Annotated in this window: 49 protein-coding genes and 1 tRNA gene; 18 read left to right on the top strand and 32 right to left on the bottom strand. The window is 72.4% G+C overall.

Annotated elements, in window-relative coordinates; genetic code table 11:
- Window positions 1–43: 43 nt before the first annotated feature.
- The gene (locus OG956_RS22105) at window positions 44–2,911 is read right to left on the bottom strand and encodes a transglycosylase domain-containing protein (RefSeq protein WP_330342913.1); all 2,868 of its coding nucleotides are present in this window, start codon (window positions 2,909–2,911) and stop codon (window positions 44–46) included.
- Window positions 2,912–3,566: 655 nt separating this feature from the next.
- Here OG956_RS22105 and OG956_RS22100 point away from each other — a divergent pair.
- From OG956_RS22100 to OG956_RS22085, 4 genes are read left to right on the top strand one after another with little or no spacing between them, the layout of a single operon-like run.
- Complete coding sequence (locus OG956_RS22100; RefSeq protein WP_330339718.1) at window positions 3,567–4,367, top strand: ABC transporter permease; 801 nt, start codon at window positions 3,567–3,569, stop codon at window positions 4,365–4,367.
- Between the two features lie 49 nt (window positions 4,368–4,416).
- The gene (locus tag OG956_RS22095) at window positions 4,417–5,181 is read left to right on the top strand and encodes an ABC transporter permease (RefSeq protein WP_330342912.1); all 765 of its coding nucleotides are present in this window, start codon (window positions 4,417–4,419) and stop codon (window positions 5,179–5,181) included.
- On the top strand, window positions 5,139–6,146 hold the full coding sequence (locus OG956_RS22090; RefSeq protein WP_443065689.1) for an ABC transporter ATP-binding protein: 1,008 nt from the start codon (window positions 5,139–5,141) through the stop codon (window positions 6,144–6,146). Before OG956_RS22095 ends, OG956_RS22090 begins: the two co-directional genes overlap by 43 nt.
- Window positions 6,147–6,155: 9 nt before the next feature.
- Window positions 6,156–6,851 carry a DUF1707 SHOCT-like domain-containing protein gene (locus OG956_RS22085; RefSeq protein ID WP_330339716.1) on the top strand — a complete coding sequence of 232 codons (696 nt, stop codon included), beginning with the start codon at window positions 6,156–6,158 and terminating at the stop codon, window positions 6,849–6,851.
- Between the two features lie 98 nt (window positions 6,852–6,949).
- Here OG956_RS22085 and OG956_RS22080 read toward each other — a convergent pair whose 3' ends face one another.
- The 3 genes from OG956_RS22080 to OG956_RS22070 all read right to left on the bottom strand — a co-directional run bounded on the left by OG956_RS22080 (window position 6,950) and on the right by OG956_RS22070 (window position 8,545).
- Entirely contained in the window at window positions 6,950–7,354 is a 405-nt protein-coding gene (locus OG956_RS22080; RefSeq protein WP_330339715.1) for a hypothetical protein, read from the bottom strand.
- A gap of 134 nt (window positions 7,355–7,488) precedes the next feature.
- Window positions 7,489–8,232, bottom strand: coding sequence for a ribonuclease PH (gene rph / locus OG956_RS22075; protein ID WP_330339714.1), 744 nt, complete (start codon window positions 8,230–8,232; stop codon window positions 7,489–7,491).
- A 79-nt stretch (window positions 8,233–8,311) separates the two neighbouring features.
- On the bottom strand, window positions 8,312–8,545 hold the full coding sequence (locus OG956_RS22070) for a PTS glucose/sucrose transporter subunit IIB (protein ID WP_330339713.1): 234 nt from the start codon (window positions 8,543–8,545) through the stop codon (window positions 8,312–8,314).
- A gap of 183 nt (window positions 8,546–8,728) precedes the next feature.
- Between OG956_RS22070 and OG956_RS22065 the strand changes: the two genes are divergently transcribed.
- Window positions 8,729–10,045 carry a PTS transporter subunit EIIC gene (locus OG956_RS22065; protein WP_330339712.1) on the top strand — a complete coding sequence of 439 codons (1,317 nt, stop codon included), beginning with the start codon at window positions 8,729–8,731 and terminating at the stop codon, window positions 10,043–10,045.
- Between the two features lie 134 nt (window positions 10,046–10,179).
- Window positions 10,180–11,427 carry a PTS transporter subunit EIIC gene (locus OG956_RS22060; protein WP_330339711.1) on the top strand — a complete coding sequence of 416 codons (1,248 nt, stop codon included), beginning with the start codon at window positions 10,180–10,182 and terminating at the stop codon, window positions 11,425–11,427.
- Window positions 11,428–11,499: 72 nt separating this feature from the next.
- Here OG956_RS22060 and OG956_RS22055 read toward each other — a convergent pair whose 3' ends face one another.
- Entirely contained in the window at window positions 11,500–12,252 is a 753-nt protein-coding gene (locus OG956_RS22055; protein WP_330339710.1) for an MBL fold metallo-hydrolase, read from the bottom strand.
- A 215-nt stretch (window positions 12,253–12,467) separates the two neighbouring features.
- Between OG956_RS22055 and OG956_RS22050 the strand changes: the two genes are divergently transcribed.
- Window positions 12,468–12,926 carry a type II toxin-antitoxin system PemK/MazF family toxin gene (locus OG956_RS22050; protein ID WP_330339709.1) on the top strand — a complete coding sequence of 153 codons (459 nt, stop codon included), beginning with the start codon at window positions 12,468–12,470 and terminating at the stop codon, window positions 12,924–12,926.
- Here OG956_RS22050 and OG956_RS22045 read toward each other — a convergent pair whose 3' ends face one another.
- The 9 genes from OG956_RS22045 to clpS all read right to left on the bottom strand — a co-directional run bounded on the left by OG956_RS22045 (window position 12,927) and on the right by clpS (window position 20,737).
- Window positions 12,927–13,382, bottom strand: a complete 456-nt coding sequence (locus OG956_RS22045) for a hypothetical protein (RefSeq protein ID WP_330339708.1) — start codon at window positions 13,380–13,382, stop codon at window positions 12,927–12,929.
- A 128-nt stretch (window positions 13,383–13,510) separates the two neighbouring features.
- On the bottom strand, window positions 13,511–15,574 hold the full coding sequence (locus OG956_RS22040) for a putative Ig domain-containing protein (RefSeq protein WP_330339707.1): 2,064 nt from the start codon (window positions 15,572–15,574) through the stop codon (window positions 13,511–13,513).
- A 276-nt stretch (window positions 15,575–15,850) separates the two neighbouring features.
- Window positions 15,851–16,801: a PLP-dependent cysteine synthase family protein gene (locus OG956_RS22035; RefSeq protein ID WP_330339706.1), complete on the bottom strand. Its 951-nt coding sequence runs from the start codon at window positions 16,799–16,801 to the stop codon at window positions 15,851–15,853.
- A 9-nt stretch (window positions 16,802–16,810) separates the two neighbouring features.
- Entirely contained in the window at window positions 16,811–17,089 is a 279-nt protein-coding gene (locus OG956_RS22030; protein ID WP_330339705.1) for a MoaD/ThiS family protein, read from the bottom strand.
- A 95-nt stretch (window positions 17,090–17,184) separates the two neighbouring features.
- On the bottom strand, window positions 17,185–17,280 hold the full coding sequence (locus OG956_RS22025; protein WP_330339704.1) for a putative leader peptide: 96 nt from the start codon (window positions 17,278–17,280) through the stop codon (window positions 17,185–17,187).
- A gap of 91 nt (window positions 17,281–17,371) precedes the next feature.
- Window positions 17,372–17,794, bottom strand: coding sequence for a M67 family metallopeptidase (locus OG956_RS22020; RefSeq protein ID WP_330339703.1), 423 nt, complete (start codon window positions 17,792–17,794; stop codon window positions 17,372–17,374).
- 189 nt (window positions 17,795–17,983) lie between these two features.
- Complete coding sequence (locus tag OG956_RS22015; RefSeq protein ID WP_330339702.1) at window positions 17,984–19,417, bottom strand: amino acid permease; 1,434 nt, start codon at window positions 19,415–19,417, stop codon at window positions 17,984–17,986.
- Between the two features lie 354 nt (window positions 19,418–19,771).
- Window positions 19,772–20,377, bottom strand: coding sequence for a DUF2017 domain-containing protein (locus OG956_RS22010; protein ID WP_330339701.1), 606 nt, complete (start codon window positions 20,375–20,377; stop codon window positions 19,772–19,774).
- A 42-nt stretch (window positions 20,378–20,419) separates the two neighbouring features.
- Window positions 20,420–20,737, bottom strand: a complete 318-nt coding sequence (gene clpS, locus OG956_RS22005) for an ATP-dependent Clp protease adapter ClpS (RefSeq protein ID WP_330339700.1) — start codon at window positions 20,735–20,737, stop codon at window positions 20,420–20,422.
- A 57-nt stretch (window positions 20,738–20,794) separates the two neighbouring features.
- Here clpS and OG956_RS22000 point away from each other — a divergent pair, with 57 nt between their 5' ends.
- Both OG956_RS22000 and OG956_RS21995 read left to right on the top strand, forming a co-directional pair.
- Complete coding sequence (locus OG956_RS22000) at window positions 20,795–22,123, top strand: nicotinate phosphoribosyltransferase (protein ID WP_330339699.1); 1,329 nt, start codon at window positions 20,795–20,797, stop codon at window positions 22,121–22,123.
- 116 nt (window positions 22,124–22,239) lie between these two features.
- Complete coding sequence (locus OG956_RS21995) at window positions 22,240–22,833, top strand: nicotinamidase (RefSeq protein WP_330339698.1); 594 nt, start codon at window positions 22,240–22,242, stop codon at window positions 22,831–22,833.
- Window positions 22,834–22,909: 76 nt separating this feature from the next.
- Here OG956_RS21995 and OG956_RS21990 read toward each other — a convergent pair whose 3' ends face one another.
- Together OG956_RS21990 and OG956_RS21985 are read right to left on the bottom strand one after the other, a co-directional pair.
- The gene (locus OG956_RS21990) at window positions 22,910–23,230 is read right to left on the bottom strand and encodes a hypothetical protein (RefSeq protein ID WP_330339697.1); all 321 of its coding nucleotides are present in this window, start codon (window positions 23,228–23,230) and stop codon (window positions 22,910–22,912) included.
- 121 nt (window positions 23,231–23,351) lie between these two features.
- Window positions 23,352–25,709: an immune inhibitor A domain-containing protein gene (locus tag OG956_RS21985; protein WP_330339696.1), complete on the bottom strand. Its 2,358-nt coding sequence runs from the start codon at window positions 25,707–25,709 to the stop codon at window positions 23,352–23,354.
- A gap of 298 nt (window positions 25,710–26,007) precedes the next feature.
- Between OG956_RS21985 and OG956_RS21980 the strand changes: the two genes are divergently transcribed.
- A complete protein-coding gene (locus OG956_RS21980) occupies window positions 26,008–26,253 on the top strand; it encodes a hypothetical protein (RefSeq protein ID WP_330339695.1) in 246 nt (81 codons plus the stop codon).
- An 87-nt stretch (window positions 26,254–26,340) separates the two neighbouring features.
- Here OG956_RS21980 and OG956_RS21975 read toward each other — a convergent pair whose 3' ends face one another.
- Window positions 26,341–27,096 (bottom strand): RDD family protein, encoded by a 756-nt coding sequence (locus OG956_RS21975; RefSeq protein WP_330339694.1) that lies wholly within the window; start codon window positions 27,094–27,096, stop codon window positions 26,341–26,343.
- 125 nt (window positions 27,097–27,221) lie between these two features.
- Window positions 27,222–28,991 carry an RDD family protein gene (locus OG956_RS21970; protein WP_330339693.1) on the bottom strand — a complete coding sequence of 590 codons (1,770 nt, stop codon included), beginning with the start codon at window positions 28,989–28,991 and terminating at the stop codon, window positions 27,222–27,224.
- Window positions 28,992–29,226: 235 nt separating this feature from the next.
- On the opposite strand from OG956_RS21970, the gene OG956_RS21965 reads away from it, so the two are divergent.
- Window positions 29,227–29,640 (top strand): SsgA family sporulation/cell division regulator, encoded by a 414-nt coding sequence (locus OG956_RS21965; protein ID WP_330339692.1) that lies wholly within the window; start codon window positions 29,227–29,229, stop codon window positions 29,638–29,640.
- Window positions 29,641–29,656: 16 nt separating this feature from the next.
- Here the strand turns inward: OG956_RS21965 and OG956_RS21960 are convergent, their stop codons facing one another.
- Window positions 29,657–31,063, bottom strand: a complete 1,407-nt coding sequence (locus OG956_RS21960) for an FAD-binding oxidoreductase (RefSeq protein WP_330339691.1) — start codon at window positions 31,061–31,063, stop codon at window positions 29,657–29,659.
- A gap of 133 nt (window positions 31,064–31,196) precedes the next feature.
- Entirely contained in the window at window positions 31,197–32,342 is a 1,146-nt protein-coding gene (gene hppD / locus OG956_RS21955) for a 4-hydroxyphenylpyruvate dioxygenase (RefSeq protein WP_330339690.1), read from the bottom strand.
- A gap of 123 nt (window positions 32,343–32,465) precedes the next feature.
- Between hppD and OG956_RS21950 the strand changes: the two genes are divergently transcribed.
- Window positions 32,466–32,948: an Lrp/AsnC family transcriptional regulator gene (locus OG956_RS21950; RefSeq protein WP_330339689.1), complete on the top strand. Its 483-nt coding sequence runs from the start codon at window positions 32,466–32,468 to the stop codon at window positions 32,946–32,948.
- A 16-nt stretch (window positions 32,949–32,964) separates the two neighbouring features.
- Here OG956_RS21950 and OG956_RS21945 read toward each other — a convergent pair whose 3' ends face one another.
- The 3 genes from OG956_RS21945 to OG956_RS21935 are packed head-to-tail and all read right to left on the bottom strand — an operon-like array spanning window position 32,965 to window position 35,651.
- Complete coding sequence (locus OG956_RS21945) at window positions 32,965–33,756, bottom strand: S16 family serine protease (protein ID WP_330339688.1); 792 nt, start codon at window positions 33,754–33,756, stop codon at window positions 32,965–32,967.
- A gap of 9 nt (window positions 33,757–33,765) precedes the next feature.
- Window positions 33,766–34,899 carry an o-succinylbenzoate synthase gene (gene menC, locus OG956_RS21940; protein ID WP_330339687.1) on the bottom strand — a complete coding sequence of 378 codons (1,134 nt, stop codon included), beginning with the start codon at window positions 34,897–34,899 and terminating at the stop codon, window positions 33,766–33,768.
- Window positions 34,896–35,651, bottom strand: a complete 756-nt coding sequence (locus OG956_RS21935) for a chorismate synthase (protein WP_330339686.1) — start codon at window positions 35,649–35,651, stop codon at window positions 34,896–34,898. Before OG956_RS21935 ends, menC begins: the two co-directional genes overlap by 4 nt.
- Before the next feature lie 102 nt (window positions 35,652–35,753).
- On the opposite strand from OG956_RS21935, the gene OG956_RS21930 reads away from it, so the two are divergent.
- Complete coding sequence (locus tag OG956_RS21930; protein WP_330339685.1) at window positions 35,754–37,304, top strand: PucR family transcriptional regulator; 1,551 nt, start codon at window positions 35,754–35,756, stop codon at window positions 37,302–37,304.
- Here OG956_RS21930 and dapE read toward each other — a convergent pair.
- The 5 genes from dapE to OG956_RS21905 all read right to left on the bottom strand — a co-directional run bounded on the left by dapE (window position 37,195) and on the right by OG956_RS21905 (window position 44,852).
- Window positions 37,195–38,340: a succinyl-diaminopimelate desuccinylase gene (gene dapE, locus OG956_RS21925; protein WP_330339684.1), complete on the bottom strand. Its 1,146-nt coding sequence runs from the start codon at window positions 38,338–38,340 to the stop codon at window positions 37,195–37,197. The genes OG956_RS21930 and dapE overlap by 110 nt on opposite strands.
- Entirely contained in the window at window positions 38,337–39,794 is a 1,458-nt protein-coding gene (locus OG956_RS21920; protein ID WP_443065688.1) for an amino acid permease, read from the bottom strand. Before OG956_RS21920 ends, dapE begins: the two co-directional genes overlap by 4 nt.
- 300 nt (window positions 39,795–40,094) lie before the next feature.
- Window positions 40,095–40,736: an IclR family transcriptional regulator gene (locus tag OG956_RS21915; protein WP_330339683.1), complete on the bottom strand. Its 642-nt coding sequence runs from the start codon at window positions 40,734–40,736 to the stop codon at window positions 40,095–40,097.
- 340 nt (window positions 40,737–41,076) lie between these two features.
- Window positions 41,077–42,867 carry a DEAD/DEAH box helicase gene (locus OG956_RS21910; RefSeq protein ID WP_330339682.1) on the bottom strand — a complete coding sequence of 597 codons (1,791 nt, stop codon included), beginning with the start codon at window positions 42,865–42,867 and terminating at the stop codon, window positions 41,077–41,079.
- Window positions 42,868–43,421: 554 nt separating this feature from the next.
- A complete protein-coding gene (locus OG956_RS21905; protein ID WP_330339681.1) occupies window positions 43,422–44,852 on the bottom strand; it encodes an MFS transporter in 1,431 nt (476 codons plus the stop codon).
- A 174-nt stretch (window positions 44,853–45,026) separates the two neighbouring features.
- On the opposite strand from OG956_RS21905, the gene OG956_RS21900 reads away from it, so the two are divergent.
- The 5 genes from OG956_RS21900 (at window position 45,027) to OG956_RS21880 (ending at window position 48,634) form a co-directional block, all read left to right on the top strand.
- A tRNA-Cys gene (locus OG956_RS21900) sits at window positions 45,027–45,098 on the top strand.
- Between the two features lie 233 nt (window positions 45,099–45,331).
- Window positions 45,332–45,547: a hypothetical protein gene (locus OG956_RS21895; RefSeq protein WP_330339680.1), complete on the top strand. Its 216-nt coding sequence runs from the start codon at window positions 45,332–45,334 to the stop codon at window positions 45,545–45,547.
- 237 nt (window positions 45,548–45,784) lie between these two features.
- Entirely contained in the window at window positions 45,785–46,060 is a 276-nt protein-coding gene (locus tag OG956_RS21890; protein WP_330339679.1) for a hypothetical protein, read from the top strand.
- 232 nt (window positions 46,061–46,292) lie between these two features.
- On the top strand, window positions 46,293–46,493 hold the full coding sequence (locus OG956_RS21885; protein ID WP_330342910.1) for a hypothetical protein: 201 nt from the start codon (window positions 46,293–46,295) through the stop codon (window positions 46,491–46,493).
- 605 nt (window positions 46,494–47,098) lie between these two features.
- Window positions 47,099–48,634: a sialidase family protein gene (locus OG956_RS21880; RefSeq protein ID WP_330339678.1), complete on the top strand. Its 1,536-nt coding sequence runs from the start codon at window positions 47,099–47,101 to the stop codon at window positions 48,632–48,634.
- 37 nt (window positions 48,635–48,671) lie between these two features.
- Here OG956_RS21880 and OG956_RS21875 read toward each other — a convergent pair whose 3' ends face one another.
- From OG956_RS21875 to OG956_RS21860, 4 genes are all read right to left on the bottom strand, one after another.
- Window positions 48,672–49,832: an SUKH-4 family immunity protein gene (locus OG956_RS21875; protein WP_330339677.1), complete on the bottom strand. Its 1,161-nt coding sequence runs from the start codon at window positions 49,830–49,832 to the stop codon at window positions 48,672–48,674.
- A 252-nt stretch (window positions 49,833–50,084) separates the two neighbouring features.
- Window positions 50,085–52,394, bottom strand: coding sequence for a xanthine dehydrogenase family protein molybdopterin-binding subunit (locus tag OG956_RS21870; RefSeq protein ID WP_330339676.1), 2,310 nt, complete (start codon window positions 52,392–52,394; stop codon window positions 50,085–50,087).
- Window positions 52,391–54,700, bottom strand: a complete 2,310-nt coding sequence (locus OG956_RS21865) for a 2Fe-2S iron-sulfur cluster-binding protein (RefSeq protein WP_330339675.1) — start codon at window positions 54,698–54,700, stop codon at window positions 52,391–52,393. The genes OG956_RS21870 and OG956_RS21865 overlap by 4 nt, the downstream gene beginning before the upstream one ends.
- The gene (locus OG956_RS21860) at window positions 54,697–55,590 is read right to left on the bottom strand and encodes an FAD binding domain-containing protein (RefSeq protein ID WP_330339674.1); all 894 of its coding nucleotides are present in this window, start codon (window positions 55,588–55,590) and stop codon (window positions 54,697–54,699) included. The genes OG956_RS21865 and OG956_RS21860 overlap by 4 nt, the downstream gene beginning before the upstream one ends.
- Between the last annotated feature and the right edge of the window lie 153 nt (window positions 55,591–55,743).

Raw genomic sequence — 55,743 nt, 5'->3', positions numbered from 1 at the left:
GCCCTCCCGGCGCTCGCTCGGCTGGGCCGGGCCGCCCGGGGCGTCAGGCCGCGGGATCACCGCCCCCCGGGCCGGCGGCGGTGCCCACCGGCCCGCCGCCGCCGTCGGTTCCGCCGCCCGTGGCCGTGCCGCCCCCGTTGCCTCCTCCGTCGGCCGTGCCGCCGCCCGTCGTGTCGGTGCCGGTGGTCGTGCCGCCGGTGGTGCCGCCGGTCGTGGTGCCGCCGCCAGTGGTGGCGCCGTTGGTGGTGCCGCCGACGGTGGTCGGACCGCCGGTGGTGGGCGTGCTGGTGCCGCCGGTGGTCGGGCTGGTGCTCGGACCGCCGGTGGTGGGCGTGCCGGTGGTGCCGCCGTTGTTCTGGCCGGCGGTGGTCGCGGACTGGCTGGGACTGCCGGAGCCGGACGGCTGCGGCTGGTCGGCGCCCTGCTCCAGCTGGAGGTCGAAGTCGGAGGCCGGCTTGTTCTTCAGCGCCGCACCCGTGTACTGCGCCCAGATCTGGGTCGGGGCTCCGCCGCCGTTGATGCGGTCCTGGCCGAGGGCGCCGTACAGCGACTTGTGCTTGGCGGTCACCGGGTCCTGGCCCATGACGGAGACGACCGTGGCCAGGTCGGGGGTGTACCCGGCGAACCAGGCGGCGGTGTCGTTCTCGGCGGTGCCGGTCTTGCCGGCCGCCGGGCGGCCCGCGGCCTGCGCGGCGGTGGCGGTGCCGTTGTCGACCACGCTCTGCAGGATGGAGGTGGTGGTGTCGGCGGCCTCGCGGGGGACGGCCTGCTTCACCGCCTGGTCGGGCAGCTCGACCTCGTCCGTGCCGTCCTTGGTGATCTTCTCGACCATCGTGTACGTGCCGTGCCGGCCGTGGTTGGCGAGCGTGGCGTAGGACTCCGCCATGTCCAGGACGCTGGCGGTGGCGGTACCGAGGGCGATCGACGGGTACGGCTGGAGGTCCGGGGTGTCGGCGGGCACGCCGAGGTCGATCGCGGTCTGCTTGACCTTTGCGGGGCCGACGTCGACGGCCATCTGCGCGTAGACGGCGTTCACGGACAGGTCGGTCGCCTTGGTGACGGTGATCTGGCCGTAGGACTTCTGGTCCTCGTTCTGCGGGGCGTAGGCGCCGCCGCTCCAGCCCTGTACGGGGCGTTCGTTGGTGCCGTCGTACACGGTGTTCGGGGTGATGGGGCGGCCGTCCTGGGTGGTCGACTGGTTCTGCACCGCTGAGGTGAACACGAACGGCTTGAAGGTGGAGCCGACCTGGAAGTCACCGCGGGTGGCGCCGTTGGTGTACTGCTTGACGTAGTCGATGCCGCCGTACATGGCGACGACCTTGCCGGTCTTCGGGTCGACCGAGGCACCGCCGGCCCGGACGTAGGTGTCGACCTTGTTGTTCTTCTTGTCCAGCTTGGAGATCAGCTGGTCGTCCACCGCCTTGACGAAGGCGTTCTGCCTGTCCCTCTGGATGGTGGTGGTGATGCGGTAGCCGCCGGCCGAGAGCTGGTCGTCGGTGAGGATGTGGTGGGTGGTCAGGTAGTGCTTGACCGCGTCGACGAGGTAGCCGCGCTGGCCGGACATGCCGGTCGAGAGCGTCTGCTCCTTCGGCATCGGGAACTTCATGCCGGCGCGCTCGGACTCGCTCAGCCAGCCCTTCTTCACCATGCCGTCCAGGACGTAGTTCCAGCGGGCGACGGCCGCGGCCTTGTTCTCCGGGTGCGCGACGACGTCGTACTCGCTGGGCGCGTTGACGAGCGCGGCGAGGTAGGCGGCGCGGGCCGGGTCGAGGTCCCGGGCGTCCATGCCGTAGTAGGCCTGGGCGGCGGCCTGGATGCCGTAGGCGTTGCGGCCGAAGAAGCTGGTGTTGAGGTAGCCCTCGAGGATCTCCTCCTTGCTCTTGGTGCGGTCCAGCTTGATCGCGATGAAGAACTCCTTGGCCTTGCGGGTGAGCGTCTGCTCCTGGCCGAGGTAGTAGTTCTTCACGTACTGCTGGGTGATCGTCGAGCCGGACTGCGTGCCCTTGCCGGTCGCGGTGTTCCAGGCGGCGCGCAGCATCGCCTTGGGGTCGACGGCGGACTCGCTGTAGAAGTCGCGGTCCTCGGCGGCGAGCACGGCGTGCTGGGCGTCCTTGGAGATCTGGGCGAGGGTGACCTTCTCCCGGTTGACCTGGCTGTCGCGGGTGTCGCGGGCGATCTGGGAGCCGTCGGCGTACAGGTAGATGTTGGCCTGCTTGGTGGCGATGGCGTTGGCGGGCGGGATCTTCACCAGGGAGTAGCCGAGGAAGAACAGGCCGATCAGCAGGAGCACCCCGATCACGAAGGTGCCGAGCACCATGCGCCAGGTGGGGATGATCCGCCGCCACCCGGTCCGCTTGGGCCGCTTCGGCTTCTTCCCGTTGCCTGCGGCGGGCTGCCCGTCGCCGGGGGTGGCGGCGAGGACGGTCGTCCTGTCTTCGTCGTCCTGCGCGGAGGCGGTGGCGGTGCCTTGCCTGTTGGCGGTGCCGGGCCGGGGGGCGGTGCCGCGGGCGGCTGCTCCGGCGAGGCCGGCCGCGCCCGCGGGACCCGCCTGGGATGCCCGACCGGCAGAACCGGCGGCCAGACCGGCGGCGCCGAGCGCCCCGGCGGCACGGCCAGCGCGGTCCGCGCCGCCGGCCGGGCGCGTGGCGCCGGAACCGGTCGTACGAGGGGTGTGGCCGGCGGCGTCCGGTCCGGTCGCCGGAGAGGTGCGGCCGGCGGCGTCCGGGGCGCCGGACGTGGAGGCGGGCGGCGTCGTGCCGGGGGCGCCCGGTGCGGCTGCCCGGGGCGCGGTGACGCGCCGCAGGACCTGGGTGGTCTCCGGAGTCCCCGCCTCACCGGCCCCCTGGGCGGCCCCGGCCGGCTTGCCGGACCGGTCCTTCTGGGCGCCGGGCGCGGTGACCCGCCGGAGCACCTGCGTACTCTCGGCCGACTGAGCCTGCTCGGAGCCATCCCGCGCCGCCGGTACCTGCGCCGTCCCAGAGCCGTCACGCGCCGCCGGCACCCGCGCCGCCCCCGAGCCGTCACGCGCCGCCGGCACCCGGGCCGTCCCCGAGCCCGCTCGGGACGGCCCGGACTCCTCCGCACCGGCACCAGCCGGCGCGGCCGTGCGGGACTCGCCGGCCTCGGCGCCACCGGAACCACCGGCGGACCCCCCGGCCCCCGCCGATGTACGCGGCGTCTCCGGTTCCGTCTCGCTGATCGGTTCCTCCGTGGCCGCCGGTTCGGTGGTGGCCTCCGGCCGGGTCGGGCCGGTGGTGGTGCCGGCCTTCTCCCGGCCCCCGGCGTCACCGGACCCTTCAGCCGGCAGCGGCCTTCTCGGCGGCACGCCCTCGGTCGGCTGCTGCGGCTGCGGCTCGTCGCTCATGTCGTGCACGGACTCCTGTTTCGCGTCGTACGTTCCCGTACGCCTCGTACGCTTCTGCGCCCCCAGTCTGAAGACTCTCGCACCTGGCGTTCCGTTCCCGGATTCCAGCACGCTTGGGGCACGAAATTGCGTGGCCGGCCGCCGGGCCCCGGGACTAGGCTCCTGCGCTTCGGTGTCGAGCGGTCCCGGGAGGTGGACTGGCGTGGGCACGGGACGGTTGTACGTGGCCGTCGCGGCGGGGGGATTCAGACGGTACGCGACGTATCGGACCGCCACTGCGGCAGGGGTCTTCACGAACACGGCCTTCGGGCTGATCCTCGTGTACACGTATCGCGCGCTGTGGGACGAGCGGCCGCACCTCGGCGGCTGGGACCAGGCGCAGGTCGTGACCTATGTGTGGCTGGGCCAGGCGCTCCTGTCGACGCTCGCGATCGGCGGCGGGGGCGTCGAGGGCGAGCTGATGGAGCGCATCCGTACGGGGGACGTGGCGATCGACCTCTACCGGCCCGCCGACCTGCAGCTGTGGTGGCTGGCCACCGATCTGGGGCGGGCGTTCTTCCAGCTGCTGGGGCGCGGGCTCGTGCCGTTCGTCTTCGGCGCGCTCGTCTTCCCGGTGTACCTGCCGAGGGACGTGGGCACCTGGGCCGCCTTCCTCGTCGCCGTGCTGCTGGCGATGATCGTCGGGTTCGGCATCCGGTACCTGGTGGCGCTGAGCGCGTTCTGGCTGCTGGACGGCATGGGTGTGACGCAGATGTCCTGGCTGGTCGGGTATTTCTGCTCGGGGATGCTGCTGCCGCTGAACGTCTTCCCGGGGGCGCTCGGCGAGGTCGTACGGGTCCTGCCCTGGTCGTCGCTGCTGCAGGCGCCGGCGGAGATCCTGCTCGGGCACGGTGATCCGCTGGGCACGTATGTGTTCCAGGGCACATGGGCGGTGGTGCTGCTGGGCGCCGGGCGGCTGGTGCAGTCGGCGGCGACGCGGCGGGTGGTGGTCCAGGGTGGCTGAGGCGGGGCGGGTCCGCGAGGGCGTGCGGGCCTATCTGCTGATCGCCGGGATGTGGATCCGGTCGACGATGGCGTACCGCGCCTCGTTCGCGATGACCACGTTCGGCAGCTTCGCGACGACGTTCTTCGACTTCGTCGCGATCCTGCTGATGTTCTCCCGGGTGGACGCGCTCGGCGGCTGGTCGCTGCCGGAGGTGGCGTTCCTGTACGGCCTGTCGGGGACGGCGTTCGGTCTGGCGGACCTGGTGATCGGGTCGATGGAGCGGCTGGGGCGCCGGGTGCGCGACGGCACGCTGGACACGCTGCTGGTGCGTCCGGCGCCGGTGCTGGCGCAGGTGGCGGCGGACCGGTTCGCGCTGCGCCGGCTGGGCCGGGTGACGCAGGGGCTGCTGGTGCTGGGGTGGGCGCTGGTGCGGCTGGACATCGGCTGGACGCCGCTGAAGCTGCTGCTGATGCCGGTGATGGTGGTGAGCGGCTGCGGGATCTTCTGCGCGGTGTTCGTGGCGGGGGCGGCGTTCCAGTTCCTGGCGTCGGACGCGTCGGAGGTGCAGAACGCCTTCACCTACGGCGGGACGACGCTGCTGCAGTATCCGCCGACGGTGTTCGCGAAGGAGCTGGTGCGCGGGGTGACGTTCGTGCTGCCGCTGGCCTTCGTCAACTGGCTGCCCGCCACCTATGTGCTGGGGCGGTCGTATCCGCTGGGGCTGCCCGGGTGGACGGCGTTCGCCCCGCCGCTGGTGGCGGTGGGGTGCTGTGCGCTGGCGGGGCTGGCCTGGCGGGCGGGACTTCGTTCGTACCGGAGCACAGGGAGCTAGGCGTGGGTGACTTCATCGCACTGGAGCGGGTGGAGAAGGTCTTCACCGTGCGCAGGAAGACCGGGTTCCTGAAACGGGAGCGGCGCGAGGTGCGGGCGGTGGACTCGCTGTCGTTCACCGTGGGGCGCGGGGAGATGGTCGGGTACATCGGGCCGAACGGCGCGGGGAAGTCGACCACGATCAAGATGCTGACGGGGATCCTCACGCCGAGCGCGGGCCGGCTGCGGGTGGCGGGGATCGACCCGGCACGGGAGCGGCGGCGGCTGGCGCACCGGATCGGGGTGGTGTTCGGGCAGCGTACGACGCTGTGGTGGGACCTGCCGCTGATCGACTCCTACCGGCTGGCGCACCGCATGTACCGGATCCCCGAGGCGCGTTACCGGGAGAACCTGGACCGGTGCGTGGAACTGCTGGATCTGGCCGCCCTGTTGGACGTGCCGGTGCGGCAGCTGTCGCTCGGGCAGCGGATGCGCGGGGACATCGCGGCGGCCCTGCTGCACGACCCGGAGGTGCTGTACCTGGACGAGCCGACGATCGGCCTGGATGTGGTGTCGAAGGCGAAGGTACGGGGCTTCCTGCGGGAGTTGAACGCCCAGCGGGCCACGACGGTGCTGCTGACCACCCACGACCTGCAGGACATCGAGCAGTTGTGCTCGCGGGTGATGGTGATCGACCACGGCCGGCTGATGTACGACGGTCCGCTCGCGGGGCTGCACGAGGCCGGGGAGAGCGAGCGGACGCTGGTGGTGGACCTGGAGCGGGAGTTGCCGCCCGTGGAAGTGCCGTCGGCGCGGGTGGTGCGGGTGGAGGGGCCGCGGCAGTGGCTGGCGTTCCCGGCGGGGCAGTCGGCGGCGCCGCTGGTGGCGTATCTGGCGGCGGAGTACCCGCTGGTGGACCTGTCGGTGCGGGAGCCGGACATCGAGGCCGTCATCGCCAAGATGTACGCGGAGAAGGCGGTCTCGTAGGCTGCTGTCATGACCGACGACGCAGTCCCGGACCTGAGGGCGTCCGACGCCGACCGTGAGCGGGTCGCCGAGGTCCTGCGGGACGCTCTGGCCGAGGGCCGGCTGGACATGGGGGAGTTCGAGGAGCGGCTGGACGCGGCGTACAAGGCGCGTACGTACGGCGAGCTGGCGCCGCTCACGCGTGACCTGCCGGCGGGCGGCGCACCGGCCCCCGCTCCGGTGTCCTTCACCAAGGAGCCGGTGGAGGGCGGGGGCTGGGACGGCCGGATCGTGGGAGGCGGGGGGTCCTCGACGGGTGCGGTCGCCATCATGTCGGGGTTCCAGCGCAAGGGCCGCTGGACGGTGCCGCGGCAGTTCACCTGTTTCGCGCTCATGGGCGGCGGCGAGATCGACCTGCGGGAGGCGGACTTCGCGGACCGCGAGGTCGTCATCAACTGCGTGGCGGTCATGGGCGGGGTGCAGGTGATCGTGCCGCCGGGGGTCGAGGTCGTGGTGCGGGGCATCGGCATCATGGGCGGCTTCGACCATCCGCGGGACACCGGCCCGCCGGAGCCGGGCGCTCCGCGGGTGGTCATCGGCGGGTTCGCCTTCTGGGGCGGGGTCGCGGTGGAACGCAAGCTCACCCGTGCCGAACGCCTGGCTCTGAAGGAGCAGCGCCGCCAGGAGAAACTGGAGCGCAGAAAGTCTCGTACAGAGCTGGACTGAGGCGCCCCGTCAGGGGCGCGGTATGCGGCTCCGCCGCGATGGGGGTCCCCCCGGGTCCGAGCGGAGCCGAGGACTTGGGGGAGCGAGCAACCGTCCCCCTACTTCGTGCACACCTTGGTCAGTTCGCCGGCCGCGTCCGTCACCGGGCTGACGTCCGGTGTGCGGTCGCCGTTCCTGAGGGCCGTGCGGACGTTGCCCACGGCCTTCTTCAGGTCGTCGACCGCCTTGTTGACGTCGGCGTTGTCGGTCTTGTCGCCGATCTTGCCGAGGTCGGTCTCGATGGCGTTCAGGGAGGTGTCCGCCTGGGTGGGGTCGTTCGCGGCGTTCTCCACGGCCTGCTGCAGGCTGGTGACGTTGTCGGCGATGGAGTCGGCGGTCTGCACGCAGTCCAGGGCCTTGTCCACGCTGTCGCAGCCGGTGGTGAGGCCGGCGGCGAGCGCGGCGAACGCCACGGCGGCGGCTGCGGTGAGACGGCGTCGGCGTCGGCGTGGACTGACGGCCATGGCGGTGTTCCCCTCCCCTGGTGGGCTGTCCGTTCCTAGGACGCCGGGGAGGGCGCGGGGGTTGCCCGCGCGCCCTGGTTCGCTTTGTCTGCCGTTTACTTCCGCCGTTCGCTTCTGCCGTTCGCTTGTGCGCCCTACTTCTGCGCCGCGAGCGTGGTCTCGAGCGCCGCCCGCTGGTGGGCGGCGAGTTCGGCGCAGCCCCCGACGGCGAGGTCGAGCAGGGCGTCGAGCTCCTCGCGGGCGAAGGGGGCGGCCTCTGCGGTGCCCTGGACCTCGACGAAGCGGCCGTCGCCGGTGCAGACGACGTTCATGTCGGTCTCGGCGCGCACGTCCTCCTCGTAGCAGAGGTCGAGCAGCGGGACGCCGCCGACGATGCCGACGGAGACCGCGGAGACGGTTCCGGTGAGCGGCTGCCGGCCGGCCTTGATCAGTTTCCGGCCCTGGGCCCAGGCGACGGCGTCGGCGAGCGCGACGTACGCGCCCGTGATGGCCGCCGTACGCGTGCCGCCGTCGGCCTGGAGGACGTCGCAGTCGAGGACGATGGTGTTCTCGCCGAGCGCCTTGTAGTCGATGACGGCGCGCAGGGAGCGGCCGATGAGCCGGGAGATCTCGTGGGTACGGCCGCCGATCTTGCCCTTGACGGACTCGCGGTCGCCGCGGGTGTTGGTGGCGCGCGGCAGCATGGCGTACTCGGCGGTGACCCAGCCCTCGCCGCTGCCCTTGCGCCAGCGCGGGACGCCCTCGGTCACGGACGCGGTGCAGAACACCTTGGTGTCGCCGAAGGAGACGAGGACGGAGCCCTCGGCGTGCTTGCTCCAGCCGCGTTCGATGGTGACCGGTCGGAGCTGTTCGGGAGTACGGCCGTCGATGCGAGACATGGCCAGGAGCCTAGCCGTTCATGCGGAAGGGGCTCCTCCCGCGTCGGGAGGAGCCCCTCGGAGCGTGAGCCGGTGCGGCTCACATCATGTCTTCGATCTCCGCGGCGATGGGGTCGGCGTCGGTGCCGATGACGACCTGGACGGCGGTGCCCATCCTGACGACGCCGTGGGCGCCGGCGGCCTTCAGCGCGGCCTCGTCGACCAGGGAGGGGTCGGACACCTCGGTGCGCAGCCGGGTGATGCAGCCCTCGATCTCCTCGATGTTGTCGATGCCGCCGAGGCCGGCGACGATCTTCTCAGCCTTGCTGGCCATGTTCCTTCTCCCTGATCCGAACCGCTTAGTCGCAGTAACCCACAGTTGGCCCATCTTCGCGAGCGGTCATGCCGTACGTGCCGAATGATGGCGATCACGACAGCGGAACCGTCCGCCAACTGGTCTACACCACAGTGGGTACGGTCGCCAAACCGCGTGTGAGTCGAGTGCCGGGAGGACGCCATGAGTGCCGGGAGCGCGCCCGCCGACAGCACGGCCGGTGCGGCGCGGGAGCGCTGGAACCGCCTGTTCCAGGGCCTGCAGAAGATGGGCCGCAGCCTGCAGCTGCCGATCGCGGTGCTGCCGGCGGCGGGCATCCTGAACCGGCTGGGCCAGCCGGACGTGTTCGGGGACCAGGGGCTGGGCTGGACGGCCGTCTCCAAGGGCATGACGGGCGCGGGCGGCGCCCTGCTCGACGGCTCCCTCGGTCTTCCGCTGCTGTTCTGCGTGGGCGTCGCGATCGGCATGGCGAAGAAGTCGGACGGCTCCACCGCGCTCGCGGCGGTGGCCGGCTTCCTCGTCTATTACGGCGTGCTGCACCAGTTCCCCGAGGCGTGCCCCGGCGGGTCCAGGACGATCCCGCAGGTCGGCTGCCAGGTGAGCGTCGGGGCGGGGGTGGGGTCGGTGACGCCGTTCACCTTCCAGAACCCGGGGGTGTTCGGCGGCATCGTCCTGGGGCTGCTGGCCGCCTTCTTCTGGGCGCGGTTCCATCGCACCCGGCTGGTGGACTGGCTGGGCTTCTTCAACGGCCGGCGGCTGGTGCCGATCATCATGGCGTTCGTGGCGATCGTGTTCGCGGCGCTGTGCCTGTGGGTCTGGCCGCCGATCGGCGGTGCGCTGGAGGGCTTCGGCCACTGGCTGCGGTCCATCGGGGCGTGGGGCGCGGGCGTGTTCGGTCTCGCCAACCGGGCGCTGCTGGTGGTGGGCCTGCACCAGTTCCTGAACGTGCCCATCTGGTTCCAGTTCGGCAGCTACCGCAGACCGGACGGCACGGTGGTGCACGGCGACATCAACATGTTCCTCGCGGGCGATCCGCACGCGGGCCAGTTCACCTCGGGCTTCTTCCCGATCATGATGTTCGCGCTGCCGGCGGCCGCGCTGGCGATCACGCACTGCGCCAGGCCGCACCGCCGCAAGGAGGTCGGCGGGCTGATGCTGTCGGTGGCGCTGACGTCGTTCGTCACCGGCATCACCGAGCCGATCGAGTACTCCTTCCTCTTCATCGCTCCCCTGCTGTACGCCGTCCACGCCGTGCTCACCGGGGTGTCGATGGCGGTGACCTGGGCGCTCGGGGTGCACGACGGCTTCAGCTTCTCGGCGGGTCTGATCGACTACGTGATCAACTGGAACCTGGCGACGAAACCGTGGGCGATCATCCCGATCGGCCTGTGCTTCGCGGTCGTCTATTACGCGGTCTTCCGCTTCGCGATCACGACGTTCGACCTGAAGACGCCGGGGCGTGAACCGGAGGACGAGGTCGAGGACGTCACCAAGGCGTGAGGGCCTGGGCACACCGGCACGGCGCGTAGCGTCTCCGTCGCGGATTTCGTGGTTCCTTATCCGGCCTTCATCGTGCTAAAAACAGGTCTACACCACTGAGTGGTGTAGACCACCACCCGATGGAGGAACCCACCATGAGCACCGCCACCGCCACGGCGGCCCCCGCGAAGAAGCGGGGATCCGGCCTGTTCCAGGGCCTGCAGAAGGTCGGCCGCAGCCTGCAGCTCCCCATCGCCGTGCTGCCGGCGGCGGGCATCCTGCTGCGCCTGGGCCAGCAGGACGTCCATGACAAGCTGAACCTGCCCGACAAGGTCACGGCGGTGTTCGCCACAGCCGGTGGCGCGATCTTCGACAACCTGCCGATGCTGTTCTGCATCGGCGTCGCGATCGGCTTCGCCAAGAAGGCGGACGGCTCGACGGCGCTGGCCGCCCTGGTCGGCTTCCTCGTCTACAGCAATGTACTCAAGGCGTTCCCGGTCACCGAGGCCAAGGTCACCAAGGGCGCGGACATAGCCGCGACGTACAACAACCCCGGTGTCCTCGGCGGCATCCTGATGGGTCTGCTGGCCGCCGTGCTCTGGCAGCGCTACCACCGCAAGAAGCTGGTGGACTGGCTCGGGTTCTTCAACGGCCGCCGGCTGGTGCCGATCATCATGGCCTTCGTCGGCACCGCCATGGGCGTCTTCTTCGGTCTGGTCTGGAAGCCGATCGGCGAGGGCATCTCCCACGCCGGCGAGTGGATCACCGGTCTCGGCGCGGTGGGCGCGGGTCTGTTCGGTCTGGTCAACCGCGCGCTGATCCCGGTCGGCATGCACCAGTTCGTCAACACCGTCTCCTGGTTCCAGATCGGCGACTACAAGAACGCCGCCGGCCAGGTCGTGCACGGTGACCTCAACCGGTTCTTCGCCGGTGACCCGCACGCCGGTATGTTCATGTCCGGCTTCTTCCCGATCATGATGTTCGGCCTGCCGGCCGCCGCGCTCGCCATCGCGCACTCCGCCCGCCCCGAGCGCCGCAAGGCCGTCCTCGGCATGATGGTCTCCCTCGCGCTGACCTCGTTCGTCACCGGCGTCACCGAGCCCATCGAGTTCTCCTTCATGTTCATCGCGCCGCTGCTGTACGCGATCCACGCGGTGCTGACGGCGCTGTCCATGGCGATCACCTGGGCGCTCGGCGTCCACGCGGGCTTCACCTTCTCCGCGGGCTTCATCGACTACGCGCTCAACTGGAACCTGGCGACCAAGCCCTGGCTGATCATCCCGATCGGCCTGGTCTTCGCGGCGATCTACTACGCGGTCTTCCGCTTCGCCATCACCAGGTTCGACCTCCCGACCCCGGGCCGCGAGCCCGAGGAGGAGATCGAGGACCTCACCAAGGCGTGAGGCACGCCCCTCGCGGCGCACGGCGAAGGCCCCGGAACCGAGACGGTTCCGGGGCCTTCGCGCTGTGCGGTCTCAGATCTCGTACGTCGCCCGGGGCACGGCCAGCTCCACCGGCCCCGCGAACACCTCGCGCGCGTCACGGAGGTTGATGCCGGGGTCCGTCCAGGGCGGGATGTGGGTGAGGACCAGCCGCCGGGCGCCGGCCCGCGCGGCCGTCTCGCCCGCCTGGCGGCCGTTGAGATGCAGATCGGGGATGTCCTCCTTGCCGTGCGTGAACGCGGCCTCGCACAGGAACAGGTCGGTGTCCCGGGCCAGCTGGTCCAGCGTCTCGGTGACCCCCGTGTCGCCGGAGTACGTCAGCGACCGCCCGCCGTGCTCGATCCGGATGGCGTACGCCTCCACCGGATGGCGGACCCGCTCGGTGTGCACGGTGAACGGCCCGAGCTCGAACGTGGACGGCTTGACGGTGTGGAAGTCGAAGACCTCGCTCATGGAGGAGGCGGAGGGCGTGTCGGCGTAGGCCGTCGTCAGGCGGTGTTCGGTGCCCTCGGGGCCGTAGACCGGGATCGGGTCGCAGCGGCCGCCGTCGTGGCGGTAGTAGCGCGCGACGAAATAGCCCAGCATGTCGATGCAGTGATCGGCGTGCAGATGGCTCAGGAAGATCGCGTCGAGGTCGTAGAGACCGCAGTGGCGCTGCAGCTCGCCCAGGGCGCCGTTGCCCATGTCGAGAAGCAGCCGGAAGCCGTCGGCCTCGACGAGGTAGCTCGAGCAGGCCGAATCCGCGGACGGGAACGACCCCGAGCAGCCGACGACGGTGAGCTTCATGAAGCAGAAACCTCCGTTGGCGGAAAAGATCACAAGGGCGGGAAACGGGGGTCGTGCGGTCCGTCGAGCGTAAGGCGCAAAAGCACGGGTCGCTCCTCCACCAGGGGCCGTTGTGGGCGAACTCACCTGTGCTGTCACCGGTTCGGCTGGACCAGGGGCGCACTAGGTTCCGCAGAGGGCGCGCAATCCTTGGCGTGCGCCGGTAACGTCGTCGTATGGACACGTCCTGGTGGCTGGCGCTCGCGGCGGTGGTACTGCTCGCGCTGGTCGCCACGCTCGTCGACGGCTGGGGACGCGGCCGCCGGTACGCCGGCCGGCGTCTCGGTGCGCTGGGCCGCGCGGCCACCCGGGAGGGCCGGGCCGCCCGGCCGGCCCCCGGCGACATATGGTGGGCGGACGTCCCGTACGAGGACCGCGCCGAGAACAAGGACCGGCCCTGTCTGGTGCTGGCGGTGCGCGGGAACCGGGCCACGGTCGCCAAGATCACCAGCAAGTACCACGACGACCGGGCCGGGGTGATCCCGCTTCCGCCCGGCGCGGTCGGCGACGCCCGCGGCCGCCCCAGCTTCGTGGAGACCGGCGAGCTGCGCGAGGTGCCGGTGGGCGACTTCCGCCGCCGGGTGGGCGTGGTCGACCCCGTGCTGTGGGACCAGGTACGGCACCTGGCCGGCTGATCACCTCACGTTCACCGTGACCGTCCACTCCTGGATCCCCTTGCAGGACACCTGGCCCGGAGCGGTCGGCTCGGCGCACAGCGGGCGGGAGGACGTGAGTTTCCCGGTGCCGGCGGCGACCGCCCGGTAGGCGGCCGTGGCCTGGCCCGGCTGGATGACGAAGCCCGCGTTGATGCCCTGCAGCACGCTGCCGTCGGCCGTCACCGGCTTCCAGGGCCGGGACCTGGTGCCGTCCAGGGTGAGCCGGACCTCGCCGCCCTTGGCCACGCACACGGTACGGCCGCTGTCGGCGGCCTTGAGCAGCACCAGGGGGGCGCAGCCGCGCGTGGCCGGTGCGGAGGGCGAGGGCGAGACCTTGCCGGCGCCCGAGTCGTCCTCGCCGCTGTGCGAGGAGCCGCATCCGGCGAGGAGCAGCGCTGCCGCCGCGAGGGCGAGGGGGGTCGTCGTACGCCGCATGGGGGTTCGCCTTTCTGCCGGGGCCGTGAGGGGCGGCCGCTGGTGCGGATGAGACGTACCCGGATGGAAAAAGGATCCCGCACGCGGACGGCCTCCGCGTGCGGGATCACCTGTTCGGCGGGTGCTGGTCAGCTGGTCGTCAGGGCGGTGTCGTCCACGACGAAGCTGGTCTGCAGCGAGGAGTCCTCCACGCCGTTGAACTTCAGGGTGACCGTCTGGCCCGCCAGCGAGGACAGGTCGAAGGTCTTCTGCGCGTAACCCGAGTTGGCGTTCACGTTCGAGTACGTCGCCAGCGTGGTCGAACCGGCGGTGACCGTCAGCTTGTCGTACGCGGTGCTGCCGGTCTCGGCGGTGTCGATGTGCAGGTAGAAGGTGAGCGTGGCCTTGCAGCCGGCCGGGATCGTCACCGACTGGGACAGGGCGTCGGTGTGGCTGGAGCCGTAGCCGTCGAGCCAGGCGTAGTACGAGCCGCCGTGGGCCGCCTCACCGGTGTCGTTGGTGATGACGCCGCTGGACGCGGTCCAGCCGGTGCTGCCGGACTCGAAGCCGGGGTTGGCCAGCAGCTGGGAGGAGGAGCAGGTGCCGCCGGAGGAGCCGACCGTCCAGGTGAAGGACGCCGAGCCGGAGGCGCCGGTGGAGTCCTTCGCGGTGACCGTGACCTGGTAGGTGCCCGCGGTGGACGCCGTGCCGGAGATCAGGCCGGTGGAGCTGTTGATGGACAGCCCGGTGGGCAGGCCGGAGGCGCTGTAGGTGAGGGCCGCGCCCGCGCTGTCGCTGGCGTGGATCTGCAGGCTGACCGCGCTGCCGGTGGTGGACTGGCTGCCCGGGTTGGTGACGGTCACCGTGTTGCCGCTGGTGGAGCCGGCGGTGAAGGCGGCGGTGCCGTTCGGGGTGCCCCAGCCGGTCGGGCCGTCGTAGCCGGTGCGGGCGGTGCAGAAGTACGAGGTGGAGCAGGAGCCGTTGGAGCCGCTGGTCACGTCGTACAGGTTGCCGGTGTGGGCGTACGGGTACTTCGCCGGGTAGTCGGTCGAACCCGGGGTGCCCGCGAGGGCGTAGACGCCGGCGATGATCGGGGCGGAGGCGCTGGTGCCGCCGTAGACCGCCCAGCCGGAGCCGCCGTAGGTGTCGTAGACCGCCACGCCGGTGGCCGGGTCGGCGACCGCGGAGACGTCGGCCTCCATCCGCTTGGAGCAGCCGGTGTCGGTCTGCCAGCTCGGCTTCGGGTCGTAGGCCGAGCAGCCGGAGCCGGTGCCCTCGGTGGAGCTGGTGTGCCACACCGACTCGCTCCAGCCGCGGGAGTTGGAGGCGGTGGTGAGCGCGGTGCCGCCGACGGCGGTCACGTACTGGGAGGTCGCCGGGTACTCGGCGCCGTAGCCGGAGTCGCCCGCGGAGACGGTGATCGCGACGCCCGGGTGCTTGAAGTACTGGGTGTCCTCGGTGGTCTGCGAGGACGCCTCCGAGCCGCCCCAGCTGTTGGAGACGAACTTGGCGCCGAGGGAGACCGCCTCGTTCTCGGCGATGCCGAGGTCGGTGTCGTTGGCGGAGTTGGCCTCGACCAGGATGATGCTGCAGTTCGGGCAGACCGCGCTGACCATGTCGACGTCGAGCATCTCTTCGCCGGCCCAGCCGGTGTCGTTCGTCGGCAGCTGGGTGGTGGAGCCGGTCTGGCTGACCTGCTTGAAGCAGCCGTTGGCCTTGGTGCAGGCGGACAGGCCGTAGGTGGAGCGGTACGTGGCCAGGTCCGACTCGGCGTTGGGGTCGTTGTAGGCGTCGACGATGGCGACCGTCATGCCCGAACCCGCCGTGGTGGGCAGGTTGTAGGCGCTGTGCAGGTTGGCCGGGGAGAGGCCGGACGGCGCGGCGGCGGCGACCGCCGCGGCGAGCCGCTGCTTGATGTCGGTGCGGCGCTGGGCGAAGCAGGCCGCGTGGCCCGGCGAGGGCCTGCCGCACAGGTGCTCGGTCGGCACCTTCTGGCCGGCCTTGCCGGTCGCGTGGAAGGTCTGCCGCGCGGGGTCGGTCAGCGCCTTGGCGTTCTGCGTGACCTTGGTGGTGTGGGGGTGTCCGGCGGCGGTCTGCGCTCCGGCCGTGGGGGCCGCGACGAGACCGGCGACGGTGAGGGCGAGGGCGGGGAAGGCGACGGCGACCAGTCTTCGCAGACTCCGTCTCCGCCTGCTCGGGCGTGACTCACGCATGGGGTACTGCCTCCGGTTGACGTGGGGTTTCGCACTGGATTGGCAGGCCCGTGACGCGCGTGAAGCGGCGGCGGAACCGCGCAGTCATGAGCATGACACTCACAGACACCTGACAGCTCGCCGGATGAGCGTGACATGCCAGGTGCGGGAGGAACGTAGCCTTGCCCCAGGCGTTACCGGCAGTACCGGGCGGAATTCTTTGCCCTGCCGTAGGAATGGCTTAGCCCCCTCATAAGAGGGGGCTGGGCCGTGCTTGGGGGGTGCCGGGCCGCGGGGCTACGCCCAGAGCTGGCCCTGCAGCGTCTCGATGGCCTCCTCGGTGGTGGCCGCCGTGTAGACGCCGGTGGACAGGTACTTCCAGCCGCCGTCGGCCACGATGAAGACGATGTCGGCGGACTCCCCCGCCTTGACCGCCTTGCGGCCCACGCCGATCGCCGCGTGCAGGGCGGCGCCGGTCGAGACGCCCGCGAAGATGCCCTCCTGCTGGAGGAGTTCACGGGTGCGGGTGACCGCGTCGGCCGAGCCGACCGAGTAGCGGGCGGTGAGCACCGAGGCGTCGTACAGCTCGGGCACGAAGCCCTCGTCGAGGTTGCGCAGGCCGTAGACCAGGTCGTCGTAGCGCGGTTCGGCGGCGACGATCTGGACGCCCGGCCGGTGCTCGCGCAGATAGCGGCCGACGCCCATCAGGGTGCCGGTGGTGCCGAGGCCCGCGACGAAGTGGGTGATCGAGGGCAGGTCGGCGAGGATCTCGGGACCGGTGGTGGCGTAGTGGGCGCCCGCGTTGTCCGGGTTGCCGTACTGGTACAGCATCACCCAGTCGGGGTGCTCGGCGGCCAGCTCCTTCGCCACGCGCACGGCGGTGTTGGAGCCGCCCGCGGCCGGGGAGGAGATGATCTCGGCGCCCCACATCCCGAGCAGGTCCCGGCGCTCCTGCGAGGTGTTCTCCGGCATCACGCACACCATGCGGTAGCCCTTGAGCTTGGCCGCCATGGCGAGGGAGATGCCGGTGTTGCCGGAGGTGGGCTCCAGGATCGTGCAGCCCGGGGTGAGCCGGCCGTCCTTCTCCGCCTGCTCGATCATGTGCAGTGCGGGGCGGTCCTTGACCGAGCCCGTGGGGTTGCGGTCCTCCAGCTTGGCCCAGATGCGGACGTCGGGGGACGGCGACAGGCGCGGCAGGCGCACCAGGGGGGTGTTGCCCACCGCGGCCAGCGGAGAGTCGTAACGCATACCGGGTTCTCAGGCCATACCGCCGGCCACGGCCGGCAGGATCGTCACGGTGTCGCCGTCCGACAGCTTGGTGTCGATGCCGTCGATGAAGCGGACGTCCTCGTCGTTCAGGTACACGTTGACGAAGCGGCGCAGCTTGCCCTCGTCCACGATGCGGTCCTGGATGCCCGCGTGCCGGGTCTCGAGGTCGGCGAACAGCTCGGCGAGGGTGTTCCCGGTGCCCTCCACCGCCTTCTGACCGTCGGTGTAGGTGCGGAGGATGGTCGGGATGCGGACCTCGATGGCCATGGCTCAGGGCTCCTGTCGGAAGGTGTCGGCGGTTCGGTCAGGCGCGCGGCGGGGCCGCGCCGCGGCTCACGGCCGGACGGGCGCAGCGGAGTGGATCAACAGATGGCGCTGTTCAGCCTGCACAGGTCGACGTGCAGCCGCGCCACGAGCAGCGTGCCCGGCGCGTTGTCGCTCACGTCGGTAAGAACCATGGGGTCATCGTATCGATTCCCGGCCCGCATGCCGGAGTGTGATCCCGCATCCCGGACGGATTTCGTCCGAAGCGCGAGACCAGAACCGCGACTAGTAGGCCTCCACGATCCTGACCTCCTCCTCGGTGACCTCCCCGTCCACGATCCGGAAGGAGCGGAACTGGAAGTCGCCGAGGTCGTCGGTGTCGCGGGTGGAGACCAGGACGTAGTGGGCGCCGGGCTCGTTGGCGTAGGAGATGTCGGTGCGCGAGGGGTAGGCCTCGGTGGCGGTGTGGGAGTGGTAGATGACCACCGGCTCCTCGTCGCGGTCGTCCATGTCGCGGTAGAGGCGGAGCAGGTCGCCCGAGTCGAACTCGTAGAAGGTCGGCGACATCGCCGCGTTCAGCATGGGGATGAAGCGCTCGGGACGGTCCGAGCCCGCCGGGCCCGCCACGACGCCGCACGCCTCGTCGGGGTGGTCCTTGCGCGCGTGGGCGACGATCTGGTCGACGAGGGCCTGGGTGATGGTCAGCATGCTCGTCAGGATAAGCAGGAAATCAAAAGGGGCCGCGCGAAGGGCGTCAGGCAGGGCGGTGGCGGGAGACGGGCGGGCCGTTCCGTACCGAGAGGTGGTACGGAACGGCCCACATGGCGGACGTCCTGAGCGGCAGCCGCGAACGGGGCGCCACGAGAGCCCCGTGCGGCTGGACGTCCTCGGAGAGGGTCAGCGCTTCCTGAAGGCCGCGGCGTCCGGGTTGCGGCGCCGGAGCGCCCAGTAGGAGACGCCGAGGATCGCGGCCCACAGCGGAGCACAGTAAAGCGAGACCCGGGCGTCCTTGTCGATACCCATCAGTACGATCACCATGAAGATGAAGGCCAGCGCGACGACGCTCGTGTACGGCGCTCCCGGCGCGCGGAACTCGCTCTGCGGCAGCTCCCCGCGGTCGGCCCTGGCCCGGTAGCGGATCTGGCAGAGCAGGATGACGATCCAGGCCCACATGCCGGAGATGGTCGCGAAGGAGACGACGTAGTCGAACGCCTTGCCCGGCCACTGGTAGTTGATCCAGACGCCGACCAGCATCAGCGCGGCGGAGAACGTGGTGCCGGCCAGCGGGGTACCGCTGCGCGTCAGCCTGGTGAAGAACTTCGGGCCCTGGCTGTTGAGCGCCAGGTCGCGCAGCATGCGGCCGGTGGAGTACATACCGGAGTTGCAGGAGGACAGCGCGGCGGTGAGCACGACGAAGTTCACGATGCCGGCGCCGGCGGCGAGGCCCATCTTCTGGAAGGCGGCCACGAAGGGGCTCACGCCGGGGTGGAAGTTGGTCCACGGCACGACCGACAGGATCATGATCAGCGCGCCGACGTAGAACACGGCGATGCGCCACGGCACGGTGTTGATCGCCTTCGGCAGCACCGTCTTGGGGTCCTTGGACTCACCCGCGGTGACGCCGACCAGCTCGACGGCGAGGAAGGCGAACATGACCATCTGCAGGGTCATCAGGGTGTTGCCGACGCCGTGCGGGAAGAAGCCGCCGTCGCTCCACAGGTGGCTCACGGACGCGGTGTCGCCGGCGTCGGAGAAGCCGATGGTCAGGATGCCGGCGCAGATCAGGATCATGCCGATGATCGCGGTGACCTTGACCATGGAGAACCAGAACTCCAGCTCGCCGAAGAGCTTCACGGAGATCAGGTTGGCGCCGTACAGCACGACCGTGAAGACCAGGGCCGAGACCCACTGCGGGACGTCGAACCAGTACGTCATGTAGGCGGCCGCGGCCGTGACCTCGGTGATGCCGGTGACCACCCAGAACAGCCAGTACGTCCAGCCGGTGACGAAGCCCGCGAAGGGGCCGATGAACTCGCGCGCGTACTCCGAGAACGAACCCGACACCGGGCGGTACATCAGCAGTTCGCCGAGTGCCCGCATGATCAGGAAGATGACGAGGCCCGCGACCGCGTAGGCCAGGATCAGGCTCGGTCCCGCCTTGGAAATGCCCTTGCCCGCGCCGAGGAACAGGCCGGTGCCGATGGCACCGCCGATGGCGATCATCTGGATCTGCCGGGCCCCGAGCCCGCGCTGGTATCCCTCGCCGCCCTCGCTGTCGGCCGGCGCGGCTTCCATGCCGTCGCGATGCTGGTCGACCTGCGCTGAGGTCATGTGTGGTGCGCCTTTCTCCATGCCGACCCGGGCCTCACCTCGGCCTCGGACCGGGTTTCGATCCCCCCGGATTGCTGGAGCGAGCGGGCCCGGCTTCGCCGGCTCCGCTGAGCCTGGCCGACGGTCGTCGGCTCGGTGGCGCACCCGGCCGGACATGGGTGGCGTCGGCCGGGCGATCGTGAAGATTTATCACGGCCGCAACAATGATCACAGCGGTCGATTGTGGCGCAGCCCACAGGAAGAAGCGGACAGACGATGCACTGAACGGGCAAACCAGGCCGCAACGGTGACGGGATCGTTATCCGGATTTGAGCGTCCGCTGAGCGAACAATCGAGCACCGTAAAATGCCCGGTTTACGGCATCAGTGTGTGGACGAGGGTCTCCTGGAGGCCGCCGAGCCACAGATACGCCATCAGCATCGGCTTGCGCGGGTCCTCGTCCGGGAGCCGGTAGAGCAGGTCGGTGTCGTCCTCGTCGGTGATCTCCAGCCGGATGCCGATCGCGAGGCGCAGGTCGTTCAGGGCGCCGAGCCACCGCTGGGAGTCCTGGGGCGTCAGCTTCAGCACCGCGCCGCCCTCGTCCACCGGGGCGAGGGCGTCCAGGGCGCGGATCACCGCGAGCGCGTTGTCCCGCTTGCCGGCCCGCAGGTCGTTCTCGGTGTAGCGGCGGAACTCGGCGGAGTGGGCCCGCCGCTCCTCGGCCTCGGCGGGCGAGTGCGGCGCCTCCTCCGGGTCGCTGTAGGCGTCCGGGAAGAGCCTTTGGAGCACCGGGTCGGCGGGCGGTTCGCTCGGGCCGTCGGCGAACAGCTCCGCGAGCGGGTCCTCCGGGCTGTCCGCGCCGGGGCCGGGGCCGATGAGCTCCAGCAGCTGGACGGCCAGCGAGCGGATGATCGAGATCTCGACGGCGTCGAGCGCGACGGCCGCGCCACCGCCGGGGAGCGGTTCGAAGTGTCCGGGCATGTAAGTGAGTTCGCTACTTCCGGTGCGGCGGACGGGGTCGGGTCATTTGCGGTCCTGCTGGAGGGTGGCCCACAGACCGTAGCCGTGCATCGCCTGCACGTCGCGTTCCATCTCCTCGCGCGTCCCGCTGGAGACGACGGCCCGGCCCTTGTGGTGGACGTCGAGCATGAGCTTGGTGGCCTTGTCCTTGGAGTAGCCGAAGTACGTCTGGAAGACGTACGTCACATAGCTCATGAGGTTGACCGGGTCGTTGTGCACGATGGTGACCCAGGGGACGTCGGGCTCGGGTACGGCGAAGACCTCCTCCGCCGACTCGGGGCGTTCGATCTCTACGGGCGCGGGTGACGTCACACTGCCCATGCTGCCACGGAGCCCGGAAATCGTCACACCGACGAAAAGGGAGTACGATCCAGCACTATGAACACAGCGGACCTTGGGCTGCCGGTGAACGTTCCCTCGACGGCGCTCTTCACGGACCAGTACGAGCTGACGATGCTGCAGGCCGCGCTGAAGGGCGGTACGGCCGAACGGCGCAGCGTGTTCGAGGTCTTCTCCCGGCGGCTGCCGGAAGGACGCCGCTACGGCGTCGTGGCGGGCACCGGGCGCGTCCTGGACGCGGTGGAGAACTTCCGCTTCGACGAGGGCGTCCTCGGCTTCCTGCGCGAGCGGAAGATCGTCGACGAGGAGACCCTGGCGTGGCTCGCCGGCTACCGCTTCAGCGGTGACATCTGGGGCTACCCGGAGGGCGAGGTGTACTTCCCCGGCTCGCCGATCATGCGCGTCGAGGGCTCCTTCGCCGAGTGCGTGCTGCTGGAGACGGTGATCCTGTCCATCCTCAACCACGACTCCGCGATCGCCGCCGCGGCCTCCCGGATGGCCTCCGCCGCCGGGGACCGCCCGCTGATCGAGATGGGCGCCCGCCGCACCCACGAGCTGTCCGCGGTCGCCGCCGCGCGCGCCGCGTACGTCGGCGGCTTCGCGACCACCTCGGACCTGGCGGCCGGCTTCCGCTACGGCATCCCGACCGTCGGCACCTCCGCGCACGCCTTCACGCTGCTGCACGACCGCGAGCGGGACGCCTTCCGGGCCCAGGTCGACAGCCTCGGCCGGGGCACCACCCTGCTCGTGGACACCTACGACGTCGCCGAGGCCGTCCGTACGGCGGTGGAGGTGGCCGGCCCCGAACTGGGCGCCGTCCGCATCGACTCCGGCGACCTGCTGCTCGTCGCGCACCGGGTCCGGCAGCAGCTGGACGAGCTGGGCGCCACGAACACGAAGATCGTCGTCACGTCCGACCTGGACGAGTACGCGATCGCCTCGCTCGCCGCCGCCCCCGTGGACGCGTACGGCGTCGGCACGCAGCTGGTCACCGGCTCCGGGCATCCGACCTGCTCCATGGTCTACAAGCTGGTCGCCCGCGCCGAGTCCGGCGACCCCGGGGCGCCGCTGGTGCCGGTCGCGAAGAAGTCCAGCGGCGGCAAGACCTCCATCGGCGGCCGCAAGTGGGCGGCACGCCGGCTGGACGAGGACGGGGTCGCTCAGGCCGAGGTCGTGGGCACCGGGCCGGTGCCGGCGGAGCTGACCGACCGGCAGCTGCTGGTCCAGCTGGTCAAGGGCGGGGACATCGTCGCCCGGGAGCCGCTGGACGTGCCCAGGGACCGCCACAAGGCCGCCCGTGCGAACCTGCCGCTGTCCGCGACCCAGCTCTCCCGGGGGGAACCCGTCATTCCGACGGAGTACGTCTGAGGGGACTCGGGTAGCCAGAACGGGACCGCCGCCCGCCCCCGTCCGACGCCCTCTCCCGTACGGGCCCGTAAGTCTCTAGGCTCAGTTACTCCATTCACAGTCGAAGGACACCCACCATGCGCCGCGCCTTGATCGTCGTAGACGTGCAGAACGACTTCTGCGAGGGGGGCAGCCTCGCGGTGGCCGGAGGTGCGGACGTGGCCGCCGCCATCACCGAGCTGATCGGCCAGGCGGCGGGCTCCGGATACCGCCATGTGGTGGCCACCCGGGACCACCACATCGCGCCCGGCGGTCACTTCGCCGACAACCCGGACTTCGTCCACTCCTGGCCCGCGCACTGCGTCGCGGGCACGGAGGGGGTGGGCTTCCACCCCAACTTCGCCCCCGCCGTCGCCTCCGGCGCGGTCGACGCGGTCTTCTCCAAGGGCGAGTACTCGGCCGCCTACAGCGGCTTCGAGGGCAAGGAGGAGAACGGCGTCCCGCTGGCGGACTGGCTCCGCGCCCGCCACATCGACGAGGTCGACGTGGTCGGCATAGCAACCGACCACTGCGTGCGGGCCACCGCCCTGGACGCCGCCAGGGAGGGCTTCCGCACCCAGGTGCTGCTGGACCTCACGGCGGGGGTCGCTCCGGAGACGACGGAGCGGGCGCTGGAGGAACTGCGGGAGGCGGGGGTCGAGCTCACCGGCAAGCCGGTGGTGAGCGGTTAGGGACGCGTTCCGAAGGGGCGCGGGGAACGGCGCGGGCAGCCACGGCGGACCCGCACCCGAACCGCGCGCCCCACGGCTACCGCACCACCGCCGACCTGCGAAGGAGCGCTCTGATCGGGTGCCACAGCTCGTTCACCATGACACCGTTGCCGGCCGGTGCCGTGCGCCATATCAGGCCGTCCGGGTGGTGCAGTACCGCCGTGATCTCGTCCGGCGTCGGGGGCGCGGCGTTCCCCCGCAGGTAGATGGCGCGCAGCCCCAGGTTGCGGAGCCTGGTCAGGGCTCGGGCGCGGTTCTGGGCGTGCACCAGGACCCGCACCCCGGCGGAGTCGTAGGGCAGGTTCAGTGCCACCACGACCGTGCCGTTCGGCAGCTTGCAGAAGCCTCCAGCGGCCATGCGGTCACATCCCCGTTTCGGTCGGTGTCAATAAGCGGTCCACAGGACGCACCTAAACACGATCGACGGCGACCCGCCAAGGGGTCGCCGTCGATACGCCTCTGACCTGCGAAAACGCGGACTACTTCACCGCAGGGCCGACCTTCAGCAAGATCGTCGAGCCGTTCCTGGCCTCCTTGACGATCGCGATCTTGGTGTTGGTGTCAGTGACCTGCACACCCGCGGTGGGGTTCGACGGGTCGTAGTAGGTGCTGGTGTGGTCGTTGAAGACCGGAACACCCTTCGACGCCTTGATCACCGTCGGGACGTCCGCCTTGTGCAGCGTGACGCCGTCGGTGCCGTACAGGCTGAACGGCGAGTCGTAGGCCTGGATGCGGCCCCGGATCAGTGTGCCGTCGGACCACTTCAGCGCCTTCGGGTGCGAGTCGACCGGCAGGATCAGACCCGAACCGGGGTGTCCGTTCGCGCTGTTGGTGTTGTTGTCCGCCTGGGAGGTGTCCCACTTCCAGATCAACAGGCCGTTCTGGTACGGGTAGTGCTCCACCCAGTCGGGGCGCGAGGCGAAGCCGAAGTTGTACGGACCCGTCTTCAGGGTCTTGTCGTACGACACGTACTGCCGGTTCTCGGCGATGTAGTACTGCTTGTAGTCCTTGGTGAAGGACGCGCCGATGCGGGAGAAGCCGTCCGCGGTCCAACCGGCGTCCTGGGTCTCGGCGTTGTCGGAGAAGACCGGGGTGCTGTCGGCGGTCACGGTGATCTCGTCGGCGGTGAAGCCGTTCTCCGCGACACCGCCGTCGGTGGCGTAGCGGAAGCGCAGGTCGATCTTCTTGCCCGCGTAGGCGTCGAGGGAGTACGACAGCTTCTTGTGCGTCTGCGAGAAGCCGGTCAGCGCCGGCTTGCCGCTGCCGTCCTTCGGCAGGGCCCGGCCGTCCGCCGTGCCGTCCAGCGCGGTCCAGTTGGCGCCGCCGTCCGTGGACACCTCGGCGTACAGGTAGTCGTAGCCGTCCTCGATGGCCCACCAGCCGTCCAGGTCCAGCTTCGCCGAGGACTTGCCGGTCAGGTCCACGGTCCGGGTCAGCGTGTTCTTCAGGTCGTTGCCGCTGCCGCTCCACCACTGGGTCCTGCCCTCGGCCGGCTCGGTGATCGTGGTGGTGACCGCCTTGTCCGGCAGGGTGACCACGAGGGCCTGCTTGTCCCAGGTGTTGTACTCGGCGATGCCCAGCTTGTGCGTGGACTGGGTGCCGGCCTTGGCGGTGTCGTAGTTCAGCCAGCCCAGCTGCAGCTTGTCCCAGGCGTTGAGGTCGCCGGGCAGGTCGCCGATGGACTCCTTGCCGGTGCCGAGCCAGGAGCCGGAGGACATCAGGGTCCAGAAACCGGTGGAGTTGTCGCCGCCCGCGGTGTCGTACTCGTCCGGCAGGCCGAGGTCGTGGCCGTACTCGTGGGCGAAGACGCCGAGGCCGCCGTTCTCCGGCTGGATGGTGTAGTCGCCGACCCAGACGCCGGTGTCGCCGACCTGGGCGCCGCCGAGCTTGTTGTTCGCCGGGCCGGTCGCGCCGGCGTCGGTGCCGAAGGCGTACCAGCGGTGGGCCCAGATCGCGTCCTTGCCCTGGGCGCCGCCGCCCGCGGACTCGTCCTCGCCGGCGTGCACGATCTGGAAGTGGTCGACATAGCCGTCGGGCTCGTTGAAGTCGCCGTCGCCGTCGTAGTCGTAGCGGTCCCACTGGTCGTACTGGGCGAGGTCCTTCTTGATGTCGGCGTCGGTCTTGCCGGCCGCCTTCTGCTGGGCGACCCAGGCGTTGAGACCGTCGCTGACGATGTTCCAGACGCTGGAGCAGTTGGTCTGGCCGCAGGCGTTGTTGCCGTAACGGGCCTCGTTGTAGGGGACCTTGACCCAGTCCGTGACCTCGCCGTCCACCGAGTAGCGGCCCGAGGACTGCTTCTCGTAGTACTTCTTCAGCGACTGGGTCTTCTTGCCGGTGCCGAAGTAGAGGTCCTGGTAGTGCTGCCGGTTGTAGTCCTTCTGCCAGGCCGTGGAGTTGTCCTTCGTACGGTCCGGCGCGGCGATCCGGTTGTGCAGCGGGCCGGGGGTGCCGCCGTACCTGGGGTCGGTCCGGTCGCCGAACTCCACCAGGATCGTGAAGATCTTGTCGGTCTTCTCCCGGCTCAGCTCGACGTACTTGCTCCTGCCCTTGCGGCTCTTGAGCGCCACGACCTTGGAGCCGTCGCGCTCCTGCGCCTTGGCCTTGCCCGAGATGAGCTGGCTGAGCGCCTCGCGGCGCTGTGCTTCCTGGGTCTTGCTGAGCGGGCCGTCGAGGTCGTGCGCCCGCTGCTTCACCGGGGCCGGGTCGTGCCGGTTGACGGCAGCGGGCCCGGTCTGGGTGCTCGCCTGCGCGACGGCGAACGTGGCGAACGTGGCGGAGGCCGCCGCGAGCGTCACGCCGATCGCGGCCGCTCTGAACGTCCAGGATCTGCTGGTCACTTGAGTTCCTCCCCTGCGCCTGTTCGGCGCATGCCAAGTGACGTCATTTGACTAGACGTTGGGAGGAAAAAACAGATCTTGACTTGCTCAGGTCGAATGCACTACGCCCAGCCGACGATTCCTTTACGAATCTGCTCGCGGACTATGCCTCCACCCCATGACTCCGTGCGCCCCCTGTGCACCGGTACCGTGGGTTAGGTCACGCTTACCAGGCGTCCGGGTCGGGCATGCACGCGAAGAGAGACCAATGGCGCCCCATCCGAAGAATCCCCCGAAGCCTTCCTAGGACACGATTGCCATGCCTCGTCCGACTGCCGCACAGCTCGTTTACGGTTCGTGCACCGTGATCTTCTCGACGCTCGCCATGCTGCTGCTGTCCCGGACGAGTTCGGGCGTCGGGGTCGCCGTCATCGCCCTCGTGGCGCTGGCCCTCGGGCTGCTCGTGGCGATGACGGTGCCGCTGCCGAAGGCGCGTACGACCGAGGCGCCGGCCGGGGCCGCCGAGCAGGCGCACCAGGAGCAGCGGGTGTCCACGGCCCTGTGAACGGCCCGGTGAACGGCCCGCGGGCACAAGAAGGCGGCGGCTCCGTGACGTTCGCGAAGCCGCCGCTCTCCTGTGCGCCGCCGGTGCTCAACCCGTGCTGACCACCACCGTCTTGGCCGCCTTGTCGTGCAGCCCCTGCTTGTAGGGCTTGTCGAAGTAGCTCCAGCCGCCGCAGATCGCCGTCCAGATGCAGGCGCAGCAGAAGGCGAACGGCACCCACAGCACCACGGAGCGGACCAGGTTGGTCTGCACCGAGGGGGTGGCGCCGTCGTCCAGGTTCGCCACCCGCATGCGGAACCACTTCTTGCCCAGGGTCTGGCCGTACCGGCTCATCATGAACGTGTCGTAGGCGATGTACAGCACGGCGGCGACGACGGACTGCGCGACGGACCGGCCGACCTCCACGTGGTTGTCGTCCACGGTGTACTCGCGCACCCCGAACGCCCACGTCAGCAGCCAGACGACGATCCCGACGAGCACCATGTCGACGATCCGCGCGAGCGTCCGCTTGCCGCTGTCGGCGAGCGGGGGCATGCCGGCGAGCGGATCACTGGGATAACCGCCGGGGCCGGTGCCGTAGGGGCCGGTGCCGTAGGGGCCACCACCGTAGGGCCCGCCGCCGTAGGGCCCACCGCCGTAGGGGGGAGGCTGGCCGCCGCCGGGGGGCGGGGGCTGGCCGCCGCCCGGGGGCGGGGGCTCGCCGCCGGGCGGAGGGGGCTGCTGGGCGTCGCCGTACGGGGTCTCGTCCGGCGCGCCCGACCCCTGGTCCGACGGGGGCCGCTTCCTGAACGGGTCGTCCTCGGGGCGCTGCTCTCCGGAGCCGGGGGGCGGTTCGCTGCTCATGGCCCGAGTGGACCGCGAACACCCCGGCTCCGCATCCGGCGGACCGCCGGACGGGGGACGGGGGGACGGGGACGGGGGGCGGGGACGGGGGCCGGGAGGTGCGGCCTGCCGGCCCCTTCCCCGGCTCAGCCCGCGACGAAGGTGTGGGCCGCCTTGTCGTGCCAGCACTGGTGCCAGGGCCGGTCGAACAGGCACCAGAGCACGCCCACGATCCCGATGCCGAGCAGCCCGGGCACGCTGTAGACCAGCCAGCGGCGCAGCGCTGCGCCGAAGGCCGGGGGCTCGTGCGCCTCGATGTCCCGGACCTCGAGACCGAGCAGCTTCTTGCCCAGGGTGCGGCCCCACCTGGCGGTCGGCAGCACCTCGTAGCCGACCCCGGCCAGCAGCAGGACGGCGAGCACGATGCCGAGGCTGGTGCCGGTCGTGCCGTCGAGCAGCCAGACGGTGACCTCGCGGCCGGACAGCCTGGCCGCGTCGATCTTCTGCTGGATGTGGTCGGCCGCCCTGAGTCCGAGCGGCACGGCGGCGGCGGCCGTCACGGCGCCCACGACCAGGGTGTCGATCAGCCGGGCGGCGAACCGCTTGCCGAGTCCGGCGGGACGGGCGGCGGCCTGTCGGCGGGCGGCCGCCTGGAACGGGTCCTCCACCGGCGGCTTCCACGGCGCCACCGGCTGCTCGTCCCCGCCGCCGGCCAGCTGGTGCACCTGCTGCGCCCAGGACGCCTGCCCACCACCGGGCCCGCTGGTCACCGGGGTGACCGGGGCGCCGCCCTGCGCGGGCACCGACGGGGCCACGGCCGCCTGCGCGGGCTGTGCGGACTGGGCCTGCGGGGGTGTCTGCGCGGCGGCACGGGCGGCGGCTGCCTTGCCGGCCCCGAAGCCGGAGCCTGCGGCGGGCGACGCCGTCGCGGGGTCGGCGGGAGAAGACTGCGCCGGGGAGGCGGAGGAGGCCTGGGAGGTCGGTGACGCCGGTGCCGGTGAGGCCGGGGAGCCGACGGGACCCTGCGGCCCGAAGCCGCCGGGTGCGGCGCCGTCGCCGTCGGCGGGTGCGGCGAAGCCGGGGCCCTGGGGCGCCCCGTGCGGGCCGAAGCCGGAGCCCGCGGCGGGGTCCGCGCCGGAGGCCGGGGCGCCGGAGGTCTGCGGGGCGGACGCGGGCTGCGCGCCCCGCCGGGCCTGGCCCGGTACCGGACGGAACGTCATCGTGCCGTCGTCCTTGACCGCGGCGGGTCCCGGGACCGGGCGGCGGAAGATGAAGGTGCCGCCGGGATCCTGGTCGTCACCCTCCCCCGGCGCGGTTGAGGCCGCCCCGTCGGGACGGCCGCCCTGGCCGCCCGGCCGGGACGAGCCCGCCGCGGGCACCCGCGGATCGGCGCCCCAGGCGGCTCGCCCGTCACCGCCGCCATGCCCACCGGCACCGGGCTGCCCGGCACCGTGACCACCGGCCCCGGCACCGGACGCGCTAGCACCCTGTCCGCCGGGCCCCGCCTGACCGCCGGTACCCGAAGCGCCACGCCCCGCCTGACCGCCGGCGCCCTGTCCGCCGGCCTCCGCCTGCGCCGCCGCGCCCTGCTCGCCGTACCCGGCCTGCCCCGGGCCGCCGTGCGCGTCGGCGTTCCAGGCTCCCGGAGCGGCCTGGCCGTCGGATGTCCACGCGCCCGCGCCGGCCGGCTGCGGGTCCTCGTCGAAGAAGTGGGGGCCCGTCTCCTCGACGGCCGGGACCGCGGGGCGGATGCCGGGCGGCGGGACGAGCCGTTCGCCGTCCTTCGGCGCCGGGCGGCTGGTGCCGGGCACCCAGGAGGCGCCGTTCCAGTACCGGACGTATCCGGGGATGGACGGGTCCGGGTAGTAGCCCTCGCGGGGCCTGTCGTCACCTGGGGCCGGGGTTGGGGCGCTCATGTCCGTCGTCCCGTATCTGCTCGGGGGTGGGATGGGGGCCTCCACATCTATCAGACCGTGGGCACCCGCAGCGCCAGTCCCGCAGGACCCACCCCTTTCCGGGCAATGCCGTACCGGTGTCCCGCGCGCCGGTGAAAAAAATGTCCCCGAACCCGCGTAATGGCGCAGCCCCCGCTCGCTCTCCCTCTGCGCGGGCCCGGTCCGAGCGGCCCCCGGATGAAAGGAACAGCAGGTCATGCATCACACCGTGGTGGAGCGGGAGCTGGAGATGAGTCTCGTCCTGTCACCGGAGCGGAGCGTCCCGGTGCCGGCCCGGCTGAGCTACCGGTCCGATGATCCGTACGCCGTCCACTTCTCCTTCCACATCAACTCCGACCGCCCCGTCAACTGGACGTTCGCCAGGGACCTCCTGGTGGAGGGGGTGTTCCGGCCGTGCGGGCAGGGGGACGTGCGGGTGTGGCCGACGAAGACGGACGGGCGCAGTGTCGTGCTGATGGCGCTCAGCTCCCCGGACGGGGACGCGCTGCTCCAGGCGCCGGTCCCGCAGGTGTCGGCCTGGCTGGAGCGCACGCTGCGGGTCGTGCCGCCGGGGACCGAGGGCGGGCAGCTCGGCATCGACGACGCGCTCGGCCAGCTGCTCGCCCAGTGAGCCCCGGTTCCCCGGTTCAGAAGAGCTTGCCCGGGTTGAGGATGCCGAGCGGGTCGAAGGCCTGTTTCACGGCCCGCTGCATCTCGAGCCCGACAGGGCCGATCTCCCGGGCGAGCCACTCCTTCTTCAGCACGCCGACGCCGTGCTCGCCGGTGATGGTGCCGCCGAGCTCCAGGCCGAGGGCCATGATCTCGTCGAAGGACTCGCGGGCCCGCCGGGACTCGTCGTCGTCCTGGGCGTCGAAGCAGACGGTGGGGTGGGTGTTGCCGTCGCCCGCGTGGGCGCAGACGCCGATGGTCAGGCCGTACTTGGCGGCGATCCGCTCGACGCCTTCCAGCATGGCGGCGAGCTGCGAGCGGGGCACGCACACGTCGTCGATCATCGTCGTGCCCTTGACCGCCTCCAGCGCGGTCAGCGACAGCCGCCGGGCCTTGAGCAGCATCCCGGACTCGGCCGCGTCCTCGGCCGGGACGACCTCGGTGGCGCCGGCGGCCGCGCACAGGGCACCGACGGCGGCGAGGTCGGCGGCCGGGTCGGGGGTGTCGAAGGCGGCCAGCAGCAGCGCCTCGGTGGTCTCCGGCAGGCCCATGCGGGCGAGGTCGTTGACCGCCTTGACGGTCGTACGGTCCATCAGTTCGAGGAGGGACGGGACGTGACCGCCCTCCATGATCCGGCACACGGCGTCGCAGGCGGTGGCCGCGGAGGGGAACTCGGCGGCCAGCACCAGCTGCTGCGGCGGCTTGGGCTTCAGCGCGAGCACGGCGCGTACGACGATGCCGAGCGAGCCCTCCGAGCCGACGAACAGGCGGGTGAGGTCGTATCCGGCGACGCCCTTGGCCGTGCGGCGGCCGGTGGACAGCAGCCGGCCGTCGGCGAGGACGACGTCCAGACCGAGCACGTACTCGGCGGTGACGCCGTACTTCACGCAGCACAGGCCGCCGGAGCCGGTGCCGATGTTGCCGCCGATGGTGCACATCTCCCAGCTGGAGGGGTCCGGCGGGTAGTACAGGCCGTGCTCCTCCACCGCGCGGGACAGGGTCGCGTTGATCACGCCGGGTTCGACCACGGCGATACGGTCGACGGGGCTGATCTCCAGGATGCGGTCCATCTTGGTGAGGGACAGCACGATGCAGCCGTCGCTGGCGTTCGCGGCGCCGGACAGGCCGCTGCGGGCGCCCTGCGGGACCACCGGCACGCGCAGCTCGCTCGCGACGCGCATGACGTGCTGGACCTGCTCGACGGTGCGCGGCAGGACGACGACGGCCGGGGCGCCGGCCGGGCAGAAGCTCGCCATGTCGTGGGCGTAGGCGCCGGTGACGTCGGGGTCGGTGAGGACGGCCTCGGCGGGCAGGCCGGCCAGGAGCCGGTCGGTGAGAGTGCCGGTCGCCTCGTCGCGTGGGGCTTCGATACGGCTCATGATCACAAGGTTCGCACTCCCGGCCACCGGTGTGAACCCCGCCGGGCCGCACGCCGTCCGGGCTCCGGCAACCGGCCGGCCGGCACGGGCGGGACGGCCACGGTGGTCGCGCACGCCGTGGCCGTCCCGCGCGCCTGTCTCAGAGGTTGCCGCGCTTGGCCTGCTCGCGCTCGATCGCCTCGAACAGGGCCTTGAAGTTGCCCTTGCCGAAGCCCATGGAGCCGTGCCGCTCGATGATCTCGAAGAAGACCGTCGGCCGGTCCTGGACCGGCTTGGTGAAGATCTGCAGCAGATAGCCGTCCTCGTCGCGGTCGGCGAGGATCTTCAGCTCGCGCAGGGTCTCCACCGGCACCCGGGTGTCGCCGACCCACTCGCCGAGGGTGTCGTAGTAGGAGTCCGGGGTGTCGAGGAACTCGACGCCGGCCGCGCGCATGGTCCGCACCGTCTGGACGATGTCGTTGGTGTTCAGCGCGATGTGCTGGCAGCCGGGGCCGCCGTAGAACTCCAGGTACTCGTCGATCTGGGACTTCTTCTTGGCGATGGCGGGCTCGTTGAGCGGGAACTTCACCTTCAGGGTGCCGTCGGCCACGACCTTGGACATCAGCGCCGAGTACTCGGTGGCGATGTCGTCGCCCACGAACTCCTTCATGTTCGTGAAGCCCATGACCTTGTTGTAGAAGGCCACCCACTCGTCCATCTTCCCGAGCTCGACGTTGCCGACGCAGTGGTCGATCGCCTGGAAGGTGCGCTTGGCGGGCGGTTCGACGATCGGCTTGGCGGCGGCGTAACCGGGCAGGTAGGGGCCGTCGTAGCCGGTGCGCTCGACCAGGGTGTGGCGGGTCTCGCCGTAGGTGGCGATCGCGGCGAGGACAACGGTGCCGTGCTCGTCCTTCAGCTCGTACGGCTCGGCGACGGACTTCGCGCCGTGCTCGACGGCGTAGGCGTGGGCGGCCCGGGCGTCGGGGACCTCGATGGCCAGGTCGATGACGCCGTCGCCGTGCTCGGCCACGTGCCGGGCGAGGAAGCGGCCCCAGTCGCTGCTCGGCTTGATCACCGAGGTGAACACGAACCGGGCGGAGCCGTTCTCGAGCACGTAACTGGCGGTCTCGCGGCTGCCGTTCTCCGGTCCGGAGTAGGCGACGAGCTGCATGCCGAAGGCGGTGGAGTAGTAGTGCGCCGCCTGCTTGGCGTTGCCCACGGCGAAGACGACCGCGTCCATTCCCTTGACCGGGAAGGGGTCGGCCTGCCGTGCGGTGTCGGGAGTGTGGTGTGTGGTCTGCGTCATGGCGGAAGGGTGGACCGGCTCTGCAAGGTGCGCAATAGTTCGCGTTTTCACTGGGCAATATGTTCAGCGATACGGCCGTTTCGACGGTGTTTCTGTACAGGATGCCCACCCCTGGAGGTTGCCGTGGCGATCGATCGTCTGGACGGGCGGATCATCGTGCTCCTCGCCCGGGAGCCGCGCATCGGCGTGCTGGAGATGTCCCGGCGGCTGGGGGTCGCGCGGGGCACGGTGCAGGCGCGGCTGGACCGGCTCCAGTCGAACGGGGTCATCCGCGGCTTCGGCCCGCAGGTGGATCCGGCCGCCCTCGGCTATCCGGTGACGGCGTTCGCGACCCTCCAGATCCGCCAGGGCCAGGGCCCCGACGTCCGGGCGCACCTGGCGACCGTCCCGGAGGTCCTGGAACTCCTGACCACCACCGGCACCGGCGACATGCTGTGCCGCCTGGTGGCCCGCTCGAACGCCGACCTCCAGCGCGTCATCGACCGGGTCGTCGGCTTCGACGGCATCGTCCGCGCCTCCACGGCCATCGTCATGGAGAACCCGGTCCCGCTGCGCATCATCCCGCTGGTGGAGCAGGCGTCAGCGGACGGCGCGGAAGGTGCGTAGGCCGAGCCGGGGCGGCTCAGCAGCTCGGCACGGAGCCCTTGCCCGTGTTCAGGGTGTTCAGGGCGTTCACCGCGGTCGTGAGTGTGGTGACCGGGATCAGGCGGAGGCCCTTGGGGAGTTCGGCCTTGGCGTCGGCGCACTCGGCCTTGGGGACCAGGAAGACGGTGGCGCCGTCCCGGCGCGCGGCCTGCGTCTTCAGGGCGACCCCGCCGACCGCGCCGACCTTCCCGGAGGCGTCGATCGTGCCGGTGCCGGCGATGGTGCGGCCGCCGGTGAGGTCACCGCCGCTGCCGTTGCCGTGCAGCTTGTCGATGATGCCCAGGGTGAACAGCAGGCCCGCGCTCGGCCCGCCCACGTCGGCGAGCTTCAGGGTGACCCGGACCTTGTCGGCGCTCAGCCCGAGGTACTTCAGCGCCGCCTGGGTCGCCGCGTCCTGGGACTGCTTCATCTGGGCCTCGTTGTGCTTCTCGATCTCCTTCACGGTGTCGCCGCTCGGGTAGACCGCGTCGCGCGGCATCACCGCCCGGTCGGTGCGGAACCAGCTGCCGAACACGTCGCCGAGGGTGACCCGCGCGTCCGGCCCGGTCGCCACGATCGTGACCATGCGCAGCTGCCCGCTGGTCCGCCGTACCGGCGCACCGGAGACGGTGATCACCTTGGTGCCCTTGTTCTCGCCGAGCACGTTCGCCGTCATGCCGGGCTGCGCCACGGAGAACGGCAGCGGCGCGAACGCCGCCGTGGCCAGCAGGGCCACGGCGGGCACGGCACAGACGGCTACGGCCTGGAGGCGTGTGAGACGTGAGAGCACGACCTCAATCTAACGTGACCACGCGTGGTGCCTTCGTCCCCCGTACAGGTCCCGCCGTTCCCGGGTGAACCTGCGCAGCGCGTCGGGCAGCGGCTCGACGCCGATGCCGGGGCGGGTCGGGACCGGGAGGTGGCCGTCCTGAAGGACGAACGGCTCGGTGAGGTCCTCGGCGAAGTAGCGGGAGGAGGCCGAGGTGTCGCCCGGCAGGGTGAAGCCGGGCAGGGCGGCCAGGGCGAGGTTGGGGGCGCGGCCGATGCCCGTCTCCAGCATGCCGCCGCACCACACCGGGACCCCGTGGGCGTGGGCCACGTCGTGGACCCGGCGGGCCTCGAGGTAGCCGCCGACCCGGGCGGGCTTGACGTTGACCACCCGGCAGGCGTCCATGGCGATCGCGGCGGCCGTGCCGCGGGCGTGGTGCAGGGACTCGTCCAGGCAGACGGGCGTCCGCAGCCGCTGCTGGAGGACGGCGTGGGCGTGCAGGTTGTCCTCCTCCAGCGGCTCCTCGATCAGCAGCAGCCCGAAGTCGTCGAGGCGGCGCAGGTGCTCGGCGTCCGCGAGGGTGTAGGCGGTGTTGGCGTCCACCTGGAGGGGGAGGCCGGCGCCGAAGCGCTCGCGGACCGCGCGGACCGGTTCGACGTCCCAGCCGGGCTCGATCTTCAGCTTGATGCGGACGTACCCCTCGGCGAGATGGCGCTCGACCTCGTCCAGCAGTTCGGGCACCGAGTCCTTGATGCCGACCGACACCCCGGCCGGCACCCGGTCCCGTACCGCGCCCAGAAAGGCCGCGAGCGGCATGCCGTACGACCGCAGCTCGGCGTCCAGCAGGGCCGTCTCCAGGGCCGCCTTCGCCAGCTCGTGGCCCTTGATCTTCGCGAGGGCCGGGGCCAGCCGGGCCGTGCTGAGGTCGGGGAGGGCGGCCGCGCGCGGGACGAGGAAGTCGCGCAGCACGATCTCGGCGCCCGCGACGAACTCCGAGCAGTACAGCGGCTCGGGGTCGGCGGCGAACTCCGACCAGCCCTCGGCGGAGTCGGTGACGACGTGCAGCAGGAAGGTGTCCTTCTCCGTCATCGTGCCGAAGGACGTGCGGAACGGGGTGACCAGCGGGATCGCCACGTGCACGATCTCGACGCGCTCCAGCTTCACGCCGCCTCCCCGGTCCGGGACAGCGTGTACCAGCCGTCGCGGGACATTCCGGTGGCGCGGAACCCCTCCTCGAAGGCCGTCAGCAGCACCTCGCGCACCGCGTGCCGCCAGCGCAGCGCCAGCGCCGGGTCGGCGGCGCGCAGCTTGACGGCGTCCTCGGGCACCCGGCACCAGACGTGCCGGTCGTCGCGGCGGGCGAGGGGGTCGCCGTCGGGGGCGGTGCGGGTGACGGGCGCGCCGGCGGGGCCCGGGGGCTCGGTCGAGCGGGGCGGCGCCTCCAGGTCCCAGGTCACGGTCAGCCGGTCGCTCTCGTCGCCGTCGTTCACGCCGTCGGTCATGGGGCCGTAGAAGTCGACCAGGTACTCGGTGCCGGTGGCGCCCAGCTTGACCAGGTTGAAGCGGGCGTTGCGGCCGACGAGCGGGTCGAAGGTCCAGCGCATGGTGCGGGCGCCCAGGCCGAGCGCCCAGTCGCGCTGGGCGAGCTTCACGGCGTGCCCAAGGCCCCGGTCGGCGGCGGCGACCAGGGAGTACGTGCCGCGGTCGGGGGCGAGGACGGCGACGGACGCCCCGGCGAGCCGCCGCCCGTCGTACGCGGCGTGCACCGCGCCGCCCGCGTGCACCAGGCTGTGCAGGACCTCGGCCGGGTAGGGCGGTGCGGAGCGCGGCGTGTGCCAGACGTCGCTGAAGTAGTCGGCCACGGCCGCGAGGGAGGCGACGTCCTGGACGGTACGGATGGTGACTCCTGCTGTCATGCCACGAGTCTCGGAGGAATGGGCCCGGCATATGTTGTGCGAGCGGCCAACGGAAGGGTACGTTCGTTTCACCATCCGCCAACAGCCTGCTCAGGGACGCTCATGGACGCCTGCACCCTCGGTGACCTCCTGGACGTCGTCGGCGGTCCCGCGCTGCGCCTGCACACGGCGCCCGCCGGGCAGGCCGTACCGGTCACCGAGGCGGTGCTGTACGACGGCCGGCTCCCGCTGCCCCGGCTGCCCGGCGCGCTGCTGCTGGCGGTCGGCGTACCGGCGGCCGAGGCGGGCCCGCTGCTGCGGGCGGCGGCCGAGGCGGAGCTGACCGGGGTGGTGGTGCGCGGCGCCGGCGGCCCGGCCGGCGAGGCGGAGGCGCACGGCGTGGCGCTGCTGTCGGTCGCCGAGGACGCGGCCTGGCACCATGTGCACCTGCTGCTGGCCTCGGCCCTCGCCGCGGGGCCCGCCGCGCCGGCCGACGGCGGCCTCGGTGATCTGTTCGCGCTGGCCGACGCGATCGCCACGGCGACCGGCGGCGCCACCGCCATCGAGGATCCCCGGCAGCGCATCCTCGCCTACTCCACGGTCCCCGGTCAGCCGGTGGACGAGGACCGCCGGCAGGGCATCCTCGGCCGGCAGGTGCCGCCCAGCGCGGAGAACACCGAGCAGTACCGCCGGCTGTTCGCCGCCGACCGGCCGCTCCGGCTGCCCGCGCTGTCCGACGGCGACCTGCCCCGCCTCGCCATGCCGGTGCGGGCGGGCGGCGAGACGCTCGGCTCGGTCTGGGTGATCGACGGCGGCTCGCTCGCCGACGACGCCGAGGACACCCTCGCCCAGGGCGCCTCCACCGCCGCCCTGCTCCTGCTGCGGGCGCGCGCCGCCCGGGAACTGGCCCGGCACCGGGGCAGCGAACTGCTGCGCCGCCTGCTGGACGGCACGGCCCCGGACCCGGCGACGGCCGCCGAACGGCTCGGCGTCACCGGGCCCGCCCGGGTCGCGGCCTTCGTGCTCGACTCCGCCGCGAACGTCCCCGACGCCGAGCGCACCGCGCTGCGCCTCCTGGACGCCGTGAGGCTGAGCTGCGAGGCGCGCTACGGGAGGCACGCCGGGGTGCTGGTGGACGGGGTGGTGTACGCGGTGCTGCCCGGGCCCGGCGAGCGGCACCGGCGGCTGGCCGAGGACATCGTGGCGCGGGCCGGGCAGGCGCTGCGGGCGCCGGTGCGGGCGGCGCTCGGCGAGGTGGTGCCGGACGCGGCGGGCCTGGCGGACTCGCGGGCGGACGCGGACCTGGTGCTGCGGGTGCTGGACGCGGAGCTGCCGGTGGCCGCGGTGGACGAGGTCCGGGCCCGGGTGGTGCTGCTGCGGCTGGCCGAAGTGATGGGCGAGCGGCGGGAATTGAAGGCGGGCGCGTGGCGGCGGGTGCTGGCGTACGACGCCGAGCACGGCACGGAGTACGCCCGCACACTGGTCTGCTGGTTCGACGCGGGCTGTGACATGGCGGGCGCGGCCAGGCTTCTCGCCGTGCACCCCAACACCTGCCGCTACCGCCTCAGGCAGCTCCAGCAGCAGGTCGGGGTCGACCTGGATGACCCGGACGAACGGCTGGTGCTCTGGCTTCAGTTGAGGGTGCTGGCAGGGCTCGGCTCAGCCACGCCCTGAGCCGCGCCTCACAGCGCCGAAGATGCTCGACGGGCACGTACTCCCCCGGCGTGTGGGCGAGGGAGGGGTCGCCGGGGCCGTAGTTGAGCGCGGGCACGCCCAGCGCGGCGAACCGGGCGACGTCCGTCCAGCCCAGCTTGGGCCGCGGCTCGGCGCCGAGCGCGGCGGCCAGGGCGCCGACCCGGTCGAGGTGCGGCAGGGCCCCGCCGACGACCTCCGTGACCCGGACCTCGTACTCCGGGAAGAGCCCGCGCACGTACGCCTCCGCCTCCTTCGGTGAGCGGCTCGGCGCGAAGCGGCAGTTGACGGTGACCACGCACTCGTCGGGTACGACGTTCCCGGCGACCCCGGCCCGTACGGCGACGGCGCTCAGTCCCTCCCGGTACTCCAGCCCGTCGACCACGACGCGCTCCGGCCGGTGCGCGTCGAGCCGCTGCAGCACCCGGCCGGCCTTGTGCGCGGCGTTGACGCCCTGCCAGGCGCGGGCGGTGTGGGCGCGGGCGCCCCCGACCACGATGTCGGCGGTGAGGATGCCCTGGCAGCCGGCCTCCACACCGGCGTCGGAGGGCTCCATGAGGAGGGCGAGCCCGGCGTCCTGAAGCAGTTCCGGCCGCTCGGCGCCGATGCGGGCGAGCCCGTTGCGGGCCCCCTCCACCTCCTCGCACTCGTAGAAGACGTAACTGACGTCGCGCACCGGCGCGGTCACGGTGGCCGCCAGCCGCAGGGCGACCGCCACCCCGCCCTTCATGTCGCAGGCGCCGAGCCCGTGCACGCGGCCGTCCGCGAGCCGGGAGGGCAGGTTGCCCGCCGCCGGGACGGTGTCCAGGTGCCCGGCGATCAGGGCGCGTTCGCCGCGGCCGAGCCGGGTGCGGGCGACGACGGAGTTGCCGACCCGGTCGACGGTGAGATGCGGCAGGGCGCGCAGGGCGTGCTCGACGGCGTCCGCGATCTCCGCCTCCTGCCCGCTCTCGGAGGGCAGGTCGACCAGGGCGCGGGTGAGGTCGACGACGTCGGCGGTGAGGTCGAGGCGGGTCATGCGGGGTCTTCCTGGAGGTCGGGCCGGAGCAGGGCGAGCCGGGAGTGCCGGATGCCGTAGAGGCCGTAGATCACGAGTCCGGCGGCCATCCACGCGCCGAACGCGATCCAGGTGCCGGCGCCCAGGCTGCCGAGCATGTAGACGCAGAAGCCGACGCCGAGCAGCGGCGTGACGGGCGAGAACGGCACCCGGAAGGAGCGCGGGGCCTCGGGGCTGCGCCGGCGCAGGATGACAACGGCCAGGTTGACCAGCATGAACGCGAAGAGGGTGCCGATGCTGGTGGCGTCGGCGAGGCTGCCGAGCGGCACGAGGGCGGCGAGGACCGCGATGAACGCCGAGACGATCACGGTGTTGGCGCGGGGCACCCCGGTGCGCGGGTGCACCTTGGCGAACAGCGGCGGCACGAGCCCGTCCCGGGCCATGGCGAACAGGATGCGGATCTGCCCGTACTGCACGGTGAGCACCACGCTGGTGGTGGCGACGACCGCGCCGACGGACAGCAGGATCGGCCACAGGTTCCCGCCGCCGACGGACCGCACCAGCACCTCGCTGAGCGTGGCCTCGGTGCCCGCGAACTGCTTCCACGGCATGGCGCCGAGCGCGGCGACCGCGACGAGGACGTACAGGGCGGTGACGAGGACGAGCGACAGGATGATGGCCCGCGGCAGGTCCCGCTGCGGATCGCGGGCCTCCTCGCCCGCGGTGGAGGCGGCGTCGAACCCGATGTAGGAGAAGAACAGGGAGGCCGCTCCGGCGCTCATGCCGGCGGCGCCGAGCGGGAAGAGGGGGTGGAAGTTCCCGGCGCGGAAGGCGGTGAAGGCGACGGCGCAGAACAGCACGAGGGCGGCGATCTTGACGGCGACCATGATCGTGTTGGCGACGGCGCTCTCCTTGGCGCCGCGCAGCAGGACGACCATCGCGAGGACGACGATGAGGGCGGCCGGGATGTTCAGGGTGCCCCCGGCGCCGGGCGGCGCGCTGAGCGAGTCGGGCAGGGCCACCCCGAAGGTGAGCTGGAGCAGCTCGTTGACGTACTGCCCCCAGCCCACGGCCACGGCGGCGACCGACACCCCGTACTCCAGGATGAGACACCAGCCGCACACCCAGGCGACCAGTTCGCCGAGGGTGGCGTAGGCGTAGCTGTAGGAGGACCCCGAGCCGGGGATCATGCCGGCCAGCTCCGCGTACGACAGCGCCGAGAACAGGGCGGTGACGCCGGCCAGGACGAAGGAGACGACGATCGCCGGTCCCGCCTCCGGCACGGCCTGCCCGAGCACCACGAAGATGCCCGTGCCGAGGGTGGCTCCCACGCTGAGCAGCGTCAGCTGGGCCACGCCCATGGTCCGCTTCAGCGGGCTGCCGGCGGCCTCGCCGACGAGATGCCGCACCGGCAGGCGCCGGGTGAGGCTGTGTGTCCGGGTTCTCGGCGCTGCGGCCTCCGGCCGGCTGTCCACTGTGTCCACCGCGATCTTCCCTCCGCCTCGGGGCTGTTGACCCCTGATGATGCGGAGGGTGCGGGGCGGCGGGGTGCGCGGATCGGCCAGAGGTAGGGGCCGCCGATTGGCCGGATGGCCAAAGGGGCCCTCTGTGACCGAAGGACCCTTCGGGGGCGCCCGGGGCGAGCGGGCACACCCTCGGCGCGGCCGGTGTCAGCGCAGGGCCTCGGCTTTCGGCGCGGCCGGTGTCAGCGCAGGGCGTCGGCTTTCGGCGCGGCCGGCGTCAGCGCAGCGCCTCGGCTTTCGGCGCGGCCGGCGTCAGCGCAGGGCCTCGGCGACCTCCTTCGCCGCCTCCACCACCCTCGGCCCCACCCGTTCCGGTACGGAGTCCGCCAGCATGACGACGCCCACGCTGCCCTCGACGCCGGTGACCCCGATCAGCGGCGCGGCCGCCCCGCTCGCCCCGGCCTCCAGTTCGCCGTGCGTGAGGGTGTACCCGGGGTCCGCGGCCGGAGACTGCCGCGCGGACAGGATCGCCTTGCCCGCCGCGCCCCGGTCCAGCGGATGCCGGAACCCGGCCCGGTACGCCACGTGATAGTCGGTCCACGTCGGTTCGACCACGGCGACGGCCAGCGCCTCCGTCCCGTCCACCAGCGTCAGATGCGCGGTCGCCCCGATGTCCTCGGCGAGCGAGCGCAGCGCGGGCAGCGCGGCCTCCCGTACCAGCGGATGCACCTGCCGGCCGAGCCGCAGCACCCCCAGCCCGACCCGTGCGCGCCCGCCCAAGTCCCGGCGTACGAGCGCGTGTTGCTCCAGGGTGGCGAGCAACCGGTACACCACGGTACGGTTCACGCCCAGTTTCGTGGACAACTCGGTGACGGTCAGCCCATGGTCGGTGTCGGCCAGCAGCTTGAGGACGCGCAGTCCCCGATCGAGCGTCTGAGAGGTCTCCGCGGTCACGACGCCCACTCCTTTGGTGGTGAGGTCGACGGCCCCCTGAGCGGCGGATGCGTCACCGAGTCCCGTCGGCGACGCGCTTCAGAGGCCGCCGATCGGCAGAACGGCCCAGCGGCTCCGGGCCATGTCGCTTCACGGCTGCGCTCCGCGGCGGCGCTGCCACGGGGCGTGTGCGTAGCGGGACAGTAGCGAAGCAGGTTCGCTGAGCGGAAGCCTCCGTCCAGAATCCGGTCAAGCCGAGATCCGGCCTGCTGTCATTCGTCCGGAAACGCACGGCCCCCAGGAACTGACACGCGCCAGTCCCTGGGGGTCCCGGGTACGGCCCCGCCACCTGCCGGCCGGCTCACCTCATGCGGGTCGCCCACTCCTGCACCTTGGCGATCCGCTGCCGCAGCTGCCCCGCCGTCGCCTCCGCGCTGGGCGGTCCCCCGCACACCCGCCGCAGCTCGGTGTGGATCACGCCGTGCGGCTTGCCGCTCTGGTGGACGTACGCACTGACCAGGGTGTTCAGCCGCTTGCGCAGCTCCATCATCTCCTTGTGCGTGACCACCGGCCGCCGCTCGGCCGGCAGCTCCAGCAGGTCGGCCTCACTGTCCGGTTTCTTACGGCTGTGCGCGATCTGCCGGGCCTGCCGCTTCTGCAACAGCAGTTGCACCTGCTCCGGTTCCAGCAGGCCGGGAATGCCGAGGTAGTCCTGCTCCTCCTCGCTGCCCGGGTGGGCCTGCATGCCGAACTCGGCGCCGTCGTAGAGCACCCGGTCGAAGACGGCGTCGGACTCCAGCGCCTCGAAGGGCAGCATGTCCTGCTCGCCGGTGTCCTCGTCCTGCTGCTTGTTCGCCTCCTCCATCTCCTTCTCGGATTCGGCGTACGGGTCCTCCTCGCCCTCCTTCTTCGGCTTGTCCAGGGCGTGGTCCCGCTCCTTCTCCATCTCGTTGGCGAAGGTCAGCAGGTCGGGCACGGTCGGCAGGAACACGGACGCGGTCTCGCCGCGCCGCCGGGACCGTACGAAGCGCCCGACGGCCTGTGCGAAGAACAGGGGGGTGGAGATGGTGGTGGCGTAGACCCCCACCGCGAGCCGGGGCACGTCGACGCCCTCGGACACCATGCGCACGGCGACCATCCACCGGTCGTCGCTCGCACTGAACTCGTCGATCCGCTTCGAGGCGCCGGCGTCGTCGGAGAGGACGAGCGTCGCCTTCGTGCCGGTGATCTCCCGGATCAGCTTGGCGTACGCACGCGCCGAGTCCTGGTCGGAGGCGATGACCAGCGCCCCGGCGTCCGGGATGGCCTTCCTGACCTCGGTCAGCCGCTGGTCGGCGGCGCGCAGCACGCTGGGCATCCAGTCGCCGCGCGGATCGAGCGCCGTACGCCAGGCCTGGCTGATCGCGTCCTTGGTCATCGGCTCGCCGAGCCGCGCGGCGACCTCGTCGCCGGCCTTCGTGCGCCAGCGCATGTTGCCGCTGTAGGAGAGGAAGATGACCGGCCGGACGACGCCGTCCGCCAGGGCGGAGCCGTAGCCGTAGGTGTAGTCGGCGGCGGACCGCCGGATGCCGTCCGGTCCCTCCTCGTACGTCACGAAGGGGATGGGGTTGGTGTCGGAGCGGAACGGCGTGCCGGTCAGCGCGAGCCGGCGCGTGGCGGGCTCGAAGGCCTCCAGGCAGGCCTCGCCCCAGGACTTGGAGTCACCGGCGTGGTGGATCTCGTCGAGGATGACGAGCGTCTTGCGCTGCTCGACGCGGTTGCGGTGCAGCATGGGCCGCACGCCGACGCCGGCGTAGGTGACGGCGACGCCGTCGTACTCCCGGCCGAGCGGGCCCGCGCTGTACTCGGGATCGAGTTTGATCCCTATTCTTCCGGCCGCCTCTGCCCACTGCTTCTTCAGGTGCTCGGTCGGCGCGACCACGGTCACCTGCTGCACGACGTGGTGGTGCAGCAGCCAGGAGGCGAGCGTCAGCGCGAAGGTCGTCTTGCCGGCGCCGGGCGTGGCCACGGCGAGGAAGTCGCGCGGCTGCTCCTGGATGTACTTCTCCATCGCCCCCTGCTGCCAGGCACGCAGCTTGCTGGCGGTACCCCAGGGCGCGCGGCCGGGGAAGGCGGGCGACAGGTGGTGGGAGGAAGCGGTGGTGGTAGTCACGGTCTCCGTTTGTGAGGCTCGGCGGCTCGGCTACGTACGACAACCGGGCCACCCTACCGGCGGCCCGGCGGTGTCAACGCGCGAACGAGGCCGGGTCGCTCGTGGGTGGGACCGAGGTCACATCACCTCGCACGGCGCCCTCGCACCCGGCGCGGTTCGACTGCCGCCGGATGGCAGCAGAACCCGGCACGGCTCGGCCGCCGACCGGCAGCGGCGGGCAGGGTGGCGGCCGGTGACGACAGGGAGGATGGCGGCAGAACCCGGCACGGTTCGGCTGCCGACCGATGGCGGCGGGCAGGGCGGGGGCCAGTGGCAGCAGGCACGAAGGCGACGGGTGGCGGCAGGCAGGGTGGCGGCGGGTGGCGGCAGGCACCGTGCCCGCCGATGACGGCCGATGACGCCGGTGACGGTAAGCACCACGCCCACCGATGATGGCCGGCGGCGGCAAGCACCACGCCCACCGATGACGACCGGCGGCGCCAAGCACCACGCCCGCCGATGACGGCCGATGACGGCAGGCACCATGCCGGCCGGTGCCGGACTCGTACCGGCTGTCAGTGGGCCCGCAGCCGTCGCGTCACCCACGCCGCCGCCAGCGCCACCCCCGCCATCGGCAGGAACACGGCGGCGAAGGCGGCGGGCCGGGACCCCCCGGCCGCCGTCGCCGTGGCGGCCGTGCTGCCGCCGCCCAGCGCGGCGAACGCGGCGCCGGTCGCGGCGAGCAGCAGCGCGTTGGAGAGGGCGTCGGAGATCTGGAGCGCGGCGGAGTTGGCGCCGGCCTCCTCAGGGGCGGACAGCTGGAACAGCAGCACGCCGGTGGAGGAGATCACCAGGCCCATGCCGAAGCAGCCGAAGCCCCAGGCGACGGCGACGGTCCACACGGGCACGGCGTGCACGAGCACGCTCGGCGCGGCGGTGATCGCGGCGGCGACCAGCAGCATGCCGAAGGTCATCAGCCGTTCCCGGTACGGCTGCAGGCGCTGCCGGGACTGCACCCACGAGCCCAGCGCCCAGGAGCCGCCGCCCGCGGCCAGCGAGAACCCGGCGAGCGTCGGGGAGAGCCCGCGCTGGGTGACCAGCATCAGCGGCACGAAGGACTCGGCGGCGATGAAGGAACCGGCGGCCAGCCCGCGCAGCAGCACCACGGAGGGCATGCCGCGGGCGGCCCGGCAGGTGCCGGGCGGCAGAAGACCGCGGACGGCGGGCACCAGCAGGGCGGCACCGGCCAGGCCCGGCAGGAGGGAGAGGGGGCGCAGGTCCTGCGCGGCGTACTGCACCAGGCCGGCGCCGGCGGAGATGCCGAGGGCGAGCCGGATCCGCCGCCGGTCGAAAGAGGCGGCGCCGGCCTGCTCGTCGACCGGGCCGGATGCCCTGCGCCGTATCTGCGGCAGGGCGAGGGCGAGCGGGAGGACGACGAGGACCGGGATGCCGAGGAAGACCCAGCGCCAGCCGAGGTGCTCGGTGACGGCGCCGGAGGCGAGCGGGCCGACGACGGAGGGGACGACCCAGGAGGCCGCGAACGCCGCCATGATCGCGGGTCGCAGCCGCTCCGGGTAGGCGCGGCCGACGACGACGTACAGCGCCACGATGACCAGCCCGCCGCCGAGCCCTTGCACGGCCCGGCCGAGGATGAACACCCACATGGCCTGCGCGGTCCCGGCGACGACCAGCCCCGCCGCGAAGGCCCCGATCCCCGTGGTCAGCGCCCCGAGCGGGCCGCGCCGGTCGGACCACTGGCCCGCCAGCACCATGCCGAACAGGCTGGTGGTGAAGTACCCGGAGAAGGCGAACGCGTACTGCGCCACGCCGTCCAGTTCCCGCGCCGCGACCGGCATCGCGGTGCCGACGGCGGTCGCCTCGAAGGCGATCAGCAGCACGACGGACACGATCCCGACACTGAGCGCCCGATAGCCCCGCCCCAGCACACCGTCGCCCTGCTCGACGGGCTTCAGGACATCGGCGTCGCTGGACTCAAGGGCACTCATGCCCACCAGAGTAAGGCCCGAAACGGCATTTCACCCCTGTCAATAGGTCCCAACCGCCCCGAGACCTTGGTCCTACGCCCCCTTTCATGAACGCCGTATGGCAGTCCCGTTGCACCCCGCCCGTCTCCCTTGAACCCTCCCAGCACGAGCCCATAACGTCATTCCCACGAACACGGCCGTGTGCCCGAGTGGTTCAGGGGCTCGCCTGCAAAGCGAGTTACGTGGGTTCGAATCCCGCCACGGCCTCCGGTGCCTTGGTCAGGCAAGGCGTAAGGGCGGCACCCCGGGAGGGGCGCCGCCCTTCTGGCCGTCCGTCCCGGTTCCCACCCGGCTCGGCTGAATGGTCCTGTCGGGTCGCGTCACCGACCCCGTGCCCGACAGCACATCACCCGAATGGCGCAACAAGACGTGCCACCCACATGGGTGAAGATCAGGCTGGCTAATGCCCCAGTCGAGGCAATCCGTGAAAGGGGAACCACATGCGTACTCGACGAATCCTCGCCGCCGTCATCGCCGCGGCAGCCCTCGCCGGACTCGGCCTCACAGGCGCCGCCACCGCCACCGCCGCCACCGCACAGGGTGCCACATCTTACGTCACCCCTTCTCAGTGCAAGCAGGGCGGCGGAACGCCCGCGATCAACGACACGGGCAACTACTGCAAGGGCGGGACGCACGACGGGGAGCAGGTCGACTGAGCCCCACGAGGCGCCCAGCAGCCACGCGCCGCGGGGCGCCGCCACGCGGGCTGCCGCGAGCGCAGCCGGGAGAGTCGCAGGGACTGCAGGCCGGCTACCGCGCTTCGCGCAACCGCGGTTACTCAGCGGTCAGTCTGTGAGGCACCACTCACCGAGTGTCGGCAGGCGGCCTTGCCGCGCGGATCCGGCCCGCCGGGGCCAGGACCGCGCGACCAAACCGGAAGGCAGGTGCGTCCCATGCGTACGTCGACCCGTATCGCCGGTGCCCTCACCGGCCTGACCCTCGCCCTGGGCGGTGCGGTCCTCACCGCTCCCGCGGCCCGGGCGGACATCCCCGCCTGCACACGAATGGCGGAACTGGCCGGTGCCACCGCTTCCGACTCCGTCACAGCGGCCTGCAGCCGTGGTGTGGTCGGAGACCTGCAGGGTTGTGTGACCGGGCTGACCGGGGCCGGAGTGGCGGGCGGCGCCGCGACCGGTGCCTGCCGGGCGGCGGCCCACGAACCGCGTTAGGGGACCGCGCGGCAGCCGCCCGCCGGCACCGGTCGGAGGCAGGCGCGGCCCGTCCCCTCCCCAGCCTCCCGGCCTGCCCGCTACCAGAACGCGGCCCCGGTGGTCACTCTCGCCTCGCGGGCCTCATGCGGAGCACCCATGCTGAGTAAGAGGGCGCCGTCGTCTTGAGAGGAAGACCTGTCCTTCCCTAAGGCCGAACGAAGGCGCCTGAGAGGAGGAGGAAGTCGTGCGCATGCGAAGAATCCTGGGCGTCGCCCTGGCCGCGGCAACCCTTGTGGGCGTGAGCGCCGTCGGCGCTGTCGGCGCCGGGGCCGCCTCGTCCCCGAACATCTCCGGGAACGACTGCACGGCCGCCGGCGGACAGATCGTTTCACGCCCCTACGCCGGCGAAGCCTGCGTGCTGCCTGACGGGACCACCCAGCCGATCACTTGACGGCCGGCGTACGGCTGGTCGGCCAGTCCGGCCGGCGCACCCGGCACGGTGCGTACGGGCTGACGGCACCCGGTCCACCGTTGGGTGGACCGCCCGCACCCGTCTCGGCACCGCGGCACTCGCGAGGGCGGACGCCGACTCGAAGCCGAGGCCGTCACCGCTTCGAGACGGTCCACGCCGCCCGTGACACCGCGCCCGCCGCCGTCCTGAACGGCCTCGTCCATGTCGTCATGCAATGACCGGCGAGGCCGTTCGCATGTCCTGGCTGTCCTGGTCCCGGGTTGATGCCGGATCGATTCCGGATCCCCCGGCTGCATGGCTCACGAGCGTTGACACTCGGCGGGTTCTGCACAGGCGCAGAAGAACGAGCAGCTCCGCCCGCATCACCCACCGGCACGGCGCACCCGCCGGCCGTCTCCGCCGTGCTGCTCGACGACCCCGGGGATGACTCCGTCGTTCGGCCCATCAAGGCCACCGGCCGCAACGCCGAAAAGGACCAAGCGGAGTCGCCCCACCCTCGCGTTCCGGTGCGCCTCCGCGCCCCAGGCCGCCCCTGCTGGCGGACGGTCCCCTACCCCGGCCGGCAGGCCCGGAGGAGATCCCGCATGCGCGTCTTCCTGCCCCCGACCGCCGTCACCACCGCCGCGCTCCTGCTCGTCACGGTCACCGGCGCGACTCCCGCCGCCGCACGCCGGAACCCCGACGGCACACCACTGGTCAAGGTGTCCCACGGCGACCCGTACGCGAAGTGCACCATCGGAGCGCGGTCCCCCGACAGCGTCGTCTACCCGGCCACCGAGGTCGAGCCGTATCTGTCCGTCGATCCACGTGATCCCAAGCGTGTCGTCACCGTGTTCCAGCAGGACCGGTGGAACGACGGCGGCGCCCGTGGCCTGGCGGCCGGCTGGAGCACGGACGGCCGCACCTTCCACCGGAGCACGCTGCCGTTCAGCCTGTGCGCGCCCGGCGGCGCGGACTACGAACGGGCCACCGATCCCTGGGTGAGCACCGGACCGGACGGCACGGTCTACGCCGGCGGGGAGGGCGTCGACTACACGAAGAGCACGCGCAGCGCCCTCCTGGCCGCCACGTCCCACGACGGCGGCCGCACCTGGCATAACCTCACCACCACGCACGTCGACGAGCAGCCGTTCTTCAACGACAAGCCCTCCCTCACCGCCGACCCGATCCGCAAGGGCACCGCCTACCAGGTCTGGGACCGCCTCGACAACGACCCACCCGGCCCCAGCTCCCTGGACGGCCCCGGCTACATCTCCCTCACCCGCGACGGCGGCCGCACCTGGAGCAAGGCCCGGCAGTTCGTCGGCACCAGCACCGTGCCCAACACCCAGACCATCGGCCACCTGATCGTCGCCGACCCGCGCACCGGCACCCTGTACGACTCCTTCGACCGGATCACCCACTCCGACGACCTGAGCACCGTCGTCGAAGCCCGCTACGAGGTGGTCACCTCGACCGACGCCGGAGAGACCTGGAGCGCCCCGGTCACCGTGGCCCGGGACACCTCCGTACCGGAGGTCGACCCGAACGACCCCGCCAGATCACTGCGCGCCGCGGCCACCCTGCCGAGCCCGGCCGTCGACCCCGGGACAGGCACGCTGTACATGGCCTACGAGGGCTCGGACTTCTCCGGTGGAAGGTTCGACTCCGTCCAGCTCGTGCGGTCCACGGACAGCGGACGCACCTGGGGACCTCCGGAGCTGATCAGCCCCAGGGGCGTTCCGGCCTTCTCACCGTCGATCGCGGTCGCCGAACGGGGCACGGTCGCGCTCACCTACTACGACCTCCGCTTCCTGGAGCCCGGCAACACCACCACCCTGCCCACCGCCTACCAACTGGCCACGCTGCGGCCCGGAAAGCCGGGGCCCCGGACGGAACGACGGATCTCGCGGATCTTCGACTGGCTGCAGGCGCCGTTCGCCGGGGGCTACTTCCTCGGCGACTACCAAGGCCTGGTGGCGGACGGCAAGGGAGTACGGGCGGTGCTCACCGAGGCCCACTCCGGCGCACCGCAGAACCGTACGGACGTGTACACCGGCACTCTCCGCACCCGCGAACCGGCGCGGACGCCGTCGGTCACCGGATGGAACGCCCCCGGACCCGTCCGGACCAGCCGCTGACCGGCACCGCCTGCAGAGCGAGTCCGGGCGGGGTGGGTCAGAGGGCTCCGCCCCGCTCGTCCTGGAGCAGTTCGGTCCAGCAGTGCCAGTCGGGGCCGGGGGGTGGGGCCGTGGGGTCGACCGCGGACAGGGTGTGGAGCATGGCCGCGGCCAGGTGGTCGTAGGCGCGGGTGGTCAGTTCGTGGCCGAGGTGTTCGTCGATGGTGCGCTCGTGGTGGAGGAGCCAGAGCGTGAAGGCGAGGGTGGAGACGTCCGTGTTGAGGGGGTGGAGCGTGGCCTCCGGCTCGCTGAAGGCCAGCACCGCGCCCGTCCTGCCGTCGAGAACCACGCTGTTGTCCTCGACGAGGCGGCCGAGGCGGATCAAGTGGTCGGCGTGGGCCGGGAGTTCACCGAGGGAACCGTCCCCGGTGCACTCGTCGGCGGCGTACTCCCGGAGCGTCGGCAGCGGGACGTCCGTGTCGGCGTGGAAGAGGACCGCCTCCTCCGGCAGGCCGGTCTCGCGCAGGAAACGGCGGGTCGGCTCGTGCGTGAGCGTCGCCGGGAAGTCGACCTCCTCGAAGCGGGACACCCGGCCGTGACCGAACTGCTCGTCCAGCAGGCGGGCGGGGACGTCCAGGGTGAGGCCGGAGGCGGTGCCGGGGCCGGCGACCAGGGCGAGCGGGCGGATCAGGGCCGCCGCCTTCCAGTACGGCGGGACCTCGCCGTCCGCGCCCTCCTCGAACAGCGAGAGGAGACGGCGGGTGGCCTGGGCCGCCGTCTCGGGGCCGTACCGGCCGGCGAGGGAGGCGAAGCGGCCGCGCAGGCCCGCCAGTTCCTCCGTGACCGCGGCGAAACGCAGCAGCGTGTCCAGGGAGGGCGCGAACGGGCGGGGGCGGGGCGTGGCGAAGAGATAGGCCGTCGTCAGCTCACCGGTGCCGCCGTCGAGCAGGATCGACTCGCGCCGCATGCCCGCCGGGTTGAGCAGTTCGCCTATCACCAGCCGGTCCCGCAGCTCGTCCGCGACCCGGAACGGGCCGTCGGCGGCGTCGGCGAGCGTGCGCAGGCCGTGCGTGTGCAGCGGGGAGAAGGTCAGCAGGTCGGTGCCCGCGGGCAGGCCGGCGCCGGCGAGCAGGCCGCGTGTCGGCCCGTGCGTGACATGGCGGTCCAGCTCCGCCTCGGTCAGCGTGATCACCGGAACGCCGGCGCCGGTCGTGCTCATCGCTCCCCCGCGATCTTCCCCGTCGGTGCACCCGTGCGTGAGTCCGCACGTGAGTCCGTGAGTGCGAGTGCCCCCACCGCTCAGCACACTACGCCGCACCACTGACAACGGCCCTCGACGGGAAGGACGCCGGGCGAGCGGTGCACGTTGCCCGGCGGCAGGCTCCAGTACCGCGGGCATTCGGGGCCGTGCCCGTACACGTCAACTGCCGTGCGGGGGGCATCCGTGGTCACCGGGATGTGCCCCGGCGTCTCACTGCGGTGTGACCACCGCCGCCTGGGGGCGGATCGGGAGGCGGTTGACCGGGCGGCCGGTGGCTGCGCGGACCGCGGAGGCGATCGCGGCCGGGGCCGTCACGACCGGGACCGCGCTGACGGACTTGGCGCCGAAGGGGGCGACCACGTCCCGCTCCTCGACCAGTTTGACGATCCGGATGTCCGGGGCGTCCAGGGCTGTCGGCAGGGCGTAGCCGGTCAGGTCGGGGTGGCGGATCAGGCCACGGGGGGTGCGCAGGTTCTCGGTGAGCGCGATGCCGACGCCCTGGGTCACGCCCGCCTCGATCCGGGCCGCCAGCTGGGTCGGGTTGAGGACCCGGCCCACGTCCTGGGCGACCGCCAGCTCCACCACCCGCACCGAGCCCAGCTCGATGTCGACGTCGACGACCGCGCGGATCGCGCAGAAGGCCAGGCCCACGAAGGCGTCGCCCTGGCCGGAGGCGTTCAGCGGCTCGGTGGGGTGCGGGCGGCACTGGGCCGTCGCCCACAGCTCCTTGCCGTCCATCGCCTCCGTGACGGTCGTGGAGAGCACGCCGTCGTACGAGGTGATCTTGCCGTCGGTGATCTGGAGGAGCTCGGTGGACATGCCGAACTTGTGGGCGAGGGGCTGCAGGAGCTGGGTGCGGACCATCTTGGCCGCGCGTTCCACCGCGCCGCCGGAGACCCAGGTGTGCCGGCCCCGGCAGCCCGCGCCGGCCGGCGGCTGGTCGGTGTCGACCGGGGCGACGTGGACCTCCTCGATGCCGAGGGTCTCCTGGACGATCTGGCGGGCGAGGGTGGTGAAGCCCTGCCCGGTCTCCACGGCCGCGCACAGCACGGTGGCGACGCCGTCGTGGACCTTGACCGTGGCGGTGGACACCTCGTCGGCGCCCTCCGCGCCGAGCATGTGCACCATGCCGAGGCCGTAGCCGACGCCGCGGCGCACCGCGCCCGGTTCGCCCGCGCCCTCGGGGCCGCCGGGCAGCAGCCACTCCTCCTCGGGCGTGTCCTTGGGGAGCGGCGGGAGCGGGAAGTCCCGTACGGCCTGGAGGAGTTCGGCGACCGGCGCCGGGCACGTCACCGTCTGGCCGATCGGGAGGACGTCACCGGTCGCGAGGACGTTGCGCAGGCGCAGCTCGGCCGGGTCCAGGCCGAGTTTCCTGGCCAGCTTGTCCATCTGGGCCTCGTAGGCGGCGCACACCTGCATCGCGCCCTCGCCGCGCACATGCCCGGAGGGCGGGTTGTTGGTGCGGACGGCCCAGCCCTCGATGAAGGCGTTCGGGACGACGTACGGGCCGCAGGCGAAGGAGACGGCGGCGGCCAGCGCGTCGGAGGAGGTGTCGGCGTAGGCGCCGGCGTCCAGCAGGATCTGCGCCTCGACCTTCACCAGCTTGCCCTCGGCGTCCGCGTGGTGGCGGTACCTGAGCAGCGTGGGATGGCGGTGGGCGTGGCCGAGGAAGGACTCCTCGCGGGTCGCGGTGAGCTTCACCGGGCAGCCGGTCTTCAGCGCGAGCAGGCCGAGCGGGAGCTGGAAGCCCTGGTCCTCGCGGTCGGCGGTGGCGCCCGGCACCCCGGTGACCACGATCTTCACCCGATCCGGGGACAGGCCGTAGCAGGCCGCGGCGGTGTTGCGGTCGGTGTGCGGGTCGGTGGAGGCCAGGTACAGCTCGACGCCGCCGTCCGGGCGCGGCACGGCGAGGCCGGCCTCGGCGCCGATCGGGGCGGGGTCCTGGCGCCCTATGCGGTACAGGCCCTCGACGACGACCTCGCCGACGGCCTCGGGGTCGCCGTGCCGGAGCGGGATGTGCCGGATCAGGTTGCCGTCCGGGTGCAGCGGCTCGGCCTCGAAGGCCTGCTCGGGGTCGGTGACCGGGTCGAGTACCTCGTACTCGACGATGATCGCCGCCGCGGCCATCCGCGCGGTGTCCGGATGGTCGGCGGCCACGGCCGCGATGGGCTCGCCGTGGTGCCGTACGACCTCGGAGGCGAACACCGGCCGGTCGGGCGTGCCCCGGCCGTGGCGCGGGGTGCCGGGCACGTCCTCGTGGGTGACGACGGCGCGTACGCCGGGCATCTCGCGCGCGTGGCGGGTGTCGATGGACACGATGCGCGCGTGCGCGTGCGGGGAGCGCAGGACGGCCGCCCACAGCAGGCCCTCCGCCCACAGGTCGGCCGCGTACGGGAAGGTGCCCTCGGTCTTGGCGCGGGCGTCGGCGTGCGGCAGGGAGGCGCCGAGGCCGTGCGGCAGCGGCTCGGGCTCGGGGGCTGCTTCCGCGGCGGTGGTCGCCGTGGCGGCTTCGTTGCTCACGCCTGTCCTCCGTCCTGGCCGTAGTGCGGGTCGTGCGGGCCGTGCGGTCCCGGGGTGCCGTGCGGCGGTGTGCCGTAGGGGTCGGGTGTGCCGTACGGCGGCGTGCCGGCGTAGCCGCCGGGAGCGGTCTGCGGCGTGCCGAACGCGCCCGGCGCCTCGAACGCCGACGGGTGGACCCCGCCGGCGCCGGGGCCCGCCTGGTGGGGAATACGGGCCTCGTCCGCGTCCGTCTCGGCGTCGGCGGCGTGCGAGGCCTCGCGTTCGGCGACGACCTCCTTGACGGCGTCCAGCACGCCCCGGTAGCCGGAGCAGCGGCACAGGTTGCCGCACAGCGCCTGCCGGGTCTCCAGCTCGGTCGGGGCGGGGTTGCCCTCGAGCAGGTCGTGCACGGTCATCGCCATGCCGGGCACGCAGAAACCGCACTGGACGGCTCCGCAGCGGGCGAGCGCGCGCTGCACGTCGGACGGCTGCCCGTCGGCGGCGAGGCCCTCGACGGTGCGCACCTCGCTGCCGGCCGCGGTGGCCGCCGGGACCAGGCAGGAGGCCACCAGACGGCCGTCGACCTGGACGTTGCAGGCCCCGCACTCGCCCTGCGAGCAGCCGTCCTTGGCGCCCGCGAGCCCGAGCCGCTCGCGCAGCACGTACAGCAGCGACTCGCCGATCCAGGCGTCGCTGACGGGCCGGTCGACGCCGTTGACGCGCAGGACGTACGAGGCGAGCGGGTGGTCGTCGTGCGACGGCGGCGGTACGGCGGCCTCCTCGCCGGTCTCGTCGCCGTCCGCCCGCGCGGATGCATGCGTCTCGGCGCTGTCCGGCGCCGGGTCCGCCGCGGGGGCCTCGGCGTGCTGGGGGGCGCCGCCGGCGGAGGACTCGGAGGGGTCACCCGCGGGGCGCTCGCCGGGTTCCCCCGCGGGTTCCTCGCGCGTGCCGTGCGGTGCGCCGGCGTCGGAGGCCTGCTCGGCTGCGCCCGTCTCGGCGCGGTGGGCAGCGGCCGGGTCCGGGTGCGCGGCGGCCGGGGTCTCCTGGGCGGCAGGGGACCGTGTGCCGGCCGTGTCCGCCGTTGTGGCGGCCTGCGGGGCGGCGCGGCGGCCTGCGGGGCCCTCATGGTCGGTACGGGGCTCAGCGGCGCCCTCAGGGGCCCGCGCGGGGGCGTGGGCGTCGCGGGGAGCCTGCGCGTCCGGGGGTTCGGCCCCGCGGCCGGCCGACGTGGCGCCGGACTCGGCCTGCTCCGCCGGGGCGTGCCCGGACTCCGGGCGGCCGGACTCCGCGTGATGCGCCGTGTCGCGGGCGAACTCCGCGCTGTGCGCCCCGTCGTGGGCCGGCTCCGGGCGGCCGGACTCCGCAGCGCCGGCCCCGTGTCCGCCGGACTCCGCGCGCCGGAACTCGGCACCGGCGGGCCCGCCGTGGCCCGTCTGCGGGCGGCCGGACGCGGCGCTCCCGGCCCCGTCACGCCCCGGTTCCGCGTGCCCGGACTCCGCGTGCCCGGCCCCGTCGTGCCCGAACTCCGCACCGTCGGCCCCGTCGTGGCCGTACTCGGCGCCGTACTCCCCCTGGCCCGGTTCCGCGTGACCGGTCTCGCCCCGGTCCCCCGCGTCGTCGGTGCCCTGCGTGTGCGGCGCGGCCGGGTGGCCGGGCTCGGCGTACCCCGCCGGAGCGTGCCCGTACTGCCCGTCGCGCGCGTACGCGTCCGGCGCCGGTGCGTCGCCCGCCGGATGCGCGTCGGTGTGGTCGGGCAGGCCGGACCGGTCCGGCTCGGCGGGGCGGTTCCAGGCGGCGGAGGCGTCCGTCGCCCAGGGTGCGGGCGCGCCGCCGGGCAGGGTGGCCGGCGGTGTTCCGCCCCACTGCTCGACCAACGAGGATGTAGTGAATTCGCCTGATTCGTCCGGGAGATCGCCTCCGGCGACCGGGATCGACCACTGCCCGGTGACGTCATGTCCGGGCGCGGGCGGGGCCGCGGGCTCCTCGAAGGTCCAGTGCTGGGTCGCGCCCGGGTTGTACGTGAACCGGTCGTCCGCGTGCGGTGACTGCTGCCCGGCGTTCGGGTCGGGCCACTCGGCGCCGCCCGCCGGCGCGGACCAGTTGCCCGCCGCCGCGGGGTCGCCGGTGCCTGGGGCGACCGCTATCTGCGGCGGCACATAGCCGTGACCCGGCGCGGCCAGCGGGCTCTCGCCGTTCAGCAGGGCGTCGATGCCGCCCTCGGGGAGCTTGACGAAGGCGGTGGCGCCGTCGTCGTAGTCGCCCTGGGGCAGCGGGTCCCAGCGGCTGCCGCCCTGGGGCGTGCCCTCTCCGTGCTGGTCGTCGGTCACGACAGCGCCCTCCCCAGTGCTCGTCGGGCCAGCGCGGCGACGGTGCGCCGCAGGTGCAGTACGGCGGGCGGAAGCGCGGGCACCGAGCCGTCGGGCTCCGGCGCCGGGTCCGGGATGCAGGCGGCGGCGACGTACTCGCCGAAGGCGTTCAGGGCCTCCGGGACGAGCGCGCGGTCGTTGTCCCAGTCGATCAGCTGGGCGACCCACTGCTCGGCCTCCAGGGGCCTGAGCGGCATCGGCGCTATGGCGCCGACGGCGCACCGCACTCCGCGCCGGGCGGGGTCGAGGACCACGGCCACGGAGGCCAGCGCGCGGCCCGGGCCGGTGCGTCCGGTGGCCTTCAGGAAGACCTGCGGGGCGTGCAGCAGCGGCACGCGCACGTACCCGATGAGTTCGCCGCCGCGCAGCATCTCCATGCCGGCCAGCAGGTGCGACACCGGGATCTCCCGGCGGGCTCCGCCCGGGCCCGCGATGATCAGTGTCGCCTCCAGGGCGGCCAGCACCGGCAGGGCGTCGCCGGTGGGCGCGGCCGAGGCGATGTTGCCGCCCAGGGTGCCCGCGTTGCGGATGTGCGGCGGGCCCGCGGCGCGTGCGGCGGCGGCGAGCGCCGGGATCAGGGCCGCGAAGTCGGGGCGGCCCATGCGCGCGTGGGTGAGGCCCGCGCCGAGCAGCGCGTGGCCGTCCTGGTACTGCCAGCCGCGGATCTCGCTGATCCGCCCGAGGCCCACCAGGGCGGCGGGCCTGAGCTGGCCGGAGTTGACGGCGGCCATCAGGTCGGTGCCGCCCGCCACGGGCACGGCGGCGGGCATGGCGGTGAGGGCCGCCACGGCCTCGTCCAGCGTCGTGGGCAGCGTGACGGCCTGCTCCGCCTGCGGTGCGTGCGTGGTCAAACCGGCTGCCCCTTCCCGCTGCCCCACCTGGTCCCACCTGTGTGGCCGTACGGTACGTGCTCACAGGGCGGACGTGGCAACTCTGGCACATCTTCGCAAGACCCGAGGACGGGGGTCCGCCGCCCGGCATCACGAGGTGTTCGCCCACCTCAC

Source organism: Streptomyces sp. NBC_00557, from assembly GCF_036345995.1.
Lineage (GTDB): Bacteria > Actinomycetota > Actinomycetes > Streptomycetales > Streptomycetaceae > Streptomyces.
The sequence above is the reverse complement of the archived record's forward strand: the minus strand, read 5'-3'. Positions and strand labels throughout refer to the sequence as shown.

Bases quoted from the DNA above. Each gene is read 5' to 3' on its own strand.
- OG956_RS22095 (WP_330342912.1), top strand. From the start codon at position 4,417: ATGTGGATCCGGTCGACGATGGCGTACCGCGCCTCGTTCGCGATGACC.
- OG956_RS22060 (WP_330339711.1), top strand. From the start codon at position 10,180: ATGAGCACCGCCACCGCCACGGCGGCCCCCGCGAAGAAGCGGGGATCC.
- hppD (WP_330339690.1), bottom strand. From the start codon at position 32,342: ATGACGCAGACCACACACCACACTCCCGACACCGCACGGCAGGCCGAC.
- OG956_RS22045 (WP_330339708.1), bottom strand. From the start codon at position 13,382: ATGCGGCGTACGACGACCCCCCTCGCCCTCGCGGCGGCAGCGCTGCTC.
- dapE (WP_330339684.1), bottom strand. From the start codon at position 38,340: ATGACCCGCCTCGACCTCACCGCCGACGTCGTCGACCTCACCCGCGCC.
- OG956_RS22070 (WP_330339713.1), bottom strand. From the start codon at position 8,545: ATGGCCAGCAAGGCTGAGAAGATCGTCGCCGGCCTCGGCGGCATCGAC.
- rph (WP_330339714.1), bottom strand. From the start codon at position 8,232: ATGTCTCGCATCGACGGCCGTACTCCCGAACAGCTCCGACCGGTCACC.
- OG956_RS21975 (WP_330339694.1), bottom strand. From the start codon at position 27,096: ATGAGCAGCGAACCGCCCCCCGGCTCCGGAGAGCAGCGCCCCGAGGAC.
- OG956_RS21890 (WP_330339679.1), top strand. From the start codon at position 45,785: ATGCGTACGTCGACCCGTATCGCCGGTGCCCTCACCGGCCTGACCCTC.
- OG956_RS21930 (WP_330339685.1), top strand. From the start codon at position 35,754: ATGGACGCCTGCACCCTCGGTGACCTCCTGGACGTCGTCGGCGGTCCC.
- OG956_RS21895 (WP_330339680.1), top strand. From the start codon at position 45,332: ATGCGTACTCGACGAATCCTCGCCGCCGTCATCGCCGCGGCAGCCCTC.
- OG956_RS21980 (WP_330339695.1), top strand. From the start codon at position 26,008: ATGCCTCGTCCGACTGCCGCACAGCTCGTTTACGGTTCGTGCACCGTG.
- OG956_RS21990 (WP_330339697.1), bottom strand. From the start codon at position 23,230: ATGGCCGCTGGAGGCTTCTGCAAGCTGCCGAACGGCACGGTCGTGGTG.
- OG956_RS21935 (WP_330339686.1), bottom strand. From the start codon at position 35,651: ATGACAGCAGGAGTCACCATCCGTACCGTCCAGGACGTCGCCTCCCTC.
- OG956_RS22055 (WP_330339710.1), bottom strand. From the start codon at position 12,252: ATGAAGCTCACCGTCGTCGGCTGCTCGGGGTCGTTCCCGTCCGCGGAT.
- OG956_RS22010 (WP_330339701.1), bottom strand. From the start codon at position 20,377: ATGCCCGGACACTTCGAACCGCTCCCCGGCGGTGGCGCGGCCGTCGCG.
- clpS (WP_330339700.1), bottom strand. From the start codon at position 20,737: ATGGGCAGTGTGACGTCACCCGCGCCCGTAGAGATCGAACGCCCCGAG.
- OG956_RS22040 (WP_330339707.1), bottom strand. From the start codon at position 15,574: ATGCGTGAGTCACGCCCGAGCAGGCGGAGACGGAGTCTGCGAAGACTG.
- OG956_RS22030 (WP_330339705.1), bottom strand. From the start codon at position 17,089: ATGGCCATCGAGGTCCGCATCCCGACCATCCTCCGCACCTACACCGAC.
- OG956_RS22000 (WP_330339699.1), top strand. From the start codon at position 20,795: ATGAACACAGCGGACCTTGGGCTGCCGGTGAACGTTCCCTCGACGGCG.
- OG956_RS22020 (WP_330339703.1), bottom strand. From the start codon at position 17,794: ATGCTGACCATCACCCAGGCCCTCGTCGACCAGATCGTCGCCCACGCG.
- OG956_RS21875 (WP_330339677.1), bottom strand. From the start codon at position 49,832: ATGAGCACGACCGGCGCCGGCGTTCCGGTGATCACGCTGACCGAGGCG.
- OG956_RS22065 (WP_330339712.1), top strand. From the start codon at position 8,729: ATGAGTGCCGGGAGCGCGCCCGCCGACAGCACGGCCGGTGCGGCGCGG.
- OG956_RS22085 (WP_330339716.1), top strand. From the start codon at position 6,156: ATGACCGACGACGCAGTCCCGGACCTGAGGGCGTCCGACGCCGACCGT.
- OG956_RS22025 (WP_330339704.1), bottom strand. From the start codon at position 17,280: ATGGTTCTTACCGACGTGAGCGACAACGCGCCGGGCACGCTGCTCGTG.
- OG956_RS22035 (WP_330339706.1), bottom strand. From the start codon at position 16,801: ATGCGTTACGACTCTCCGCTGGCCGCGGTGGGCAACACCCCCCTGGTG.
- OG956_RS21880 (WP_330339678.1), top strand. From the start codon at position 47,099: ATGCGCGTCTTCCTGCCCCCGACCGCCGTCACCACCGCCGCGCTCCTG.
- OG956_RS22080 (WP_330339715.1), bottom strand. From the start codon at position 7,354: ATGGCCGTCAGTCCACGCCGACGCCGACGCCGTCTCACCGCAGCCGCC.
- OG956_RS21965 (WP_330339692.1), top strand. From the start codon at position 29,227: ATGCATCACACCGTGGTGGAGCGGGAGCTGGAGATGAGTCTCGTCCTG.
- OG956_RS21885 (WP_330342910.1), top strand. From the start codon at position 46,293: ATGCGAAGAATCCTGGGCGTCGCCCTGGCCGCGGCAACCCTTGTGGGC.
- OG956_RS21970 (WP_330339693.1), bottom strand. From the start codon at position 28,991: ATGAGCGCCCCAACCCCGGCCCCAGGTGACGACAGGCCCCGCGAGGGC.
- OG956_RS22050 (WP_330339709.1), top strand. From the start codon at position 12,468: ATGGACACGTCCTGGTGGCTGGCGCTCGCGGCGGTGGTACTGCTCGCG.
- OG956_RS21995 (WP_330339698.1), top strand. From the start codon at position 22,240: ATGCGCCGCGCCTTGATCGTCGTAGACGTGCAGAACGACTTCTGCGAG.
- OG956_RS22015 (WP_330339702.1), bottom strand. From the start codon at position 19,417: ATGACCTCAGCGCAGGTCGACCAGCATCGCGACGGCATGGAAGCCGCG.
- OG956_RS21905 (WP_330339681.1), bottom strand. From the start codon at position 44,852: ATGAGTGCCCTTGAGTCCAGCGACGCCGATGTCCTGAAGCCCGTCGAG.